This is a genomic window from Nocardia sienata NBRC 100364, assembly GCF_001613205.1.
Taxonomy (GTDB): domain Bacteria; phylum Actinomycetota; class Actinomycetes; order Mycobacteriales; family Mycobacteriaceae; genus Nocardia; species Nocardia sienata.
In genome coordinates this window covers 230,687-286,357 of sequence record NZ_BDBX01000003.1, presented here as the reverse complement: position 1 = coordinate 286,357, position 55,671 = coordinate 230,687, and the positions used below count along the sequence as shown (strand labels likewise).

Annotated in this window: 58 protein-coding genes (2 of these 58 only partly in view); 30 read left to right on the top strand and 28 right to left on the bottom strand. The window is 68.2% G+C overall.

The features are described 5' to 3' along the window. Window positions 1–197, bottom strand: partial view of a hypothetical protein gene (locus tag NS4_RS02410; RefSeq protein ID WP_063057781.1) — the 5' portion only. 154 nt of this gene lie to the left of the window's left edge; 197 of the gene's 351 nt are visible here — the first part of the coding sequence; the start codon lies at window positions 195–197; the stop codon falls past the left edge of the window. A gap of 125 nt (window positions 198–322) precedes the next feature. On the opposite strand from NS4_RS02410, the gene NS4_RS33610 reads away from it, so the two are divergent. Genes NS4_RS33610 through NS4_RS02395 form a run of 3 tightly spaced genes read left to right on the top strand, consistent with a single transcriptional unit; the run spans window position 323 to window position 2,738 of the window. Continuing rightward, window positions 323–1,390: a hypothetical protein gene (locus NS4_RS33610; RefSeq protein WP_063057780.1), complete on the top strand. Its 1,068-nt coding sequence runs from the start codon at window positions 323–325 to the stop codon at window positions 1,388–1,390. After that, window positions 1,390–1,656 carry a DUF5703 family protein gene (locus NS4_RS02400; protein WP_063057779.1) on the top strand — a complete coding sequence of 89 codons (267 nt, stop codon included), beginning with the start codon at window positions 1,390–1,392 and terminating at the stop codon, window positions 1,654–1,656. Before NS4_RS33610 ends, NS4_RS02400 begins: the two co-directional genes overlap by 1 nt. Before the next feature lie 5 nt (window positions 1,657–1,661). After that, window positions 1,662–2,738 (top strand): quinone-dependent dihydroorotate dehydrogenase, encoded by a 1,077-nt coding sequence (locus NS4_RS02395; protein ID WP_063057927.1) that lies wholly within the window; start codon window positions 1,662–1,664, stop codon window positions 2,736–2,738. Between the two features lie 13 nt (window positions 2,739–2,751). Here the strand turns inward: NS4_RS02395 and NS4_RS02390 are convergent, their stop codons facing one another. Next, window positions 2,752–3,132, bottom strand: a complete 381-nt coding sequence (locus NS4_RS02390; protein WP_174552056.1) for a hypothetical protein — start codon at window positions 3,130–3,132, stop codon at window positions 2,752–2,754. A 366-nt stretch (window positions 3,133–3,498) separates the two neighbouring features. Here NS4_RS02390 and NS4_RS02385 point away from each other — a divergent pair, with 366 nt between their 5' ends. Both NS4_RS02385 and NS4_RS02380 read left to right on the top strand, forming a co-directional pair. Next, on the top strand, window positions 3,499–4,998 hold the full coding sequence (locus tag NS4_RS02385) for a carbohydrate kinase family protein (RefSeq protein WP_063057778.1): 1,500 nt from the start codon (window positions 3,499–3,501) through the stop codon (window positions 4,996–4,998). Window positions 4,999–5,222: 224 nt separating this feature from the next. After that, the gene (locus tag NS4_RS02380; RefSeq protein ID WP_063057777.1) at window positions 5,223–7,052 is read left to right on the top strand and encodes an AMP-dependent synthetase/ligase; all 1,830 of its coding nucleotides are present in this window, start codon (window positions 5,223–5,225) and stop codon (window positions 7,050–7,052) included. A 48-nt stretch (window positions 7,053–7,100) separates the two neighbouring features. On the opposite strand, the gene NS4_RS02375 is transcribed toward NS4_RS02380, so the two are convergent. The 4 genes from NS4_RS02375 to NS4_RS33605 all read right to left on the bottom strand — a co-directional run bounded on the left by NS4_RS02375 (window position 7,101) and on the right by NS4_RS33605 (window position 10,506). Beyond that, window positions 7,101–7,628 carry a YbhB/YbcL family Raf kinase inhibitor-like protein gene (locus NS4_RS02375; protein WP_063057776.1) on the bottom strand — a complete coding sequence of 176 codons (528 nt, stop codon included), beginning with the start codon at window positions 7,626–7,628 and terminating at the stop codon, window positions 7,101–7,103. A gap of 21 nt (window positions 7,629–7,649) precedes the next feature. Then, window positions 7,650–9,008 (bottom strand): M20/M25/M40 family metallo-hydrolase, encoded by a 1,359-nt coding sequence (locus NS4_RS02370; protein ID WP_174552055.1) that lies wholly within the window; start codon window positions 9,006–9,008, stop codon window positions 7,650–7,652. Window positions 9,009–9,262: 254 nt separating this feature from the next. After that, a complete protein-coding gene (locus tag NS4_RS02365; RefSeq protein WP_063057926.1) occupies window positions 9,263–10,156 on the bottom strand; it encodes a Sco1979 family transcriptional regulator in 894 nt (297 codons plus the stop codon). A 221-nt stretch (window positions 10,157–10,377) separates the two neighbouring features. Next, complete coding sequence (locus NS4_RS33605) at window positions 10,378–10,506, bottom strand: hypothetical protein (protein ID WP_281218515.1); 129 nt, start codon at window positions 10,504–10,506, stop codon at window positions 10,378–10,380. Between the two features lie 402 nt (window positions 10,507–10,908). Between NS4_RS33605 and NS4_RS02360 the strand changes: the two genes are divergently transcribed. The 3 genes from NS4_RS02360 (at window position 10,909) to NS4_RS02350 (ending at window position 13,481) form a co-directional block, all read left to right on the top strand. After that, on the top strand, window positions 10,909–11,364 hold the full coding sequence (locus tag NS4_RS02360) for a hypothetical protein (RefSeq protein WP_063057774.1): 456 nt from the start codon (window positions 10,909–10,911) through the stop codon (window positions 11,362–11,364). A 66-nt stretch (window positions 11,365–11,430) separates the two neighbouring features. Then, the gene (locus tag NS4_RS02355; RefSeq protein WP_063057773.1) at window positions 11,431–12,309 is read left to right on the top strand and encodes an SAM-dependent methyltransferase; all 879 of its coding nucleotides are present in this window, start codon (window positions 11,431–11,433) and stop codon (window positions 12,307–12,309) included. 293 nt (window positions 12,310–12,602) lie between these two features. After that, on the top strand, window positions 12,603–13,481 hold the full coding sequence (locus NS4_RS02350) for an SAM-dependent methyltransferase (protein ID WP_063057772.1): 879 nt from the start codon (window positions 12,603–12,605) through the stop codon (window positions 13,479–13,481). Between the two features lie 3 nt (window positions 13,482–13,484). Here the strand turns inward: NS4_RS02350 and NS4_RS02345 are convergent, their stop codons facing one another. Further along, window positions 13,485–13,811, bottom strand: coding sequence for a histone-like nucleoid-structuring protein Lsr2 (locus NS4_RS02345; protein WP_063057771.1), 327 nt, complete (start codon window positions 13,809–13,811; stop codon window positions 13,485–13,487). Between the two features lie 205 nt (window positions 13,812–14,016). Here NS4_RS02345 and NS4_RS02340 point away from each other — a divergent pair, with 205 nt between their 5' ends. The 3 genes from NS4_RS02340 (at window position 14,017) to NS4_RS02330 (ending at window position 17,147) form a co-directional block, all read left to right on the top strand. Further along, entirely contained in the window at window positions 14,017–14,940 is a 924-nt protein-coding gene (locus tag NS4_RS02340; protein ID WP_063057770.1) for an alpha/beta fold hydrolase, read from the top strand. Between the two features lie 153 nt (window positions 14,941–15,093). After that, window positions 15,094–15,576, top strand: coding sequence for a MarR family winged helix-turn-helix transcriptional regulator (locus tag NS4_RS02335; RefSeq protein WP_063057769.1), 483 nt, complete (start codon window positions 15,094–15,096; stop codon window positions 15,574–15,576). After that, a complete protein-coding gene (locus NS4_RS02330; RefSeq protein WP_063057768.1) occupies window positions 15,573–17,147 on the top strand; it encodes a DHA2 family efflux MFS transporter permease subunit in 1,575 nt (524 codons plus the stop codon). The genes NS4_RS02335 and NS4_RS02330 overlap by 4 nt, the downstream gene beginning before the upstream one ends. Window positions 17,148–17,194: 47 nt before the next feature. Here NS4_RS02330 and NS4_RS02325 read toward each other — a convergent pair whose 3' ends face one another. Further along, on the bottom strand, window positions 17,195–18,391 hold the full coding sequence (locus NS4_RS02325; protein WP_157105849.1) for an alpha/beta hydrolase: 1,197 nt from the start codon (window positions 18,389–18,391) through the stop codon (window positions 17,195–17,197). 189 nt (window positions 18,392–18,580) lie between these two features. Here NS4_RS02325 and NS4_RS02320 point away from each other — a divergent pair, with 189 nt between their 5' ends. Both NS4_RS02320 and NS4_RS02315 read left to right on the top strand, forming a co-directional pair. Next, window positions 18,581–18,805 carry a hypothetical protein gene (locus NS4_RS02320; protein WP_063057766.1) on the top strand — a complete coding sequence of 75 codons (225 nt, stop codon included), beginning with the start codon at window positions 18,581–18,583 and terminating at the stop codon, window positions 18,803–18,805. A 72-nt stretch (window positions 18,806–18,877) separates the two neighbouring features. Next, on the top strand, window positions 18,878–19,858 hold the full coding sequence (locus tag NS4_RS02315; protein ID WP_157105848.1) for a hypothetical protein: 981 nt from the start codon (window positions 18,878–18,880) through the stop codon (window positions 19,856–19,858). A 19-nt stretch (window positions 19,859–19,877) separates the two neighbouring features. Here NS4_RS02315 and NS4_RS02310 read toward each other — a convergent pair whose 3' ends face one another. Further along, window positions 19,878–20,300: an organic hydroperoxide resistance protein gene (locus tag NS4_RS02310; RefSeq protein ID WP_063057764.1), complete on the bottom strand. Its 423-nt coding sequence runs from the start codon at window positions 20,298–20,300 to the stop codon at window positions 19,878–19,880. A gap of 169 nt (window positions 20,301–20,469) precedes the next feature. Between NS4_RS02310 and NS4_RS02305 the strand changes: the two genes are divergently transcribed. After that, the gene (locus tag NS4_RS02305; RefSeq protein WP_063057763.1) at window positions 20,470–20,862 is read left to right on the top strand and encodes a hypothetical protein; all 393 of its coding nucleotides are present in this window, start codon (window positions 20,470–20,472) and stop codon (window positions 20,860–20,862) included. 48 nt (window positions 20,863–20,910) lie between these two features. Here the strand turns inward: NS4_RS02305 and NS4_RS02300 are convergent, their stop codons facing one another. The 3 genes from NS4_RS02300 to NS4_RS02285 form a co-directional block, all read right to left on the bottom strand. Then, window positions 20,911–21,411, bottom strand: coding sequence for an SRPBCC family protein (locus NS4_RS02300; protein ID WP_218020294.1), 501 nt, complete (start codon window positions 21,409–21,411; stop codon window positions 20,911–20,913). 338 nt (window positions 21,412–21,749) lie between these two features. Next, the gene (locus NS4_RS02295) at window positions 21,750–22,262 is read right to left on the bottom strand and encodes a hypothetical protein (RefSeq protein ID WP_157105847.1); all 513 of its coding nucleotides are present in this window, start codon (window positions 22,260–22,262) and stop codon (window positions 21,750–21,752) included. 378 nt (window positions 22,263–22,640) lie between these two features. After that, a complete protein-coding gene (locus NS4_RS02285; protein ID WP_063057759.1) occupies window positions 22,641–23,228 on the bottom strand; it encodes a CGNR zinc finger domain-containing protein in 588 nt (195 codons plus the stop codon). Window positions 23,229–23,331: 103 nt separating this feature from the next. On the opposite strand from NS4_RS02285, the gene NS4_RS02280 reads away from it, so the two are divergent. Continuing rightward, entirely contained in the window at window positions 23,332–24,504 is a 1,173-nt protein-coding gene (locus NS4_RS02280; RefSeq protein ID WP_063057758.1) for an epoxide hydrolase family protein, read from the top strand. 43 nt (window positions 24,505–24,547) lie between these two features. Here NS4_RS02280 and NS4_RS31970 read toward each other — a convergent pair whose 3' ends face one another. The 3 genes from NS4_RS31970 to NS4_RS33145 are packed head-to-tail and all read right to left on the bottom strand — an operon-like array spanning window position 24,548 to window position 25,184. Then, the gene (locus NS4_RS31970; protein ID WP_157105846.1) at window positions 24,548–24,691 is read right to left on the bottom strand and encodes a hypothetical protein; all 144 of its coding nucleotides are present in this window, start codon (window positions 24,689–24,691) and stop codon (window positions 24,548–24,550) included. After that, a complete protein-coding gene (locus NS4_RS33800; protein ID WP_369690194.1) occupies window positions 24,670–24,984 on the bottom strand; it encodes a hypothetical protein in 315 nt (104 codons plus the stop codon). The genes NS4_RS31970 and NS4_RS33800 overlap by 22 nt, the downstream gene beginning before the upstream one ends. Before the next feature lie 26 nt (window positions 24,985–25,010). Beyond that, the gene (locus tag NS4_RS33145; protein ID WP_245664994.1) at window positions 25,011–25,184 is read right to left on the bottom strand and encodes a hypothetical protein; all 174 of its coding nucleotides are present in this window, start codon (window positions 25,182–25,184) and stop codon (window positions 25,011–25,013) included. A gap of 133 nt (window positions 25,185–25,317) precedes the next feature. Here NS4_RS33145 and NS4_RS02270 point away from each other — a divergent pair, with 133 nt between their 5' ends. The 3 genes from NS4_RS02270 to NS4_RS02260 are packed head-to-tail and all read left to right on the top strand — an operon-like array spanning window position 25,318 to window position 27,886. Next, window positions 25,318–26,187, top strand: a complete 870-nt coding sequence (locus NS4_RS02270; RefSeq protein WP_063057756.1) for a MetQ/NlpA family ABC transporter substrate-binding protein — start codon at window positions 25,318–25,320, stop codon at window positions 26,185–26,187. Continuing rightward, window positions 26,184–27,212, top strand: coding sequence for a methionine ABC transporter ATP-binding protein (locus tag NS4_RS02265; protein ID WP_063057755.1), 1,029 nt, complete (start codon window positions 26,184–26,186; stop codon window positions 27,210–27,212). Before NS4_RS02270 ends, NS4_RS02265 begins: the two co-directional genes overlap by 4 nt. A gap of 11 nt (window positions 27,213–27,223) precedes the next feature. Further along, entirely contained in the window at window positions 27,224–27,886 is a 663-nt protein-coding gene (locus tag NS4_RS02260) for a methionine ABC transporter permease (RefSeq protein WP_063057754.1), read from the top strand. 307 nt (window positions 27,887–28,193) lie between these two features. Here NS4_RS02260 and NS4_RS02250 read toward each other — a convergent pair whose 3' ends face one another. Then, the gene (locus NS4_RS02250; RefSeq protein WP_063057752.1) at window positions 28,194–28,613 is read right to left on the bottom strand and encodes an ATP-binding protein; all 420 of its coding nucleotides are present in this window, start codon (window positions 28,611–28,613) and stop codon (window positions 28,194–28,196) included. A gap of 388 nt (window positions 28,614–29,001) precedes the next feature. Between NS4_RS02250 and NS4_RS02245 the strand changes: the two genes are divergently transcribed. Next, a complete protein-coding gene (locus tag NS4_RS02245) occupies window positions 29,002–29,370 on the top strand; it encodes an STAS domain-containing protein (protein WP_063057751.1) in 369 nt (122 codons plus the stop codon). Window positions 29,371–29,392: 22 nt separating this feature from the next. Here the strand turns inward: NS4_RS02245 and NS4_RS02240 are convergent, their stop codons facing one another. From NS4_RS02240 to NS4_RS02230, 3 genes are all read right to left on the bottom strand, one after another. Continuing rightward, window positions 29,393–29,836, bottom strand: a complete 444-nt coding sequence (locus NS4_RS02240) for a response regulator (RefSeq protein WP_063057750.1) — start codon at window positions 29,834–29,836, stop codon at window positions 29,393–29,395. Further along, a complete protein-coding gene (locus NS4_RS02235) occupies window positions 29,833–31,401 on the bottom strand; it encodes a sensor histidine kinase (protein WP_063057925.1) in 1,569 nt (522 codons plus the stop codon). The genes NS4_RS02240 and NS4_RS02235 overlap by 4 nt, the downstream gene beginning before the upstream one ends. A gap of 68 nt (window positions 31,402–31,469) precedes the next feature. Continuing rightward, window positions 31,470–32,708: a PP2C family protein-serine/threonine phosphatase gene (locus NS4_RS02230; protein ID WP_084486544.1), complete on the bottom strand. Its 1,239-nt coding sequence runs from the start codon at window positions 32,706–32,708 to the stop codon at window positions 31,470–31,472. A 296-nt stretch (window positions 32,709–33,004) separates the two neighbouring features. On the opposite strand from NS4_RS02230, the gene NS4_RS02225 reads away from it, so the two are divergent. The 3 genes from NS4_RS02225 (at window position 33,005) to NS4_RS02215 (ending at window position 34,897) form a co-directional block, all read left to right on the top strand. Beyond that, window positions 33,005–33,607 carry a PadR family transcriptional regulator gene (locus tag NS4_RS02225; RefSeq protein WP_063057749.1) on the top strand — a complete coding sequence of 201 codons (603 nt, stop codon included), beginning with the start codon at window positions 33,005–33,007 and terminating at the stop codon, window positions 33,605–33,607. Then, window positions 33,604–34,071, top strand: a complete 468-nt coding sequence (locus NS4_RS02220; RefSeq protein WP_063057748.1) for a nitroreductase/quinone reductase family protein — start codon at window positions 33,604–33,606, stop codon at window positions 34,069–34,071. Before NS4_RS02225 ends, NS4_RS02220 begins: the two co-directional genes overlap by 4 nt. Window positions 34,072–34,405: 334 nt before the next feature. After that, the gene (locus NS4_RS02215; RefSeq protein ID WP_063057747.1) at window positions 34,406–34,897 is read left to right on the top strand and encodes a beta-class carbonic anhydrase; all 492 of its coding nucleotides are present in this window, start codon (window positions 34,406–34,408) and stop codon (window positions 34,895–34,897) included. Between the two features lie 67 nt (window positions 34,898–34,964). Here NS4_RS02215 and NS4_RS02210 read toward each other — a convergent pair whose 3' ends face one another. Next, the gene (locus NS4_RS02210; RefSeq protein WP_063057746.1) at window positions 34,965–35,885 is read right to left on the bottom strand and encodes a DUF5995 family protein; all 921 of its coding nucleotides are present in this window, start codon (window positions 35,883–35,885) and stop codon (window positions 34,965–34,967) included. Between the two features lie 185 nt (window positions 35,886–36,070). After that, window positions 36,071–37,045: a GlxA family transcriptional regulator gene (locus NS4_RS02205; RefSeq protein WP_063057745.1), complete on the bottom strand. Its 975-nt coding sequence runs from the start codon at window positions 37,043–37,045 to the stop codon at window positions 36,071–36,073. Window positions 37,046–37,115: 70 nt separating this feature from the next. Here NS4_RS02205 and NS4_RS02200 point away from each other — a divergent pair, with 70 nt between their 5' ends. Beyond that, on the top strand, window positions 37,116–37,466 hold the full coding sequence (locus NS4_RS02200; protein ID WP_218020281.1) for a cupin domain-containing protein: 351 nt from the start codon (window positions 37,116–37,118) through the stop codon (window positions 37,464–37,466). A 12-nt stretch (window positions 37,467–37,478) separates the two neighbouring features. Here NS4_RS02200 and NS4_RS02195 read toward each other — a convergent pair whose 3' ends face one another. Next, window positions 37,479–38,360 carry an LLM class flavin-dependent oxidoreductase gene (locus tag NS4_RS02195; RefSeq protein ID WP_063057744.1) on the bottom strand — a complete coding sequence of 294 codons (882 nt, stop codon included), beginning with the start codon at window positions 38,358–38,360 and terminating at the stop codon, window positions 37,479–37,481. 681 nt (window positions 38,361–39,041) lie between these two features. On the opposite strand from NS4_RS02195, the gene NS4_RS02190 reads away from it, so the two are divergent. Continuing rightward, entirely contained in the window at window positions 39,042–40,124 is a 1,083-nt protein-coding gene (locus NS4_RS02190; RefSeq protein WP_084486541.1) for a fatty acid desaturase family protein, read from the top strand. Between the two features lie 42 nt (window positions 40,125–40,166). Here the strand turns inward: NS4_RS02190 and NS4_RS02185 are convergent, their stop codons facing one another. Together NS4_RS02185 and ilvD are read right to left on the bottom strand one after the other, a co-directional pair. Further along, window positions 40,167–41,399 carry a cytochrome P450 gene (locus NS4_RS02185; protein ID WP_063057921.1) on the bottom strand — a complete coding sequence of 411 codons (1,233 nt, stop codon included), beginning with the start codon at window positions 41,397–41,399 and terminating at the stop codon, window positions 40,167–40,169. A 95-nt stretch (window positions 41,400–41,494) separates the two neighbouring features. Next, window positions 41,495–43,174, bottom strand: a complete 1,680-nt coding sequence (ilvD, locus tag NS4_RS02180; RefSeq protein ID WP_063057743.1) for a dihydroxy-acid dehydratase — start codon at window positions 43,172–43,174, stop codon at window positions 41,495–41,497. A 183-nt stretch (window positions 43,175–43,357) separates the two neighbouring features. On the opposite strand from ilvD, the gene NS4_RS02175 reads away from it, so the two are divergent. Further along, on the top strand, window positions 43,358–43,960 hold the full coding sequence (locus NS4_RS02175; protein ID WP_063057742.1) for a chloramphenicol phosphotransferase CPT family protein: 603 nt from the start codon (window positions 43,358–43,360) through the stop codon (window positions 43,958–43,960). 178 nt (window positions 43,961–44,138) lie between these two features. Here NS4_RS02175 and NS4_RS02170 read toward each other — a convergent pair whose 3' ends face one another. After that, entirely contained in the window at window positions 44,139–44,690 is a 552-nt protein-coding gene (locus NS4_RS02170; RefSeq protein WP_063057920.1) for a YceI family protein, read from the bottom strand. Between the two features lie 101 nt (window positions 44,691–44,791). Between NS4_RS02170 and NS4_RS02165 the strand changes: the two genes are divergently transcribed. The 3 genes from NS4_RS02165 (at window position 44,792) to NS4_RS02155 (ending at window position 49,155) form a co-directional block, all read left to right on the top strand. Next, a complete protein-coding gene (locus tag NS4_RS02165; protein ID WP_063057741.1) occupies window positions 44,792–45,628 on the top strand; it encodes a helix-turn-helix transcriptional regulator in 837 nt (278 codons plus the stop codon). Between the two features lie 400 nt (window positions 45,629–46,028). Next, window positions 46,029–48,236: an RNA polymerase recycling motor ATPase HelR gene (gene helR, locus NS4_RS02160; RefSeq protein WP_174552054.1), complete on the top strand. Its 2,208-nt coding sequence runs from the start codon at window positions 46,029–46,031 to the stop codon at window positions 48,234–48,236. Between the two features lie 280 nt (window positions 48,237–48,516). Continuing rightward, window positions 48,517–49,155, top strand: coding sequence for an HD domain-containing protein (locus NS4_RS02155; protein ID WP_063057740.1), 639 nt, complete (start codon window positions 48,517–48,519; stop codon window positions 49,153–49,155). Window positions 49,156–49,167: 12 nt separating this feature from the next. Here the strand turns inward: NS4_RS02155 and NS4_RS02150 are convergent, their stop codons facing one another. Continuing rightward, entirely contained in the window at window positions 49,168–49,818 is a 651-nt protein-coding gene (locus NS4_RS02150; RefSeq protein WP_063057739.1) for a class I SAM-dependent methyltransferase, read from the bottom strand. A 167-nt stretch (window positions 49,819–49,985) separates the two neighbouring features. Here NS4_RS02150 and NS4_RS02145 point away from each other — a divergent pair, with 167 nt between their 5' ends. Then, window positions 49,986–53,246: an arabinosyltransferase domain-containing protein gene (locus tag NS4_RS02145; protein WP_063057918.1), complete on the top strand. Its 3,261-nt coding sequence runs from the start codon at window positions 49,986–49,988 to the stop codon at window positions 53,244–53,246. A 155-nt stretch (window positions 53,247–53,401) separates the two neighbouring features. Beyond that, on the top strand, window positions 53,402–54,625 hold the full coding sequence (locus NS4_RS02140) for a lipase family protein (RefSeq protein WP_084486599.1): 1,224 nt from the start codon (window positions 53,402–53,404) through the stop codon (window positions 54,623–54,625). A gap of 296 nt (window positions 54,626–54,921) precedes the next feature. On the opposite strand, the gene NS4_RS02135 is transcribed toward NS4_RS02140, so the two are convergent. Both NS4_RS02135 and NS4_RS02130 read right to left on the bottom strand, forming a co-directional pair. Continuing rightward, complete coding sequence (locus tag NS4_RS02135; protein ID WP_063057737.1) at window positions 54,922–55,158, bottom strand: MbtH family protein; 237 nt, start codon at window positions 55,156–55,158, stop codon at window positions 54,922–54,924. A 66-nt stretch (window positions 55,159–55,224) separates the two neighbouring features. Further along, window positions 55,225–55,671, bottom strand: the 3' portion of a protein-coding gene (locus tag NS4_RS02130; protein ID WP_063057736.1) for an FkbM family methyltransferase. 336 nt of this gene lie beyond the right edge of the window; 447 of the gene's 783 nt are visible here — the last part of the coding sequence; its start codon lies beyond the right edge, outside the window — the gene reads right to left on this strand; its stop codon occupies window positions 55,225–55,227.

The window sequence follows — 55,671 nt, the reverse complement described above, 5'->3', positions numbered from 1 at the left end:
TGGGTTTCCGCAACGGCCACCACATCGTCGGGCCCGGGCACCTCCTCCGGATGGAGTTCGGGTCGATAGACCTCCAGGCGCAGCGTCGCCCGCACCGTGCGGAACGCGAACGACCGACCGTCACCGGTACGACCGAATCCGTGCGCGAACGGGCCCGTGGTCACCTCGTCGGCGGAAAAACCCGGCACCTCGTGCATCGTCAACTCCTGACCTCCGCACCGTCTGATCCGTACGTTAACCCGGCCCATACGGGAGCCCGGCTGCCGACACCCCACATACCCCGCTGCCACCACCGCCAACCCCGTCGTGATCAGATAATCGAATGCAGCATCGGTCGTTTCCGGACACAGAGCACCGGGTCCGGCGCCGGAGACCACGCGGTACCGTCGCCGCGATACTGCTCACCGCCACCGTCGCGCTAACCAGTTGTTCGGGCGACGGTGAGCCCGGCCCCGGCGACGTACCCACCCGCGAACCGGCCACACCGGCGGTCTCGCCGCCGGTCACCACCGCTCCCGCCGGGCGGGTCTACCCGGCCCCGACCGCGCTCACCGCTCTCGTCGGTGACCCGGGCAGCGGAAACCTCGCCGGGCTCGACCCCGCCGGGACCACACTCACCGTCTTCACCCCCGCCACCGAGCCGCCCACCGCCCATCAGGTGCGGCTACCGGACCCGGCCACCGCGATCGCCGCCGGCACCGCCGGAGAGATCCTCGCCGCCGCCGGTGGCGCGATCCTGCGCATCGACGCCGCGACCCGGGCCGTCGGCCGCATTCCCGTCGACGGCGAACTGCACAGTGTGCGCTCCCGCCCGGACGGCACCCTGATCGCCGGTACCGCCGACGGCCGGGTCCTGCTCCTCGACCGGGAGGGCCGCGTCCAGCAGACCGTGTCCGGTCTGGTGTCCGCCGACGCGATCGCGCTCACCGGTGACACCCTCGCCGTCCTGGACCGCCGCCAGACGCTGCTCACCGAGATAGCGGCCGGCGACGAGCGGCTCGGGCTCGCGCTGCGGGCGGGGGCCGGAGCCGCGAACCTGGTCGAAGCGTCCTACGGCCGGGTCGTGGTCACCGATCCCGACAGCGGCCAGCTGCTGGTGTTCACCACCGATCCACTCGTGCTACGTCAGCGCTACCCGGTAGGATCGTCGCCTTACGCACTCGCCTACGACCGGCGTTCTGACACCGTATGGGCGACGTGCACGCAGAGCAACGAGATCGTCGGCTACGACCTGTCGACGGGAACACCGCGCGAGGTGGGCCGATATCCGACGATCCGGCAGCCGAACGCGGTGACCGCCGACGACACGACCGGCGATCTCTACATCGGCTCCGCGACCGAACCGGGTCTGCAGCGCATCCCCGCGGACCAGCGCAAGAGAGGGCAGTGATGGCATCCACTCGACGTGCAGCGACCTCGCGCACCACGCTCCCGGCCACGTGGGAGACCAGTAGCGACGACTACGAGTACATACCGCTGCGCCTGCCCCCCGATGTCACCCGGGTCACCGCCTCGATGCGACTGGCGATCCAGGCCGAGTACGGCGGCTGGGAACTCTCCCGCGTCCGCGCCTACACCGACGGCAGCCGCCGCGTCCTGCTGCGCCGCCGCAAAACCGCACTGAACAGCCCCGCGGGGCACTCCGTGGAGCTATGAGCGTGCTGTATCGATTACTACTGCGGACCATGTTCCTGGTGCCGCCGGAGCGCATCCACCGCATCGTGTTCGGGGTGATCCGCGCGGCCACCGCCACCGCTCCCGCCCGGGCCCTGTTGCACCGGTTGTTCGGTGTGGACGATCCCATCCTGCGGACCACCGTGTTCGGAGTGGAGTTCGCCGCCCCGCTCGGGATGGCGGCCGGCTTCGACAAGGACGCGACCGGCGTCGACGCCTGGGGTGCGCTCGGCTTCGGGTTCGCCGAGATCGGGACCGTCACCGCAGCCGCCCAACCCGGAAACCCGCAACCGCGCCTGTTCCGGCTCCCCGACGACCGGGCCCTGATCAACCGGATGGGCTTCAACAACCACGGCGCCGCGGCCGCGGCCGCCCGGCTGCACGGGCGCAAGACGAGCGTGCCGATCGGCGCGAACATCGGCAAGACGAAGGTGGTCGATGCGGCCCACGCTGCCGAGGACTACGCCACCAGCGCTCGGCTGCTGGGCCCGCTCGCCGATTTCGTGGTCGTCAATGTCAGTTCGCCCAATACCCCGGGGCTGCGGGATCTGCAGGCCGTGGAATCACTGCGTCCGGTCCTGGCCGCTGTGCTCGACAGCGTGCGAGTGCCGGTACTGGTGAAGATCGCCCCCGACCTGTCCGACGAGGATATCGACGCGGCCGCCGACCTGGCGGTGGAACTCGGCGTGGCCGGCATCGTCGCCACCAACACCACCATCGGCCGCACCGGGCTCGCCAGCGACCCCGACAAGGTCGCCGCGATCGGGGCCGGTGGACTGTCCGGTCCCCCGGTCGCCGACCGCTCACTGGAGGTGCTGCGGCGGCTGTACGCCCGGGTCGGCGACCGGCTGGTGCTGGTCTCGGTGGGCGGGATCGAAACCCCCGAACAGGCGTGGGAACGGATTCTGGCCGGGGCTTCGCTCCTCCAGGGTTACACCGGTTTCATCTACGGCGGTCCGCTGTGGACTCGCAGCATCCACCGCGGTATCGCGGCGCGCCTGCGGGCCGGCGGTTATCGCAGTCTGGCCGACGCCGTGGGCGCCGGCCACACCGCGCACCGCTGAGCCGGCCGGGCACTCACGCGGCGGAGCCGCTGCGGAGGGCGCCGGGGCCGCCCCGATGCGGGACAGCGCCCGGTGGCAGCCGATCGTGCAGGAACTGCGACTCGAGCACCCGAGCCTCTACCCGGGCCGCCAGCAGCACGACCACCTGCTCCCACACCAGGCCGAGCAGTTCTACCGATTCGGCGGCCCGGGCCAGCGCCGTCTCGTCGTACACCAGCGCTGGATCGGAGAAAGTCTCGTCCACGGCCATACCCGCGTAGGCCTGCTCGAACGACAGATCGCGGCCGGGCAGCCAGCTCAGCCGCCACCACGAACCGTGCCGGGTCTGCACGCGTTCGGCGAATTCGGGGGAGATACCGCTGGTCATCAGCCAGTCGGTGATATGGATGGTCACAGCTGCCTCCTCAGGGGCTCGGCACCGAGACCGGGCCGGAGAAACGGCCGGCGCGGCATCGCTGCCGTCGGGGAATAGCGGATCGCGGGACGCTCAGCGCGTCTGCGCAGAGGACGGCTCGGGATCCGCGCTCACTCGATCCATACCTCGTCGGGCCTCGCCACGACGTCCGCCGACCAGGGATTTCCTCACTGCGATCACCAGGCCCTCCCGTCCTCCGGATCGAGGGAAAACTCTCTGTCAAGTCTGTCATTTGCCAGTCCGCCGGTCAATGTGAATGTCAAACGCCCCTTGCACTATGGTTATTGCCACCGGCGACGGTGCTGAAACCCCAGCGGGCGACGGACCAGCTGAAAGGCGTGCCACATGGTTCCTCACGACGACACGGCAATCGTCGCGATCCGCGATATCTTGACCCGGCTCTGCAAACGGTCCGGCCTCAGCTCCGAGCGGCTGCGGACAACCGAGATCGATATAAGTCCCCTTCTCGACCTTCCCGTGGTCAGGCGATACGCGGACGACCACGGGAGCACTCGGCTCCAGGCCGTCCTCCCGGTCGTACGCGAACACGCGCGCCGATTGCCGCCCACCCACCGTGTGATCACGGACGCCGAATTGTCGCTGGGCCTGCTGGCGGGAACAGACGACCCCGACCTCGATCGCGCAGCGCTCTACTCCCAGGATCTCGGCGCACGCCGCGAATATCTGTCGGCGCACTGGCGTCGGCTACACGAACTGGCGGCCGCCGACTCCATACCGCCGGCTCCCACTGTGCGCTCTCTGCGCGCGACCCCCGAACGCCGTGCTTTCACCGCCCTCGCCGCGTTACTGGTCACCGGGGCGGTTCACACCGACGATCGATACGGCCGTGTCCCCGCACGAGCGAGCATCGGGACCCTCACCGTTATCGGTGACGCGGTGATCGACCACGTATACCAGGTGGATACCATTCCCGACGCTCGCGGTTTCGCTCGTGGGCGTTTCACGGCGAACCCGGGCGGCAAGGGGCTCAATTGTGTCGTTGCTGCGGCGCGCCTGGGCATCGACGTCAGGTTCATCGCCTCTGTCGGCGATGACGAGGGCGGCCGGCGCATCCTCGATTACCTGCGATCCCAGAACATCGACACCTCGCTGGTGAAGGTCGTCCCGAAGGCTGCCACACCGATCACCGCCCTGATCGTGAATCGCACCGGCGTCACCGGCACAATCGCGTGCACTGACGACCGGATCCGGCTGACCGACACCGAACTCACTGCTCCGCTCGTCCGGTCCGCCCTCACCGATTCCGACGCGGTTCTCATCACTCTCGAGCCCCCGCTTCCGGTGATCGAACAGGCTCTGGGCACTGTCCAAGCCCTGGCCGACCGCCCACCGGTACTCGTCACCTCCGCGAAGGTCGACTCGCCACAGGTTCTCTACCGCTATCTGCCCTATGTGGACTATCTGATCGGTTCGCTTCGAGAACTCGATTACCTTGTTCCCGAAGTCCCTGCTCGCTCCGCGCCCCATATCGCGGAGCAGCTACGAATGCTCGGCGCCCGGGCCGTATGCGTAGTAGAAGAATTCGGATGCACGGTACGCTCCGACCGCCTCACACTCGACATCCCCCGCATGCAGGCCGCGGCACTCACGGATATCCCCGGCTCACGGTCCGCCTTCGTCGGCGCCCTCATCTATCGCCTGCTGTCGGTGGCCGGCGACCACGGAAGGCCGGACCCGCAGCGCCGTTTCGCGGATGAACACGACTTTGCCTGGGCCACCGCCGCCATGGTCGCAACGCAGGCCTTTGCCGGGGACATACCCGGCACGATGCCGACTGTCGACGAGGTGGATCGGATCATCCGGCTGACCGCCGAGAGCCACTGATCGGTAGCGGTGCATGCCGGTGAGTGCGAGGCGGGAAAGGTTCACCACCGCACATTCGGCTCGGGGGCGACTCCCCCGCGAATTCGTCGAAGTCGCGCACGCCGGCGAAGCCGCACCCGGACACCGAATGCTCGGTAACATAGTGATCCACATCACTGCCGCGGTGACCCGTCTAGGCGGTACCGGTGGTACCGGCCCGCGGCACCCAGCACCGGGATCGGACCATGACCACAGATATCGTCTACCGGCACCGCACGGGCGCCCTCGTCGACACCGTGCCCGCAGCCTTCCAGCAGACCATCACCCTGCGCCCCGACGCGGTCGCCCTCCGCACCGTCGGCGGCACCCAGCAGATCACCTGGCGTGAGTACGGCGAGCGGGTCCGGGTGATCGCCGCCGGATTGTCCGCACTCGGCCTCGGCCGCGGCGACACCCTCGGCGTTATGCTCACCAACCGGCCGGAATTCAACCTCGTCGACACCGCTGCACTGCACGTCGGCGCCACCCCGTTCTCCGTCTACAACACCTGCTCTCCGGAGCAGGTCGCGCACGCATTCACCAACGCCGAGAACAAAATCGTCGTCACCGAGCAGCAGTTCCTCGGCACCGTCCGCGCGGCCGGGATTCCGCTCGACCACATCGTCCTCGTCGACGGCCCCGCGGAAGGCACCACCACCCTTGCGGACCTGGAAGCCGCGCCGCACCCGGACTTCGACTTCGAGGCGGCGTGGCGGGCCGCCGAACCCGGCGACCTGGTCACCGTCATCTACACCTCCGGCACCACCGGCCCATCCAAGGGAGTCGAGCTCACCCACCGCAACGTGCTCGCCCAGATCATCGCGCTGAAAAGCGGTCCCATGGACGTCGGGCTCGACGACCGCGCCCTGTCCTATCTACCCGCCGCGCACGTCGCCGACCGCATTTCCGGACACGCCATCAACCTCGTCACCGGCATCCAGATCACCACCGTCGCCGACCCCCGCGAAATCGCCGCCGCACTACCGGACGCCCGGCCCACGGTGTTCTTCGGCGTACCCCGGGTCTGGCAGAAGATCAAAGGTGGCGTCGAGGCGAAGCTCGCCGCCGAAACCGGCGCCAAGAAGGCCATCGCGACGTGGGCCGTGGCCACCGGAATCGCCGCCGCCCGCGCCGATCTCGCCGGCACCGGCCGCAGCCCGCTGCTGAACCTGCAGCACCGCGTCGCCGAGAAACTGCTGCTCGGCAAAGTGCGCGCCGGCCTCGGCCTGGCGGACCTGCGCGTTGCGTCCTCGGGTGCCGCGCCCATTCCACCGGAAACGCTCGAATTCTTCCTGGGCCTCGGCTTCTGCGTCTCCGAGGTCTGGGGCATGTCGGAAACCAGCGGTGTCGCGACCTACACCGAACTGGACAAACCCCGTCCCGGCTCGGTGGGTCGTCCGGTCGACGGAGTCGAACTGCGTCTCGCCGACGACGGTGAAGTCCTGGTACGCGGAGATTTCGTCACCCACGGCTACCGCGGCATGCCCGAGAAAACTGCGGAGGCCCTCGATACGGAGGGTTGGTTGCACACCGGCGATGTCGGCGCCCTCGATCCCGACGGCTACCTCCGGATCATCGACCGCAAGAAGGAGATGATCATCAACGCGAGCGGCAAGAACATCGCCCCGAGCAATATCGAGAACGCCGTGAAAGCGGCCTCCTCGCTGGTGGGCCAGGTCGTCGCACTCGGCGAAGCCCAGCCCTACATCACCGCGCTCATCGTGCTCGACGCGGATATGGCCGCCGTACGCGCCAAGGATATCGACGCGGCAGCCGATATCGCGCAGCTGGCGCAACGACCCGAGATCATCGAGGACGTGCGGGCGGCGATCGCGGCCGGGAACACGAAACTGTCCCGAGCCGAACAGATCAAACGATTCACCATCGTCGATACTGTCTGGGAACCCGGCGGTGACGAACTCACCCCGAAAATGTCGCTCAAACGAGCACCGATCGCCACCAAGTACGCGGCACAGATCGAAGCGCTCTGCGCCGACTCACCGCCCGAGACCGTGATCGAGGTACAGGTCCGGTGAACGGCAGTGGCCCCGGCGGATATCACCGGGGCCACCGGGAGGGCGGGATTACTTCTGCTCGTAGGTGCCGACCAGAATCGCCCGCGCCAGGGTGTGCGAGAACAGGTTGAACCCGAGGAACGCCGGGGAGGCCTCCGGCGGCACGCCCAGTGAGTCCACGTCCACCGCGTGCACCACGATGAAATAGCGGTGCGGGCCGTGTCCGGCCGGCGGTGCCGCCCCGACGTATCCCGCGAACCCGCCGTCGTTACGCAGCGTCACCGCACCGGACGGCAGTTCGCCGCCCTCGCTGCCGGCGCCCGCGGGCAGCTCGGTCACCGATGCCGGGATATCCGCCACCGCCCAATGCCAGAAACCCGAGGCCGTCGGCGCGTCGGGGTCGTAGACCGTCACCGCGAAACTCTTGGTCTCCGCCGGGAATCCCGACCAGCTCAGCTGCGGCGACACATCCGCACCCCCGGCGCCGAAGACACCGCTGACCTGGGCGTTGCCCAACGTCGCGCCGTCGGACACATCGGTGGAGGTCAGGGTGAACGACGGAACCGAAGGCAGGGCGTCGTAGGGGTTGTCGGCCATGTTCTCCTCTTTCGAATCGGATCAGCTGTGCAACAGGAAGTGTTCCAGCACCTCGGTGCCGAATTCGAGCGCATCGATCGGAACACGCTCATCCACACCGTGGAACAGGGCCGCGAAATCCAGCTCCGGCGGCAACCGCAGTGGCGCGAACCCGAAACACCGGATACCCAGATGCGCGAGGGCTTTAGCGTCGGTGCCTCCGGAAAGCATGTACGGGACGGTCCGGCCCTGGGGGTCGTGGGCCAGGATCGCATCGTTCATCGCGTCCACGAGATGACCGTCGAAGGTCGTTTCGTAGGAATCGAGCTTGGTGATCCACTCCCGCTCCACATCCGGACCGATGAGCTCGTCCACTTCACGTTCGAACTCGGCCTGCCGACCCGGGACCACCCGGCAGTCCACCACCGCCTCCGCGGTCTGCGGGATGACATTCGCCTTGTAGCCGGCGTTCAACATGGTCGGGTTGGCGGTATCACGCAGGGTCGCGCCGATGATCCGCGAAATGGATCCCAGTTTGGCCAGTGTGCCCTCGATATCCGGACTCCCCGGATCGAACTCCAGACCGGACTCCTCCGATACGGCGGCCAGGAACTCGGCCACCGAATCGGAGAGCACCAGCGGAAACGTATGGGTGCCCAGGCGCGCCACCGCCGACGCCAGGATGGTGACGGCATTGTCCTCGTGCAGGAACGAACCGTGGCCCGCGCGCGCCTTCGCGCGCAATCTCATCCAGCCCAGCCCCTTCTCCGCCGTCTCCACCAGATAGAGGCGCCGCTCACCGCCGTCCGGACGTGGGACGGTCAGGGAGAACCCGCCGACCTCGCCGACCGCCTCGGTGACGCCTTCGAAGAGGTCGGGCCGGTTCTCCACAAGCCAGTGCGAACCCCATTTCCCCCCGTTCTCTTCGTCGGCCAGGAAGGCGAAGACGAGGTCCCGGGGCGGGACCGTCCCCTCGATCTTGAACTGGCGGGCCACCGCCAGCATCATCCCCACCATGTCCTTCATATCGATCGCGCCGCGACCCCAGACGTAACCGCCCTGTACGGCACCCGAGAACGGGTGCACACTCCAGTCCGCGGCCTGGGCCGGCACCACGTCGAGGTGACCGTGCAACAGCAGCGCGCCGCGGCCGGGGTCGGCGCCCGGCAGCCGCGCGAAAACATTCCCGCGGCCCGGGGCGCCGGATTCCACGTATTCGGTGGTGTAGCCGGCGTCTTCCAGTTGCCGCGCCACCCATTCGGCACACTCTCGTTCGCCCTTGGTGGTCGCGAGATCACCGGTATTGGAGGTGTCGAAACGGATCAGCGTGCTGACCAGCTCCACCACCTCCGCCACGGCACGAGAACGAGCAGAACCCGAATAATCACCTGTAGCGGCCACGCCCCCTTCCTACCATCCTGTGTGTCCTTGCTTCCTTCCGGCGCGACCGCTGCCGAATATACATAGTTAGATGCGCATATCTACGTAAGAGCATTCTATGCCGTGGTCGTGGAAGTCGGTTCGGTTCGACGGGCTGCCCCGGCGGATCGGACAGGATCTCCGCCTCCCAAGGGCGGTTCGGCTACTCGATGCGCCGCTCCCCCCACCCGCACCGGATACCGGCGCGGAAACACTCTCCCCCCGCTGCGTCCGGCCTACTCGGCGGGCAGTTCGGAGAGCACCTTACGCAGATAGTCCCGGCTCTCCCCCGGGGTGAGCGCGATAACGCTCAACTTGTTCATCACCGTCATATAGACCTCGACATCCTGCTTCTTCTCCAGGTAGTGCGAGGTGGTGAGCTGCTCCATATAGACCATGTCCGGTAGCTCGGGCTCCGGGAACCGGAGAATACTGAACGAACCGCCGGCCGCCGGATGGCCGCCCACCGAATAGGGCAGCACCTGGATTTTGACATTGGGCCGGTCGGAGGCGGCGATGAGATGTTCGATCTGATCCCGCAATTCGGCGTAGCCGTCGATCGGGCGGCGCAGCGCATTCTCGTCCACGACCGCCCACAGTGTCGGCGCCGCGGCACGGCTCAGGATGTCCTGGCGGCGCATCCGGATACCGACCCGGCGTTCGGTCTCGTCGTCGTTACCGAGCGTGATCACCGACCGTGCGTAGGACTCGGTCTGCAGCAGACCCGGTACGAATTGCGCCTCGTAGGTGCGGATCGTGGAAGCGGCCTGCTCCAGACCGATATAGTTCTCGAACCAGTTCGGCAGCACATCGTTGAACGGCTGCCACCACCCCGGATCGTTCGCCTTCTTCATCAGATCGACATAGACGGCCAGCTTGTCCGGATCGTCCACCCCGTAGAGCTTCAGCAGGTCGAGCAGGTCGCGCTCCCGGAAGCGGGTCCGGCCCAGCTCGAGCCGGCTGATCTTGGCATGGGAACCGCGGATGTGATCACCGGCGTCCTCGCGGCTGATCCCGCACGCCTCCCGCAAACGGCGCAATCTGCTGCCGAGCGAGATACGTAACACGGTCGGCCCACGATCGGCTTCCGCCTGATCCGGGATATCGGAATCGTCTCGCTCGTGTGTCATGGTCGCCTCTGGCCAGTTCGTGCTGTGCTGCATCGTACGGCGCCCGCCACCGCCGAACCGCACCGGTCGGCGAGCAATCCTACTATCCGGTAGGCGCATATTCCGGTAACGCGCCCGCTCCGGACGGACCCGGCAGTCGTGCGGCAACCTATTGCCGCGAACGTGCGGATCGAATCCTATAGTGCCCCATACCCGTAGCATCTTCCTGTTTGCACGCGGTATCAGGTTTCCTTGCGTAAACTCCCCCACGACACGACGTCCGGCTTCACCTGTACCGCGAAGACCTGGGAGACGACACCGATGAGGGCATCGGCAGCAGGAGCGAGTACCACTGGAGTTGTTTCCAGCATAGCGCGTGTGCGGCCGGCCCGCGAAGACGAACCGGCCCGACCGCCCGGCGGCGGCAACCCCCGCGCGAATCGGCGCCATCGCACCGGCTCTGCGCGTAAATCGTTGGAAATCAACGCATCCCGATCACCGTCGGGGGCCCTCGCCGGGACGGATCGGCCCCAGCCCGATAGGGTGATCCGGAGTCGACCGGAACCGGCCGTTTCCCCCCGAAGCAGTCCGCTTCCACCGTACGTTTCGACGAACAGGACTGGGCCGCGAGCATATTCCACCGACCGCCGCACACATCGCCGCATCACGGGGTCGCCCTCGGGCCCGCCCATGCGGTCGGTGTCCGGCCCCCTTTCCGATCACCGCAACAGCCGGCGTGCCCGGAACAGGCACCCGTAACAGTTGGAGACCCCATGTCCGACACAGTCACCACCACCGAGATCCGCACGAAACTGACCGGAGTCCTCGGTCACTCCAGTATCGACCTGGCCACCTCCAAAGACGGCGTCAACTGGGCGACGAGCGCCTTCTTCGCCAACCTCGACGACGACCTTTTCCGCCTGACTCTCATCCTGGAGAACAGTGGCCGGACCCTGGATCAACTCAAAGCCAATCCCAATGTGGGTGTGAAGGTGGTACCGGGCGGCATCGCGGATCCCTTCGCCCAGGGTTTGGGCACGGCCACGCTGCGCGAGAAGGCCGACCAGGACGAGACCTTCCAGGCGCTGCTGCGCAAAGAACCCCGGATCGAGCCGTTCTTCGCCACGCCGGTCACCGCGCTGGTGATCGATATCGACTGGTGGCGGGTCACGGATCTGGGCGCCGGCTGGCTGCCGGGCAAGGTCCTCGAGCGCAGTAAGGACGCCTGAGGGGCCGCCACCGGGGGGACGGCTTAACATCGCCCTGTTCGATCCACAACGTAGAGAGAGGTATTCATGGCCGAACCGGCTAATCGGACAGGCGTTCGTGTCCCGGTCGGGGTGGACACCACCCGGCCCAGTATCGCCCGTGTCTACGACTACAGCCTAGGCGGCAAGGACAACTACGATGTCGACCGCGCCGCCTTCGAACAGATCCTGCGGATCGCACCGCGGCAGGGCGACGTCTCCCGGATGAACCGGCGCTGGCTCCACCGTGTGGTGCGCTATCTGGCCGGACCCGCCGCGATCGATCAATTCCTCGATATCGGCGCCGGTCTACCGACGGTGGGCAACACTCATCAGATCGCGCAGCAGGAGAACCCCGAGGCCACGGTCGTCTATGTCGACAACGATCCGGTCTGCAACGCACACGGCCGGGTGCTGCTGGAACAGAACGAGAACACCCATTTCGTCTCCGGCGATCTCCTCGAGGAGAACACACTGCTGGAGAACAAGAACGTGCTGCAGTACCTCGATATGGACCGGCCTGTCGCGGTGATCCTGTGCGGGCTGCTGCACCATCTCGACGACGACCTGCAACCGCCACGGGTCATGCGCGAATACATTTCCCGGTTGCCCGCCGGCTCGTATGTCGCGATCACCAATTTCTGGGATCCCGCGGACGAGAACCCGGAACTGCACGATCTGGCCAAGCGCCTGGAGCGGGCGTTCACGGAAATGGGGCTGGGCTCGGGGTGGTACCGCACCCGCGCTCAGCAGCTCGAATACTTCGACGGCCTGGAGCTCGTCGCTCCCGGTCTCGTGGAACTCGAGGACTGGTGGCCTGCCGGGCCGGCCACCCGCCCTCGACTTCCGGAGGAAAAAGTGATCATCGGCGGAGTCGGATACAAACGCCCCGCGGTCCGATTGCACAGCGTGAACGGAAACAGCTGATGAATCGCCTTGTTGTCCGGTGGTGCACGGCGCCGGGTTTCCACCCGGCGACCGCCACGATCGGACAACACCGAAGCGCGCTATCGCACAGTTGGTTTCACAAAAAGGACAGCTCGGCCCGATACCGTGCCGAGCACACGTATCCGGGCTAGGCTCGGGCCACTCAGACGACGCGAACCATTATCACGCAGTTCGATCGGCGCCGATTGCTCACTCCGGCACCGCGTTCTACGCTTTGGTGACCCGACTCACATTTGCAACCAGTATTTCTTTCTTCCAGAGAGAAGGTCGAGATGGCCGAACCGGCGCACCGGACCGGCGTTCGCAAACCGGTAGGCGTGGACACCACTCGGGCCAGTATCGCCCGTGTCTACGACTACAGCCTGGGCGGCAAGGACAACTACGATGTCGACCGCGCCGCCTACGCCGCGATCCTCGAGGTCGCGCCCCGCCAAGGCGATGTATCGATCATGAACCGGCGCTGGTTGCACCGGGTCACCCGGCATCTGGCGGGCACCGCCGGTATCGACCAGTTCCTCGATATCGGCGCCGGATTGCCCACTGTCGCCAATACGCACGAGATCGCCCAGCAGCAGAACCCCGACGCCACGGTCGTCTATGTCGACAACGATCCGGTCTGCAACGCCCACGGCCGGGTACTGCTGGAACAGAACGAGAACACCCATTTCGTGCCCGCCGATCTCCTCGAGGACAAGACCCTGCTGCGTAACACCGACGTCACCCGCTATCTGGACATGGAGCGGCCGATCGGGCTCATCCTGTGCGGGCTGCTGCATCACGTCGACGACGAACTCGATCCGGTCGGGCTCATGCACCGATATGTGGAACTGCTGCCACCGGGATCTTATCTCGCGATCAGCCATTTCCATGATCCGGGTCCGGCCGATCCGCAGCATCACGCGCTTGCCAGGGAGCTCGAACGCCGTTTCACCGAAATGGGTCTGGGCTCGGGCTGGTACCGCACCACCGAGCAGATCCTCGAGTACTTCTGCGGCCTCGAACTCATCGAACCGGGTCTCGTCCAGCTCGACGACTGGTGGCCCGCCGGCCCGCCGCTGCGGCCGCGGTATCCCGAGGAGCAGGTCATGGTCGGTGGTGTCGCCTACAAGCCGGCCGACGACAGCACCGACCACCGGAATCCAACCGGGTAACTGCTACCCGTTGACGCGCCGGAAGGCCGCCAGTATCCCGGCCGGTATGCGGCCGCGCGCCGACACCTCGTGTCCGTTGCGCAGGGCCCATTCCCGGATCACCTTTGCCGAGGCCGACCGCGCCGGCCGCTCCCGTTTCGTTCGCGCGGCCCGGCCGGCCTTGCGAGCGAACGGGGTCCACTTACCGAAGACCGCCCGCAATTCCCCCGCGTTGGCTTCGGTCAGGTCGATCTCGAACGTCACGCCCTCGAACGCGAACACCACAGTCTCGGCCGCGGGTGATTCGCCGTCGAGGTCATCGATCAAAGTGATGACGACCTTGCGCGCCATGGGCTTGCTCCTCCGATCACCGATTACCTTGCCAGATATGACATCAGCTACCCCGCGGCCGTGCGAATGACGGATCTGCCCGCAGCGCCGGCACAGCGACCTCGTTCGGGGGATGTGAGCATACCGCTCCGATCGTGGCCGATAACGCCGGGGCGCGATCGATCCACCAGGGTTACCGTGGCGGGGCCGAACGAGAGGACGATCCATGGGTGCGCACGAGCCCGATCTGCCCGAAACCGTCGAGTACCGGTTACCGCACCTGGCGATGACGGCACTCGCCTGGGGTGAGCCCGGAGGCCGGCTCGCCCTGTGCCTGCACGGCTTTCCCGACAGCGCCTGGACCTGGCGACATCTCGGCCCCGCGCTCGCCGGCCGCGGATTCCGGGTGGTCGCGCCCTTCACCCGAGGTTATGCACCGACCGCCGTACCCGACGACGGCGACTACCATCTGGGAGCGCTCGCCTACGACACGCTCGAGCTCCATCGCGCACTCGGCGCCCCAGCGGACGCGGTGCTCATCGGCCACGACTGGGGCGCGTTGACAACGAATACCATTGCGGCTCAGCCGGATTGCCCGTTCCCCCGGGTCGTGTCACTGGCGGTCCCGCCGGTTCCGGCCATGCGCCCACGCCGGGACGCCGGAGTCGGCGCTTATCTGCGGCAGATACGGTTCAGCTGGTACATCCTCTTCAATCAGCTACCGGGGATCTCCGAGCGCTCGCTCGAGCGGCTGATCCCCCGGCTGTGGCACGATTGGTCGCCGGGGTACGACGCCGAGTTCGATATCGCCCGCACCCTGGCCGCGCTGCCGACCACAGCGCACCGCACCGCGGCGCTGTCCTATTACCGTGCGTTCGCCCGGATAGCCGGGAAGCCGGCCGCTCGCTATGCCGGACTCCACCGGCACTGGGATGGCGCGCCGGGCGTTCCGATGCTGTATCTGCACGGGGGCGCCGACACCACCCTGCACCCGGCGTTCACCGCCGGTGTGGCCGAGGTCCTGGCTCCGGCGGGCGGAAACAGCGAGATCCTGCCCGGAGCCGGGCATTTCCTGCATCTCGAACAGCCTGCCCGAGTGGCGGAGCTATTGCTCGGTTTCTTCGCGGACGAGGAAGCGCCCGGGGTCTGACTCGATCCCCCGGCCCGCAGCGTGCTTTTTCGCTCCGGGCCCGCTGAAGCGCCCTGCTCCGGGGCCATACGACCGCTCGCCGCGCTATGTTTCCGGTCACAAACGAGATATTCCCGCTTCCGCGACTATTACGGAGGCCCATATGATCGCGCGGTGGCAAATGAGTCGGAGACGAGCACCCTCATCGAGCACTTCGTGCTCGCCGTCTGCGACCCCGGACGGTGGCAGGGTGTCGACCGGCTCGCCGAACTCGATCTGACCCTCTCGCAGGCGCGGGTGCTGTTCACCGTCGTCCGGCGCCACGAGCCACAACCGATCCACACCATCGCGGGCGAACTCGGCCTGTCGATGACCGCGGCCGGCCGCAATGTCGACCGGCTGGTACGCCTCGGGCTGCTCACCAGGCAGGAGAGCCCCACCGACCGCCGGGTCAAGCTCGTCGGCCCAACCGAACACGGGCAACGGCTCGCCTGGGATCAGATCGCCGTCCACCGCGCGACGATAGATACGGTCGTCCACCGCCTGCCCGAGGCTTTACGGGAGGACCTCGGACGGGTCCTCACCGCCGTGCTCGAGTCCGGGGCCATACACAACGTCGTGGCGTGCCCCCCCGCATCGTCAGGAGACAATTCGTGAACGCAAGCCCAGCCCCCGCGACCGACGCGGGGGCTCCGGACAGAATCGACGCATCGGTCCTGAAACTGGCCGGTGTCGTGGTTCTCGGCGCCATCATGTCCATTCTGGACATCACGGTGGTGAACGTCGCCATGCCGACGTTCCAAACCGAATTCGACGTCGCCAACTACTCCACGGTGGCCTGGACGGTCACCGCCTACACGCTCGCGCTCGCCACCGTCATCCCGCTCACCGGCTGGGCCGCCGACCGCTTCGGCACCAAACGGCTCTACATGACCGCGCTGGTGCTGTTCACCGTCGGCTCGGTGCTGTGCGCCCTGTCGTGGAACATCGGCGCGCTCATCGGGTTCCGGGTGATCCAGGGCCTGGGCGGTGGCATGCTCATGCCGCTGGGTATGACCATCATGACCAAGGCCGCGGGACCGGAGCGGATGGGCCGGTTGATGGCAATCCTGGGTGTGCCCATGTTGCTCGGCCCCATCCTGGGCCCCATCCTGGGCGGCTGGCTCATCGAGGACGCCTCCTGGCACTGGATCTTCCTGATCAACCTGCCGCTCGGCGTGATCGCACTCGTCTATGCCTGGTTCATCCTGCCCAAGGACGAGCCGCGCGCCGGTGAATCCTTCGATTTCGTGGGCATGCTGATGCTGTCGCCGGGTCTCGCGCTGTTCCTGTACGGCATCTCCTCCATCCCGGAGGAAGGCACCGTCGCCACACCGAAAGTGTGGGCGACCATGCTGGTCGGCGGTGCGCTGGTGGTCGCGTTCGTCTTCTACTCGTTCAAGCCCAAGAATCCGCTGCTGGATCTGCGACTGTTCCAGAATCGCGATCTGACCGTCGCCACCGTGACGATGTTCCTCTTCTCCGCGTCGTTCTTCGGCGGACTGTTGCTGATCCCCACCTATTTCCAGCAGGTGCGGGGCGAGAGCGCGCTGCTGGCCGGGCTGCTGGTGGCGCCGCAGGGTATCGGGTCGCTGCTCACCATGCCGATCGCCGGCATGCTGGTGGACAAGTTGCCGGTCGGCCGGGTGGTTCCGGTAGGTCTGGCGGTGCTCACCGCGACCATGTTCGGGCTCACCCAGATCGAGGCCGACAGCTCCTACTTCTATGTGCTCGGTGTGCTGTTCGTCATGGGTCTCGGTATGGGACTCACCATGATGCCGCTGATGACGGCCGCCCTGCGCACGCTGAACGAGGCACAGGTCGCGCGCGGTTCCACTCTGTTGAACATCATCCAGCAGATCGCCAGTTCGGTAGGTGTCGCGGTGATCTCGGTGGTGCTGACCAACCGGATGCAGAGTTCCGAGGCGGTGTCGGCCGGGCAGGCGGTGATGGAGGCCCAGCGGACCGGCGAACAGCCCGATCCGTCGGTGCTCCAGTATATCGCGAGCCTGGGCGACAAATTCGAAACCGTCATGCTCGGGCAGATGTCGGACGCCTACGCCGGTGCCTTCTGGGTGGCGTTCGCGCTGTGCCTGGTCACCCTCGGCTTCTCCGTGCTGCTTCCGCGTAAGGCGAGCGAAGTGGCGAAGTCCGATTCCGATACGCCGGCCCCGGTGCTCATGCACTGAGCTCCCGGTGCTCCAAAACCGCACCGCCCGCCCCGAACCATCCCGGTTCAGGCGGGCGGTTGCGTTTCCCGGAACCAGTCGAGAATCCGTGGAAGTGCCTCCCGGACGGTGGCACCGTGGTCGATATCGCCGAGGTCGATCAGTTCGGCGGAGGCACCCAGTTCGGCTTTCGTGCAGCGAAGTGAATTCTCGAAGGGCACACTACGGTCCCCGGGGGCGGCGAACAGCCGGACCGGCACCGTCGCGGTCCAGTCGCACACGGATTCGCTGTCGGCCATGGCCTGCAGGGCGGCACCGGTAGGGTTACGCGCCAGTTCCAGGAATCGCGGGGTCAGCAACTTCTGCGGGGTGTCCGGAAGTCCCGACGACACAGCCAGCAGATCGTGGTGCCCGTCGAAAAGTCCGTCGATCCGCTGCGCGTAGGGCTGCTGGAACGCTTCGGCGGGATCGTCGTAGAGGTGATAGATCCGGTTCATCGCGGTGATCCAGTAGCCCAGGTAGAGCACCGCACGCCTCCCCTCCACCCGGCCGTCCAGCGCGGCCGGGGCCTGGACCTCCTGGACGGCGTAGGCACCGCTCACCGCGGCGACCGCGGCCGGGGCGAAACCCTCGACCGCACCGCTGTTCAACTCCCGGCCGAGCGCCAGGGCGGCCTGGGCACCCTGGGAGAAACCGGTCACCAGGACGTTCTGGTCCAGGTCACGGCCTTGATCGGCGAGCAGCGAGCGAGCCGCCAGCAGTAGATCCGCCGAGGCGGAGGCCTCGGTGGGGGCATGGGCGTAGGGATGGAAACCGGGGCCCTCCCCCAGACCCAGATAATCCGGGGCGACCGCGGCGTAACCGGCGGCGGCGAACTGGACCGTGCGGGCACGTTCGGTCTCGCCGTCCGCCGAGGGCGCTTCGTCGCGGCGCACCGTGGTTCCGTGCGCGTAGGAGACCAGGCGCAACCGCGGCACGCCGGTATCCGGGACCACCACCAGGCCGCTGGCAGTGGTGGAGGTGCCGTCGGCCGCGATGGTTTCGTACACGACCCGGTGGGCCCGGACACCGTTCGCACCGGCCACCGGGTATTTCCATTCGGCGAGATAGTCACCGGTCTCCGCGCCGGTCATCTCGAAGACCGGCGCCACCGAGACAACCCTGCCGCGTTCGGGCCGTTCTCCATCGCCGCCCACGCCGCCACACGCGACGGCGAGCAGGCACAGCGCACTCGCCATCGACAGCAGCGCCCGGCGCATCGTCACCTTCGTTCTCCCGATTGTGGTCCCGACTCGATCGGGCCTCACCGTAGCCGATCACCCGGTGACCGGTCGCGAGGCCGCGCGAGCGGCACGGCAGCACCGCCGGGGCCGTGCGGTCTTGGAGGTGCGGCGGATTGCCGCCGGGCAAGAGGGGAACGAAACGACTCCGGGACCACCGACGATGACAGGGACGTGAACCCCGAAGTACTATCGCCGGCCGAGCGGCGGGACATGGTGCGACGCCTGATCGCACTCTGTCATATTGTCAACGATCTCGTCGAGATCACCGGGACCACGGCAACCGACGGCGGGCCGGCCACGGAGGTGCTCCACGAGCACGCACAGCGGATCCAGGCCGTGGTCCGTGATGTCGTGGTGGATCTGGTGGCCAACGGCCGGCGGTCGGACGCTGCCTGAGGAGAAGTCGCGCCGGCCCACCGCTGCTCTCGTGCAGTGTTCCCAGTGGTGGGCGCAGAATAGACTGGGGCGATGGTCAAACCGAGCCCGTGGGGAGCGAGCGGAGGTAACGGCGAGACCTCGTCGAGCACGGTTCGCACCGCGACACCACAGCCGGACCCGTCCGCGACCGCAGACACCCGGTCGGAGGCCTGGGCACGACGCCGGACTCTTGCCCGCGCCGGTCTGCGCCGGGTGGCCGGACATGCCGAGGACATCCGTACCGCGCCGTTGATGAGCGGAAAGTGGGGATATGTGATCACCGCCCTGGGCGGTGTCATCGTCTTCACCCTCATGTTCAAGCACTGGATGGTCGCGCACGGGCCCGATGGTATGGCCGCGGCAACGCCTTTCGGACAAGTCGACTCGACCACTCGGTACCTGACGGTCTGGTCCGCGCAGGGAATCCCTCCCGCCGCGAATCTCACCGGTTCGTGGGCAGTCGCCTCGAGCAGCATGATCGCGTTGACCATCGCCGCAGTCGCTATCTACATCGCCACCGACTCCGAACGTTTCGCACGGATCGCCACCGGCGGCGCGGTGATCACCGCGCTGCTGGTGATCGCAAACATGCTCTATCTGACCGCCCGGCAGAAAGAGCTGAAGAATATGACGGTCCGTCGCTGGGACCTCGGTGGTCAGCTGGGTTCCTGGATCAACTGGGCCGTCAACGACGGATCGAAGCCGGTCGCGGGTCTGAACGAAGTGAAATACGTCGCCAGCGGTACGATCACCACCTCCGCCATCGCGGCGGTGATCATCGCGGTGGGTTCGGCGGTGATCGCGGTAGCGACCATGCCGCGCACCGACGGCGGAGGTCGGATGCCGTGGCGGATTGCCGTTTCCCGGGAGACGTCGGCGAACTACACGGCTTCCGGGAGCGACCCCACGGAAGCGGCACGGACGACCCCGGCGTCGGAGGTTACCGCCACGACCCCCGCCGAGCCCGGCTCGACCACGGGCAGCGAGCCCGGTTCGAGCGCAACCGCCGAGCCCGGCCCCGCAAAGATGTGACGCGGGCTCGGGATCTGCGTCAGTCCTGCGCCACCCGCACCTCGACATCGATATTGCCGCGGGTGGCATTGCTGTACGGGCACACCCGATGCGCCTTCTCGGCCAGGGCCTGCGCCTGGTCCTCGGACAGGTGGGGCAGAGTGACCTCGAGGACCACCGTCAGCCCGAATCCACCGCCGTCGATGCTACCGATACCGACCTTGGCGCCCACCGCCGAATCGTTCACATTCGCCTTGGCCTGGGAACCGACCAGGCGCAGCGCCGAATGGAAGCAGGCCGCGTATCCGGCGGCGAAAAGCTGTTCCGGGTTGGCGCCTCCGCCGCTGCCGCCCATTTCCCTGGGCACGGCCAGCTCCAGATCGATGCGGCCGTCGGTGGTGCGGGTATGACCGTTGCGGCCGTCCCCGGTGGCCAGCGCCTCGGCCGTGTACAGCACACGCATCGCCGTCTCCTCCGCTCGTATCACGCACGGTTGTCGATACCGCGGCAGCGAATGCCGCGGGACTGTGCGCAGTGTAGTGTCGCGCGCGGTGCCGGATCAGTTGCGGCACAGGGGAAAGTTCTGGGTATCATCCGGCGGCCCCCAATCGGCTCGAGCGATCGCGAGGCATATGTTCCCTGACCCGACCTCCACTCACTATCCTGTCTCTCCCATCCCGGACGACGTCTACGGCCGGGGCGCGCCCATTCCCACGCCCCGGGAACCCGATCTGGTGATCACAGCGCTGCTGTGGTTCCTGCTCGCGGCGCTGGCGATCGTCTCGGTGGCCATCTCGCCCTGGTTCCTGCTCGCCACCGGGTTGTGTGATGGACGCGCGGACTGCAGCGCCGATCCGAGCACGGGCAACTGGATCATCGTCCTCGGCGGCTGCTTCGGCTTCCTGGTCGGCGCCGCCACCACCGTGAATGCCGCACGCAGTGGGCGAGCGCTGTATCCCGGCGCGCTGCTCGGTGTGGTCCTGGTTCTCGCCGCCTGGCTGGCGGGTTCGTTTCTGATGAACTGAGCGGATGCCGAGTCGCGGGCGATCGGATTCCGCCCGCGACTCGGCCGCTCACGATGATGCCGTCGCGAAGCGCCGATCGGTGTAGCGGCGCAGGTTCGCCAGGAAGCGCCGGAACACCAGATTCATCACCGGGGTGGCGAGGAATGCGGTGAACCGGGCGGGACCGGCCAATCGCTGGGCCAGTGTCCAGGTGAGCCGGCAACCTTCCGGGGTCTCGACGATGCGGTAGTCCTCGGCGAACGCCGCCAGCGCGCCGGTGGAGCTGCTGTTGAAGCGAAACGCCATCCGGGTGTTCGGTTCCCAGGCCAGGAACTCCTCGTCGCCGACGATTCCGCCGCGCATATCCACCACCCGGGTGGTGCCCACACCTCTGGGTTCGGGAGTGGTCCAGGTGACCTTGGTGATCACGCTCGCCCAATGCGGCCAGGATTCCGCGTCGGCCAGTACCTCGAACAGCTGGGCCGGCGTGATCGCGAGGTCTACGCTGTTGCTGCAGCGCAAGGGCGCGTTGTCGATGAATTCGAGACCGACGCGCTCGCACGGATGCAGGGTGCTCATTGTCGGCCACCGCCGTTTCCGCCCACCTGTTTCCGGTCGCTCATGCGCAGGATCCTCTCGTCGGTCGGTACAGCCACGCACTCCCGGCTGTACACCGATGGTTACACCTGTCCAGTCATCTGTCCATAGCACGCGATGCCCGATCGGGGGGTTGGGACCGGGCGCAGGAAAAGACGGACCGCGCCGGCCCGCTTCACCGAATTCCCCGGTTCGACGGCGCCACACGCACCGCGAGAATTAGCTTCCGGCGATGCCGGTCGCTCGCCGGCCACGGTGTCCGGGGCGGGCCCTGCTCGTCACCGCCACCATCGCCGCCCCCCTGGCACCCGCTACGAGTACGGCCGCACCACCGGATTCCGGGCCGGGCGCTGCGACGCCGGTCCAGTACCGACAGCATGAGAGTGGGCATCCAGGATCCCGGCCACCGTGGCGGTACCGGTGCCCAGCGGGAAGGTGTCCCCCTCCTGATAGCCCATGGCCGCGCCGGTCAGCACGCCGTTGGGTACGTTCAGCAGCTTCGCGGCATCACTGCCCAGCGAGCCGGTGAGAGAACTGCCCAGTTCGGCGATCCGGGCATCGGCACCGATCAGCAGGGCCCGATCAGCAGGGCCCCGATCAGCGTCCGCCCCGGTCTGCGCGCGCAGCATGGGCACCGCGGTCCGCACGCCCGGGGCCGCCGCGATCGGCCCCAGCAGATCCTGGCCGAATCCGGCGTCGGTGATGCCGCTGACCTCGAGGACCGCTCGGCCGCCGAGTCCGGCGACGAGTTTGTCGACCGAACCGGTGACCGAGCCGGAGATGCCGAACACCGCTACCAGCAGCGCCGCCGAGACCGTCATCACCGTCAGCGACAGCAGGCTACGTCCCGCGATGCACCAGCAGATCGCCGATATCGAACAGCCGGAATCGGTCCCAGACCGCCGCCATCAGCACCCGCTCCGGCGGGCCGCCCTGTTTCGCCGCGCATCCATCCCGGTCCCGCGCCGGCCGCGCCGGACCGATATTTCCGATTCCGGCTCATCCTCGTCCATCGGTACCGATCACGCCACGGCGCGGGCCGAGCCCTGTGCCGGCTCATACTTTCCGCACCGCCGCCCTTGTGGTAGCCGCGACGGTGGACACACGCGGCATAAAGAGCTGTGTGGTGGGGCGAGCGGGTAGGCGGCCGACAGTCCGGCCGATCTTCTCCTACCGGCCCCACCCTCCGGGGGGAGGCCGGGTCAGCCGCCACCCGTGCGTGCGGCAGGCGCGTTCTTGCGCTGGTTGGCATTGAAGCGCGCCTTCTTCTCACGATTGCCGCACGTGTTCATGTCACACCATTTGCGAGTGCGACTTCGACTGGTATCGAAGAAGGCGGCCCGGCAGGTCGGCGATGCGCACAAGGCCAATTTTCCGTCTCGTTCGCCGGCGATGATGCCGATCGCGTCGGCGGCGATTACGCCCAGGGCATCTTCGACGCCGGAGGCCGAGCCGAGTCGCCATTGCCGATTGCCCTCGGGCGTCAGGACAGCCGCCGCCCGACCCCGAACGCTGCAGTCGTTGATGACTCGGACAGCACACGCGGGGAGAACGTCTCGGATCGCGGCCGCTGTCACGGCGGCGTGGATCGATTCCCTCAGTTCCCGGGCGAGTTCGAGCTGGGCGGCGGTACAGGACTCCACGGCCAGGCCGTTCACTGCCAGCCAGTCGAGGAGTCGCTGCGGCGTGGGTATGCGCTCCACAGCGTCGCCACAACGCTCCGTCAGGGTCGCCGTGAAGCTTGTGGCCAGCACGCTACCGAGGCGAAAGTCAGGAAACCCACCAGGCATGGAACCACCATAGCCGGTTGCGCACCGACTCGAAGGCATGTTAGAACCGTCTATGCCGGTTCACGATAGGTCGTTGCCGGTTCCGCGATGGCCAGGAGGTCTCATGCCCCGTCCGACCAGCGACGTACAAGCATTCGAAGCTCACGCAACCGACGCCGACCTCGATGATCTGCGCGCGCGGTTGGTCGCGGCGCGGTTACCGGAAGCCGAGACGGTCCACCGCGCCGCGTCCGGCCGTCGCCGGTGGGAGCAGGGCGTTCCGCTCGCCGACCTCATCGAGGTCGTGCACTACTGGCGCACCGAGTACAACTGGCGGTCGTTCGAAGCGCGCCTCAACCGGATCGGCCAGTTCCGCACGACCATCGATGGTCTGGGAATCCACTTTCTGCACCGCCGCTCCGCGCGCGCAGATGCCACTCCGCTGGTCTTGACGCACGGCTGGCCGGGCAGCATTGCCGAGTTCATCGATGTAGTGGACGAGCTGGCAGATCCGAAAGATGTGGACGCGCCGGCGTTCCACGTCGTGGTTCCCTCGCTACCGGGCTTCGGCTACAGCGATAGGCCGGCCACCACCGGCTGGGGAACCGAAAAGATAGCGGCCGCATGGGTCGAACTGATGGAGAGGCTCGGTTACACCGAGTTCCTGGCCCACGGCGGCGACTGGGGAGGCAACATCACCACGGTTCTCGGCGGCAGGTTCCCGGCGCGTGTTCTCGGCATTCACACCCTGTTCGCGGAGGCACCGCCCGGGTTGACGACGGACGGGCTGACGGCAGCCGAGCGCACATGGGCCGAGCAAACCAGCGATTTCTGGCGCCACCGCGCGGCATACGCGAAACAGCAGGCGACCCGACCGCAGACCATCGGCTACTCGCTCGTCGACTCACCGGTCGGGCTACTTGCCTGGATCCTCGACAAGTTCGCCGAGTGGAGCGATACCGAAAACAGCCCGTTCGAGACGATTTCCAGAGACCGAATTCTCGACGACGTCACCCTGTATTGGCTGACGCGGACCGGCGCCTCGGCGGCCCGCATCTACTACGAAAGCCACAACTCGCTCGACCCCGAACTCCGGGTCGACGTCCCGTCGGCAATCACCATGTATCCCCGCGACATCGAGAAGTGTCCGCGCCCTTGGGCACAGGAGCGGTACCGACGAATCGTCCGATGGAGGTCGCCCGAGACCGGAGGGCATTTCCCGTCGCTGGAGGTTCCCGAGTATTTCGTCAAGGACCTGCGAGAAGGCCTCGCGGCAGTGCTGGCCGCCGCTCGGTGAACCCGGCCGGGGGGCCGACCGGCCGTAGCATGCGCCGACGAACTCACCGGGGTCCGGAGCGGTCCCGGAACGTGGCTTCCAGTTCGGCGAGAGTGGCCCGCAGCTCGGCCGGATCGTTGTACTTGAAGATTCCGTCGTAACCGGACTCGGCCCGGATGGCCGCCGCTACGGCGGGATCGTGGTACAACTCGGCCAGGGCCAGCAGCGTCGGGTCGCCCTTGTCCTCGGCTCGGGCGGCGAAGATATTGATGTACTGGGCCAGTTCCGGACGCTGCGGATCGTCGGTGTAGACGACATCGTCGGCATGGGGGTCAGCCGGACCCGCGACGCCGCGGTGTCCACATCCTCGATGCGCGAATCCCAGCCGGCGCCGCCCTTCAGGACGATCAACCCCGCCGCGGCCGGCCCGAGCAGCGGCCGCACACGGTTGGCGGGATTGTTGCTCCGGGTGATCTCGCCGCCGGGCGGGATATCGGCCACCGACTCGTGTTTCTTCGAGTAGAGGGTCAGTGGGAAGATCTCGGTGGCGCTTTCTCCCGGTAGACCTCCCAGTGCGTTAGGGCCAGATCGTTCACGCCGATCCGCACCACGTCGGGGTCGCGGTCCGCACCGCAGGCGGGCAGGAGCGCGGCCAGCGCGAGCAGGACCGAAACAACGGCAAAACGACGCAGACCTCGCATTGTGCGCAAACTAGGCGGTCACATCCCGCTCCGGCCAGGATTTCGTTCAGCCCAATCCCAACCGTTGCCGGGCCCGCGCGCCCACCGCTTGGATGATCGAGTCCACACGGCCACGAGCATTCGGGAGCAGGCGTTGAAATTCCCACGGGTACTGGCGATACCGGCGTTGACCATCGCCGCGGCACTCGCCCTCACCGGCTGCGGCGGCAGCGCCGGGTCCGACGATGTGGTGCGTATAGGTACCACCGAGAGCGATCCGGCGTGGGACGTGTTCGAGCAGAAGGCCCAGGATGCGGGTATCACCCTGCAGATCACGAACTACTCCGACTACTCCCAGCCCAATATCGCTCTCACGCAGGGACAGATCGACGTCAATCTCTTCCAGCACCTGCAGTTCCTCGGCGAATACAATGTCGCCAACAACGCGGACCTGACCCCGATCGGCGCCACCCAGATCGTCCCGCTGGGTCTGTATTCGAAGAAGCACAAGTCGGTCGCCGATATCCCCACCGGCGGCGAGATCGCCATTCCCAACGACCCCTCCAACCAGGCACGCGCCCTCTTCGTCCTGGAGGCCGCGGGCCTGGTGACACTGTCCTCGGACACCCTGGCGCCCTCCCCCGCCGATATCGATCGAGGCGCGTCCAAGGTGAAGGTGACCCCGGTCGACGCGGCGCAGACCGCGCTGTCGCTGGCCTCGGTGGACGGTTCCGTCATCAACAACACCTACCTGGAGCGGTCCGGTGTCGATCCGCTCTCGGCTCTGTACAAGGACGATCCGTCCAGCCCGGGTGCCGAACCGTACATCAACGCGTTCGTCACCCGCGCCGAGGACAAGGCGGACCCGACCTATCAGCGGCTGGTCGAGATCTGGCACGACCCCGAGGTCCAGCAGGCTCTCGCGGAATCTTCCAAGGGCACCTCGGTGGAGGTACGGCGCAGCGGCCCGGAGCTGGAGCCGATCCTGCAGCGGGTGCAGCAGACGATCCGCGACGGCAAGTGAGCGACACCTCGACCCGCACGGAGTTCGCGGTTCCCGCGGTCGAATTCCGTGCGGTGACCAAGACCTTCCGCACCGGGAAGCGCGCGGACACGGCACTGTCCGATATCGACCTCCGGATCGAGAAGGGCGAGATATTCGGCGTGATCGGCTACTCCGGCGCCGGTAAGAGCACCCTCGTCCGGCTCGTCAACGCCCTGGAGAAACCCACCAGTGGGACCATCGAGATCTCCGGCACCCCGATCACCGGGGTGTCGGAGGCGCGGGTGCGGCAGATCCGCCGCGATATCGGCATGGTCTTCCAGCAGTTCAACCTCTTCCGCTCCCGGACGGCGGCCGGGAACATCGAGTACCCGCTGAAGGTGGCGGGCTGGCCGCGTGGGAAACGTAAGGAGCGCCTCGCCGAGCTGCTCGACTTCGTCGGACTCTCCGACAAGGCCCGCAGCTACCCGGATCAGCTCTCGGGTGGGCAGAAGCAGCGGGTGGGTATCGCGCGGGCGCTCGCGACCTCGCCGTCGCTGTTGCTGGCGGACGAGGCCACCTCGGCGCTGGACCCGGAAACCACCGGCGAGGTGTTGCGCCTGCTGCGCAAGATCAACACCGAACTGGGGGTGACCATCGTGGTGATCACGCATGAGATGGATGTCATCCGGGCGGTCGCCGATCGGGTCGCGGTGCTGGCCGAAGGCCGGATCGTGGAACTGGCGAAGACCTTCGACGTATTCGCCGCTCCGCAGTCGGCCCCCACCCGTTCGTTCGTCGATACGGTGCTGCGCAACCGCCCCGGCCCCGCGGAACTGCGCCGCCTCGACGAACTGCACCGGGGCCGGCTGGTGACGGTCGATATCGACGACGCGCGGGGTATCGGCCCCGCCCTCACCACCGCCGCGCGAGCAGGCGTGGGTTTCGAGGTGGTGTACGGCGGAGTGGGCACTCTGCAGGACAAGACCTTCGGCAGTATCACCCTCGCACTCGACGGCCCGGACGAGGCCGTCGAGTGCGTGATCGCCCAACTGGATCAGCGGTAGCGAGGACCGATATGCAGACCGATTGGGACAAATTGCGGCCTGTCCTCACCGAGGCCGTCGGCACCACCATCTATCTCGTACTGCTCACCTTCGTGGTGGGTGGCCTCGTCGGGCTCTTCCTCGGCACCGCGCTCTACACCACCCGCAAGGGGGGGCTGCTGGCCAACGGCCCGATCAACTGGGTGCTCAATGTGCTGGTCAATATCGTGCGCCCGATTCCGTTCATCATCCTGCTGGCCGCATTGGGCCCGATCACGCTCGAAGTGGTGGGTACCACCATCGGCACCGAAGCGGCGGCCTTCGTGATGATCGTGGCCGCCTCCTTCGGGATCGCCCGGATCGTGGAACAGAATCTGGTCACAGTGGATCCCGGGGTGATCGAGGCGGCGCGCGCAATGGGCGCGGGACCGCTGCGGATCATCCTGACGCTGCTCATTCCCGAAGCATTGGGCCCGCTGATCCTCGGCTACACCTTCGTCATCATCGCCATCGTGGACATGTCCGCCATGGCGGGCACGGTCGGCGGCGGCGGGCTCGGCGATTTCGCCCTGGTGTACGGGTACCAGCGGTTCGACTGGGAAGTCACGCTGGTGGCGACCCTCATCATCATCGCAGGGGTGCAGGGTATCCAGTTCCTCGGAAACTGGACCGCCCGCAGGGTCCTGCGCCGCTGACCGTCACCGGCCGGTCCACGGACTTCCTGGCTCAGCGATGGACCGGTCGCGCACCGGCCGCCACTCGCCCCGACGGTGGGTCCGTCGTATCGATCCGGATCCGCACTCGCGGCGTCGTCTCGCGCAGCACGGCGACACCACGGCCGACACCCGGCGGGTGGGCCACGGCGGAGTCCCCTGCGGGGATAGTGGCAGTGTGGATGCCGACGAGGACGGGTACGGAGACTGCCCGATCGACGATTTCGGTTTCTGGCGTTTCTATCGCCTCGACTGAGGCAGGCGAGCCGGCGCGACGCGCCGGTCGTACTCACCGAGGCAGCGGGAGCCGCATCTCGACGGTCGTGCCGCCGGCGGAAATGATGACCTCCACCTCCGGAACCAGCGCGCGGATGATGGCCATCCCGCGCCCCCGGACCGGGTCCGGTCCGGGGGCGGGGCTCTTCCAGCGGCCGTGATCGGCCACGGTGATGCGCAGACCGTCGGCCTCGCGCTCCATCCGCAGCCGGATGGTGCCGCCGTCGCCGCGGTGACCGTGCTCGATCGCGTTCGCGCAGGCCTCCCCTATGGCGAGCAGCACGTCATAAGTCTGATCTTCACCGAGCGGGCACTGTGCCAGCCACTCCTGTGTCCGGTGCCTGACCTCGGCCAGCCGGTCGGCTTTCGCCGGAAACTGCAACTCCCATCGCGTCGGCGGACTGTCCAGCCCGGGCGGGCGGGTCGTCGTCACCTGATCGCCTCCTGTAGGTCTCGCCGGACGGACGGCGTAGGCGGTACCGGGTCCGTGGCGTTCGGCTTGCTGTCCTGTGGGGACTCTGTGCTCACTGCTAGCCATACCCATTCGTCCGCGGGGCATTCGAACGGTCCCCCGGACAGGCCGCGCCCCGGTCTCGGCAGCCCGATGCGTTGCGGATCACGCCCGGTGATCAACCCTGCACCCGGCTCAAACGTGGCATGGATTACGCATTCGCCGGCCCGGCCGGCGCCGGTGACTACTATTTCGCGATCGGGTAGATTTCGTTACGAAGATCTGTGCCGGCCCCGGTCGCGTTCCGCGCGGCGGGGCCTCGATACTGCAGAGGTGGAAAAGTGACGAATTGCGAGCCGGAGGAGCAGCGATGAGCGGCGACAGCTCGCCCCGCCTGCTCGATGTAGCGGTGCGGGCGGAGAACGGAACCGCGATCGTCACGGTGCAGGGTGAGGTCGATATGGCTTCGGCGCCTCAGTTGCAGGCCGCTCTCGAAGACGCCCAGCGCGGCGGGGACCCGCTGGTCGTGGACATGTCGGAGGTCGGTTTTCTCGGGTCGGCCGGTTTGAGCGTATTGCTCGTGATCTCCGAGGCGGCCGAGCCCGGCGCCGGACTGCGCGTGGTCGTCTCCGACGCCGTTCGCCGTCCTGTCGAGCTCACCGGGCTCGACAAGTTGCTGTCGGTGCACGAATCGCTGGCGGACGCGCTCGCCGCGGGCGCGAACCCCACGGCGTCCTGAGCCGGATCCGGCTGCCGCGCGGCTAGCGTCCGCGGGGCAGCCGGACCACCTGGACGAAGAAGTCGTCGATCTGCTTGATCGCCGCCACGAATTGGTCGAGATCGACCGGTTTGGTGACGTAGGCGTTGGCGTGCAGTTTGTAGCTGCGCAGAATGTCCTCTTCGGCAGCGGAGGTGGTCAAGACGACGACCGGGATATGCGACAGGTCGGGATCGGCCTTGATTTTCTCCAGTACCTGCCGGCCGTCGTATTTCGGCAGGTTCAGGTCGAGCAGGATGAGATCGGGGCGAGGGGCGTCGGCATAAGGGGCGGCGCGGTACAGGAAGTCCAGCGCCTCCTGCCCGTCGTGGGCCACATGCAGCGTGTTCCCGATCTTGTTGTCCTCGAAGGCCTCCCTGGTCATCAACTCGTCGCCCGGATCGTCCTCGACGAGGAGGATATCGATCGGCTGGCCGGGTGAGGTCATACGGTTTCTCCTTCGGGTACGGGTTCCGTCGCGGCAGCGGGCGCTGCCGGATCCGCGGCGCCGGGCTCGGCCTCGACGGTACGGAGGGTGAAGCAGATGCGGGTTCCCACCGTGTTCTCGGTGTCGAGCCAGATGGTTCCACCGTGGAATTCGACGATTTTCTTGCAGACCGCCAGGCCGATACCGGTGCCGCTGTATTCGTCGCGGGCGTGCAACCGCTGGAAGATGACGAACACCTTCTCCGCGAATTCGGGTGCGACGCCGATGCCGTTGTCGGTGACCGAGAACAGCCGCAGGGCCGGATCGCCGGCGTAGGGTCCGGTTTCGATGCAGACGACCGGCGCGTGGTCGGGCCGCCGGAATTTGACCGCATTGCTGATGAGGTTCTGCCACAGCATGGTCAGTAGGGTCGGCTCGCCCATGACCTCGGGGAGCTCGTCCGGCCGCTCCACCACGGCGTCGGCCTCCTCGAGAGAGCCCGACAGATTGGTCAGCGCCTTGTCCAGCGGTTCACCGAGCCGCACCGGCTGCGCGCCCTCGCTGACCCGGCCCACCCGGGAAAAGGTGAGCAGATCGTTGATGAGCACCTGCATCCGTTTGGCGCCGTCGACGGCGAAGTCGATGTATTGCTTACCACGCTCGTCGAGCTGGGAACCGTAGCGTTTCTCCAGCAGCTGGCAGAACGAGGCGACCTTGCGCAGCGGCTCCTGCAGATCGTGGGAGGCGACGTAGGCGAACTGCTCCAGTTCGGCGTTGGACCGGCGCAGTTCGTCGGCCTGCAGATCCAGCTCTGCCTTCTGCTGCCGCAGCAGGGCGCTCTGTGACTGTGTGGAACCCAGTTCGGCGACGATCCGGGTGCGCATATCCTCCACGGCCGCGGCCACCTGCACGATATCGGCCGGGCCACGACTGTCGATGTGATGGTCGAACTCGCCGTCGGCCACCCGCAGGGAGGCTTCGGTGAGTCCGGCCAGCGGGCGCACCACCAGCCTGCGCAACAGCACGGTCAGCACGGCACCGGTCAACAGGAAGGCGACCACCATGCCGGTCAGCACCACATCGCGAACGGTGCGGGCGTGTTCCAGCGCCCGGTTGTCCGCGGCGACCGCGGCGGCCAGCCCGTTGTTCTGCACCGTGAACGCGACGCGCAACTGATCGAAGATGCCCTTGGCGCGCACCGCTGTCGTCGTGGTCAGCGCTCGCGCCTGCTCCGGTGAGGTGGTGGCCGCGAGTGGACCGGCGTATTCGGTGCGCCACTGCTGCACTCCGCGTTCGATCGCGTCGAGGTCGGCGATCAGGTCGGGCCGGTCGGACAGCAGTTCACGCAGCCGCACCGCCGCCCGGGCCTGCTCCCGCGAGCCCTCGATATAGGGCTCGAGGAACTGGGGGTCGGCGGCGATCGCATAACCGCGCAGACCGGTTTCCTGGTTGACCAGCGCACTCTGCAGCCGGTATGCCTCCGCGGAGGCGGGCAGGGTCTGCCGAGCCAGCCGGTCGGTGACCTTGTTGGTGTTGGCGATCACCTGGGCACCCGCGACCGCGCCGATCAGTACCACCAGGATCATCAATGCGAAGACCAGCTGGAACCACGCCTGCGCGGTCAGCCGGCCCACCACTCGGGAGTCGGCGTTCGTCACCGGAGTTCACCCTTTCGCCCGTCGTTCCAGCACACATGAATGATGGCCAGGTCGTCGTCGAGACCGCCCGCCCCGGCCAGTTCCTCGACCCGCACGATCAGCTCGTCCACGAACGCCTCGGGACGGACCACGGGGACGGTCCTGGCGATCTCCAGCAAACCGGCTTCCCCGAGCCGGTCGCCGTTACGGCCCACCCGGCCCTCGAACAAACCGTCGGTGAACAGCATGAGACCGGCCCCAGCGGGGAGCTCGATCTCCGCGGCCGGCCATTCGGCCCGGCCGGGCATGAAGCCGAGCGCTGCGCCGCCTGGCACCTCGAGCCAGCTCAGTCCCCCGTCGCCGTGGTGCAGCATGCCCGGATGCCCGGCGCGCCGCACCACGACCCGTCGCGTCGACGGATCGAGCACGAGTCCGGTGGCAGTGGCGAAGGTCTGCCGGTCGGTCCGCTCGGCCAGCAGTACCTGCTCGAGCAACCGTAACTGCCGCGAACCGGTCACGCCGGAGAGGACCAGGGTGCGCCAGGCCAGGCGCAGCGCGACACCGGTCGCCGCGGCGTCGGGTCCGTGGCCGGAGACGTCGCCGATGATGACGTGCACGACGCCGTCGGGATCCTGGACGACATCGTAGAAATCCCCGCCGAGCAGCGAATGGGCCCGGCCCGGGCGATACCGCGCCACCACGTCCACCGCGCGGTCGGCACCGAGCAGCGGTGTCGGCAACAGACCCCGTTCGAGGCGGGCGTTCTCCTGCGCCCGCATCTGACTGGCCTGGAGGGCCGCGCTGGTGCGTTCGGCCTGTTTGCGTTGAATGGCGTAGCGCACCGCGCGAGCGAACAACTCCGGCTCGACCCGGCCCTTGACCAGATAGTCCTGCGCTCCGGAGGCCAGGGCCGCCAGCCCCGTACCCTCCTCGTCGAGCCCGGTCATCACCACCACGGCGACGCGCTCGTTGCTTGCGCGGATCCGGGCCACCGCTTCCAGCCCCTGGGCGTCGGGCAGCCGCAGGTCGAGCAGGACGCAATCAGGCACCTCGACGCTGAGGCGAGCAGCCGCCTCCGACAGTGTGCGCACCCACTCCAGGCGCATCCCGCGTTCGGCGTCGGCTACCAACTCCTCGACCAGCAGGGCGTCCCCGGGATCGTCTTCCACCAACAGCACGAAAGGTTCCCGCTCGAACCAGCCCGCATTGTCGGCCGGACCGAGATCCGCCCCGGCAATATCACCGCGCAAGGTCACCGCCGAATTCGCCAGCAGGCATCGACACCCCAGCCTTCGATCACACAGGACACGAGGGCGACACAACGCACGCTCGCAGACTCAGCGGCCGGTTGCTGGACCGAGAGGCAGTCCTGATCGTAACGGATGGCTGTCCACCCCCGTGAACGGGCGGGCTCGGTGCGCCCATATCCGGGCATAGCGACTACACATTCCGGCATTTCGGGCAAGCAGTGCTTGCGGCTTGTTCACAGCGGTCACGACCAGTACAGTCAAATAGTCGAATTCGACTAACCTAACTCGACCAAGAGGTGACAGTGACCCGGGAACTCCGTGCCGTGGAAACACCGCTGACGCTGGCCGTACTCACCCTGCTCGCCGAACGGCCCCGGCATCCCTACGAGATGAAGACCACCCTCCGCGAGAGGCAGGTCGCCGAAGTGGTGAAACTGCGTGGCGGATCCCTCTACGACGCGATCGGCCGCCTCGAGAAGGCAGGAGTGGTGTGCCGCACCGGTACAGCGCGCGCCGGAGCCCGGCCGGAACGCACCGTCTACCGGATCACCGAATCCGGCCGCGAACTGCTGGACGCTCTGCTGGAGCGGTTCCTCGCCGAGCCGGTGAACGAATACCCCCGTTTCGTCGCCGCGCTGGCACATCTCCCCGCGCTCGCGCCGCCGGTCGCCGCCCGGCTCCTGCGCCGCCGGGCTGCCCGGCTGCGCGAGCAGGCGGCCGACACCAGTCGGACAGCGGAACAGTCCGCAGACCTCCCGCGGGCAGTCCTCTTGGAATCCGACTACCTCGGACATCTGCGCGAGGCCGAAATCAATTGGCTGGAACGTACCGCGAGCGAGATCGACCGCGGTATGCCGTGGCCGGACACAGGAGCCGGCCGCGACGACAACAAGGAGCAACTGTGAACAACGACCGCCTGCGGCGACGCCTCAAACCCCTCAATCGCGTGATCGTGACCCTCCAGCGCATGGGCGTCGCGGTGGGCACCATGCGCGTGCTCTCGGTGCCCGGGCGCCGGACCGGGGCACTGCGGACCACTCCGGTCTCGCCGCTGACCGTCGACGGCGCGATGTACGTGGTGGGCGGATTCGACGACGCCGATTGGGTCCGCAACGCGCGAGCCGCCGGCTGGGGCGTACTGGCCAAGGGACGGCGCAGACGACGGGTTTCGCTGGTGGAACTGCCGGTGTCCGAGCGCGAGCCCATCTTGCGCGCTTTCCCGCGCGAGGTGCCGCACGGAGTGCGCTTCATGATCACCGCCGGCGCCGTCGAATCCGCCGACCCCGAGGCTTTCGCCGCCGCGGCACCGCACTGCCCGGTGTTCCGGATCGAACCGTTGAGCGGCGCCGAACCCTCGGCGGGCGGCTGACCGGCGTTCGCGCGGACCCGGCGCAGCGCCGAGTACGATCTCGGAGGCCACAGTGCCGCGAGGTCGGGCGTGGCGCCGGGTGGCCACCGGCACGCCGATACGCGTCGGGGCTCACCGCGCAACCCGTCCCAGCACGCACGCGGCACGGTGGCCGGACCGGGCGCCGGCAGCCCCGTACTGTGGGGCTCGCCGCGCTCGGCGCGACGCGGACGGTTCGCGACACGCCAGGGTTGAATTCTGCCCGGTTCTATCGGTCGTGATCGCGAGCGACAGCTTGGGAATGTGAATGCGGACATTCGCATATCGAGACGTCGACGAACGGAGGTCGGTACCCATGACGGTGACCGATGACTACCTGGCCAACAACTTGCGCTACGCCGAACAGTTCAGCGGTCCGCTCCCCCTGCCGCCCAGCAAGCACGTCGCGGTGGTCGCCTGCATGGACGCCCGGCTGGACATCTACCGGATCCTCGGCCTCCGGGAAGGCGAGGCCCATGTCATCCGCAATGCGGGCGGAGTCGTGACCGATGACGAGATCCGCTCGCTGGCGATCAGCCAGCGGCTGCTGGGCACTACCGAGATCATCCTGATCCACCACACCGATTGCGGCATGCTCACCTTCACCGATGACGATTTCAAGCGCAGCATCCAGGACGAGACCGGCATCAAACCTTCCTGGTCGGCCGAGGCATTCTCCGATCTGGCCGAAGATGTGCGGCAGTCGCTCCGGCGAATCGAAACCAGCCCGTTCATCACCAAGACCTCGTCGCTGCGCGGCTTCGTCTTCGACGTAGCCACCGGACGGCTCGAAGAAGTCGGCGCCTGACCGAGTTCCCCGCTGGTGCGGCCGTGTTCGGTGTCGCGCACATCGGATGGTGTGCGCGGCACGCCGTTCACAAGGCGCCGTTCGCGGCGAGCACCTCGAAGGCCGAGTCGGCGCTGCGCCACAACACATCCATCTCCGCGCGCACCGCGGGTGCGGCCGCCGGATCCTGCAGCGCCAGACCGTTGCCGAAAATCACCACATTGGCGCCCAGATCGGCCAGTCGCAGCAGCGGGCCGGTGGCCACCCCTGCTCCGAGTACGGCATCGAGCCCCTCCCCCAGGAAGTAGAACCGCCACAGTGGGCCGAGATCGCCGCCGTAGAGCTCTCGGGTGAGATCGACGATGAGCGATCCATGACCGGCGATCGCGTCGACGATCCGGAAGTGATCGGGCGCGTCGGCCGGAGTGGCACGGGTGGCGGCCACGGCCTCGGACAGGTCGCGGGTGAGGTGGGCGTTGTAGCCCGCCATCGCGACTCGGGTCGGCGACAACTCGCAGCGGTGGGCGAGCCGGAAATAGTGGTTCCACTGGGGTTCGGCGGGTGCGCCGGTGAACTCGGCGTGCACATTGCGCAGGAACCGCAGCAGCAGATCGAGACTGATGCGATGCGCCCACTCCGGGTCGTCGAACACGCCCGGATCGCGTTGCAGCGGCATCACCGCGGCCTGTTCGACCGCGTCGAGCCCCAGGGCGAGCAGTCCGCGCCGATCCCGGTGTGCCACCAGGATCTCGGCGATCCGCCGATGCCGTTCGACCGCCTGTTCGAGCCGGTCCAGCGACGAACCGGAATTCTCGTCGTACGAGACGGAGGTATCGGACAGTTCGACGATCTCGGCGACTTCCGAAACCGACAGCGGTGTTCCGCAGGCGGTATCCAACTCCGATGCCGCGGCACGCACCCCGCCGGCCAGAGCGGCCGCATTGGCCAGGAATACCGTCGCGAGGACGAATACGAGGTATCTCGACCGCACCGGACGTTGGCTGGACATACCTGCTTCGCTTTCCCTCGGCGGCAGACGACCGAGCCGTGAAACCCGGCTCCCTGCGGTGGATCCGGAACAGGGGTGTTTCGCGCGTACTGCCCTGCCGGGCGCGCGCTCGAGCCTAACCCAGCCGCCGGCCCGATCCGCCCTCCCGCCGGTGGGAGCGGCCGGTCGGCCCGCCGCGCGGCGCGTCAGCCGCGGAAAGCGCGCCGGTAGGCCGCCGGGGTGGTGCCGACCAGCGTGTGGAACCGGCGCCGCAGATTGGTGGCAGACGCCAGGCCGACCCGCGCGGCGATCGCCTCGACAGGCAGATCGGTTTCCTCGAGCAGCCGGCGCGCCGCGGTGACCCGCTGGGTCAGCAGCCAGCGCCCGGGGCTGGTCCCGAGTTGTTCTGCGAATCGGCGGGCCAGGGTCCGCTGCGAGACTCCCGCCCGGACGGCCAGATCGGACAGTGTGATGGACCGATCGAGGTGGGCGATGCTCCAGTGCAGCAGAGCGGCCACGGACTCACCGGTGGTGTGCGCGGCGAGTGGCGCCGGCACGAATTGGGCCTGCCCGCCTTCGCGGTGCGGCGGCATGACCATGTGCCGGGCGAGTTCGGACGCATAGGACGCACCGTGATCGCTTCGTACCAGGTGCAGGCACAAATCGATACCGGCGCCCGCGCCCGCGCTGGTGGCGATGTCCCCGTGGTCCACATACAGCACACCGGGCTCCACCTGGACCCGGGGGAAGCGGACCCGCAGTTCGTCGGTGCGCGCCCAATGGGTCGTCGCGGCCCGTCCGTCGAGCAGGCCCGTCTGCGCCAAGGCGAACGCGCCGGTGCAAATGGAGACGAGGCGGGCTCCCCGCGCGGCGGCCGCACGCAATGCCGCCAGCATCGCGGAGGACACCTCCGCGGTGAACGGCAACCAGCCGGGGATCACGATCGTATCCGCGGTTTCCAGAGCCTCGAGGCCCGCCGCCACCCGCATCGTGTACCCGGCGGTGGTCGCGACCTCGCCCGGATGCTCGGTACAGACCAGGAAGTCGTAGCGGCCGGGGAGCCCCTCGCGCGGCGTACCGAAGACTTCGGCCACGCAACCGAGTTCGAACGGCGCCTGCGGCGGTGTCACCAGCGCGGCGACGCGATGCCGGCCGGGCGGGCCGGACCACTGACCGGTCATGACAGAAAAGTACCCGAGGATGACTTTCTTGACACTGGTACCCGCGCCACCGGCTCGGCATGCTGACCGTATGACCCTCCTACCGCTTCCCGAAAACGGTCCGACCATGCCCGGTTACACCTGGTCGACCCTGGTCGACGCGCCCGTCCGGGAGCTGTTCCCCGGTATCCGCCTGCGCTCGCTGTGGTCCGGCCCGGACGGCGTCGGCGCTCATGTTCTCGAGATGGCGCCCGGCAGCCGGTGGGAGGGCGTGGATGTACATCGGCCCGGCCCGGAAGAGGTGTTCGTGGTGTCGGGCACCTTCAACGACGGTGTGCGCGACTATCCGGCCGGCTCGTTCATCCACGCACCGGCCGGGTCCTGGCACATACCGCAGACCGTGACAGGTTGTGTGCTGTTCGTTTTCTATCCCGAGGGCTGATCGCCCCGCGCCTCAGCGGGACGCGATGAGTTCCAGCGTCTCCTCCAGGACGGTGAGCGCCACCGCGCTGGGAACCAGGATGAACTCGTCCAGTCCGGCTTCCTCGGCGGCGTCCAGCGTGCGGTGCAGTGCCGCGGTGTCGTAGGTCTTCATCGCCGAAGCCGCTCCCGCGGCCGCCTCGCCGCCCAGGAAGCCCAGGTACTCCGCGGTGAAATCGCGCAGAACCTGGTCGGGTTCGGGCACGCCGAGCGCGTAGAAGCACCCGCTCACCAGGCGCGGCGCGTCCCGGCCCGCCTCGGCCCAGGCGCGGCGCGCGGCCTCGGCGGACCATCGGATCTCGGCGGGCACCCCGCCTACGCTGAACGCCACGACCCCGTCGGCCCACCGCGCAGCGCGCGCGAGCGATTTCGGGCCGAGGGCGCCGGCGAGCACGGGCGGGCCGCCGGGCTGCACACACGGCGGCCCGACCGGATCACCTCCGGCGACCGCCGGCTCCCCGGCCCACAGCGCCCGCAACTCCGCGACCGCGCGATCCAGCCGATCGTGGCGACGCTCGAATCCCGAAGCGAGACTCCGGTAATCGTCACCGCGGCCCCCGACGCCCACGCCGAGGGCGAAGCGTCCCGCGGACAGTACATCGATCGTCGCGGCCTGTTTGGCGACCAGCGGCACCGGATGGGCCGGCAGCACCGACAGATTCGCGAAGATCCGCACCCGTTCGGTGACCGCGGCGGCCGCGGCGAGGGTCGTCCACATCTCCTGATTGTGGAAGGTCATCCGCTCGCCGCACGAGATACTGGCGACGGGGCCCTGCTCGGCGAGCCGGCACCAGTCGACGGTGGCGGCCCGGTCGTACCCGCGGCACATGGTGGGTAGTGCGATCCCGATTTCCATCGCCCCAGCATCGGGCAATCGAGCCCGCTTAGCAAGAACAGGTTCTAGTTTTTCGGAGCCGGAGTCGAAACCGACCCTGATCAGCCCCCACCACCACCTCCACAGCCACCACCCCCACCGCAACCGCCGCTGTCGCCGTCACCCCCGCTTCCGAGGACCCACCCGGCCGACGCGGCAGTGCCGGTGGCACCGCGCCGGCGCGAGGCGGACAGCGGAGCCCGGCTCCGCCGGGACCGACGCACCGTCGCCGTGACGGCCGGCACCACACCGATCGCGAAGAACCAGACGCCCACCCCGAATCCGATGAGGCCGGTCGGTACGAAGCCGGCAAAGACGGCCGAAGTAGCCAATAGGAGCAGCACGATACCTCCCCGGATAGTGGCGCCACCTCGGATGGATTACCCAGCGACAGATTTCGGTGAACATCTCCGATGGCACATGTGCCGTCGTGGATTCCGGCGGACCGCGGCCCATCGGGATATCAGCCCACCGACTACGGAATCGCTCCGGCGAGCTCACCTCCACTACGGCCGCGAGCACGCTCGCCCGATTACCCCGGCCGGGCAACCAGGCGCCCGCGACGCAGGTAGGGTGAACGCGAAAGTCGGCAAGGACGACAGGCCCGCATGATGCCGGTCCGTCGACCGGTGAAGCGACACCCGTGCACAGATCGGTGAGGAAATGACGGCAAACGCCGCCACACATGTTGTTCCTGTCGACCGGATCGAGGTCTCCGCACCTCCCGAGGCCCCGGCCCGCCCCGCGCGCCACAGCGACTACGCGGTGCTGCTGCGGCAGGTGCGCGATGCGGGTCTGCTGGACCGGCGCCCCCGGTACTACCTCTGGAAGGGCGGAGCCGCACTGCTGGCACTGGCCGCCGGATGGACCGCGTTCGTCCTGATCGGCGACTCGTGGTGGCAGCTGGCCACGGCGACCTTCCTCGCCGCGCTCTTCGCTCAGTTCGCCTTCCTCGGTCACGACGCCGGACACCGGCAGATCGCCGGCAGTAGGCGGGCGGACTTCCTACTGGGGGCGATCTTCGGCAATCTCGCCATCGGCGTGAGCATCGGCTGGTGGACGAGCAACCACAACCGTCACCACGCGCATCCCAATACCGAGGACGCCGATCCGGACATCATGGGTGTGCTGGCGCATTCGAGTGTCCGGGCGCGCGCCGGGCGCGGCCTGCGCCGGGTGATCTTCCGCTACCAGGGCTGGCTCTTCTTCCCGATGCTGCTCCTGGAAGGCCTCAGCCTGCACTTCTCGAGTGTCCGGGCGATCGTGCGGCGCGATATCCCCCGGCGCGGCCTGGAGGCCGCGCTGCTGGCCGCGCACGCCGTCGGCTACCTGACCGTCGTCTTCCTGGTGCTGCCTCCCCTGCACGCGCTCGGCTTCATCGCCGTACAGCAGGGCTTGTTCGGGCTCTATATGGGAACCACGTTCGCACCCAACCACAAAGGTATGGCGGTACTCCCGGCCGGCGATACGACCGACTACCTGCGCCGCCAGGTTCTCACCTCCCGTAACGTCCGCGGCGGGATCGTGATCGATACCGCCTTCGGCGGCCTCAACTACCAGATCGAACACCATTTGTTCCCGTCCATGCCCCGGCCGAACCTGCGGCGGGCCCAGCCGATCGTCGCGAAATACTGCGCGGATATCGGCGTGCCCTACTGCGAGACCGGCCTGTTCGATTCCTATGCGCAGGCCCTCGGGCATCTGCACACGGTCGGCCGTTCGGCCGGGCCCGAACGGTCCGAATAGGCACCGGCCCGCGCAGTCGACCGGTTCGGCGCGAGGCGCCGGTCAGCGGGTCCGTGGTCCGGCGATGACGGGCAGGGCGGTCAGGCCGTGCAGCGCGAGCCCCTTGCGCGCCACCGCCGGACCTGCCTGCCTCAGCCCCGGAAACGCGCGCAGCAGGGCAGGAAAGGCGAGCTGGGCCTCCAGCCGGGCCAGCGGCGCGCCCAGGCAGTAGTGCACGCCGCCGCCGAACGACAGGGGCGGTTCGCCCGCACGGTCCAAGCGCAGTGTGTCCGGTTCGGAGAAGACCTCGGGATCACGGTTGGCCGCGCCCAGCAACAGGACGACGCGCTGTCCGGCGGGCAGGGTGTGACCGCCGCCGGAGAGTTCCTCCGGCGCGGTGCGGGAGGTGAGCAGCTGTACCGGTGAGTCGTAGCGCAGCAGCTCCTCGGTCGCCGGACCGGCCAGTTCGGGGTTCTCCCGCAGCAGGGTCGCCTGGCCGGGATTCTGAAGCAGTGCGACCAGACCGTTGGCGAGCAACCCGGTGGTGGTCTCGAACCCCGCGGCGAACAGCAGGGCCGCCATGGTGATCAGTTCGTCGTCGTCCAGGCGCGCGCCGTCGGCGGCCGGGACGACCAGGGCCGACAGCAGGTCCTCGCGCGGCTCCCGGCGCCGCCGCGCGGCCAGCTCGCGCAGATAGTCGCTGATCTCGGCGGCCGCGTCGTCGGCTCTGGCGACACCCGGAGCGTCCAGTAGATCGAGCACCCCCGCCCAGTCCCGCACCAGCGGCTGGAACCGGAGCCGATCGGCTTCGGGCACCCCGAGCAGCTCACCGATCACGGTGACCGGCAACGGGAACGCGAACGCGTCGACGAAATCCACCGGGTCCGGACCGGCCAGATCGCCGAGCAACCGGTCGACGGTGCGGGCGATCGCCCGGCGCAGCCCGGCCACCCGCCGCGCGGTGAAAGCGCCGGATACCAGCCTTCGCAGCCGGGTGTGATCGGGTGGATTGCGCACCAGCATGCTGGTGAACATCAGGCGCAGCCCCGGATGTTCGCGCCAGTCGGCGAACCCGGCGGCGGCGAGTCCGTGTTCCGGCCGCTTCAGCAGCCGATGGTCGCGCACGAGAGTGGCGGCGAGCCGGTAACCGCTCACCACGAGTGTCCCGTCCGGAGTGTGGGCGGCGGGACCGAGTTCGCGAAGCTCCCGGTACAGCGGATAGGGATCGGCCTGGCCGGCCGGTGTGGTGAGCGCGGACATCAGTCCGCCTACTGTGTCGGCGCTCTTCGTCGTCATGGTCACCCCCGGTTCGTGGTGTCTCTGAGCGTCCACGACGAGCCTACCCGTGGGCCCGCCCCCGAACTCCGTCCACGGCCGAATCCCCTACCGCCTCAATCGCATACGGCCCCATTCGAGGCCGAGCCCACCAGCCGCGAATACTTGGCGAGCACCCCGCGGGTGTAGCGGGGCGGCAACGGCGCCCAACCTTCACCGCGGCCGGTGAGCGTCGCCGGATCCACGAGCAGGTCCAAGGTCCCCGCGCCGACGTCGAGGCGGATACGGTCACCGTCACAGACGAACGCGATCGGGCCGCCGTCGACCGCCTCCGGGGCCACATGACCGACACACAGACCGGTGGTACCACCGGAGAATCGTCCATCGGTCAGCAGCAGGACATCCTTACCGAGGCCGGCGCCTTTGATCGCCGCCGTGATGGCCAGCATCTCCCGCATCCCGGGACCGCCCTTGGGCCCCTCGTAGCGGATGACCACCACGTCACCTGCCGAGATGGTGCCGTCTTCCAAGGCGTCCATCGCAGCCCGCTCCCGGTCGAAAACCCGGGCGGTGCCCTCGAAGACATCGGATTCGAAACCGGCCGATTTGACCACTGCTCCACCGGGCGCGAGCGAACCGTGCAGGATGGTGATACCACCGGTCGGATGGATGGGCGCCGACAGCGCGCGCACTACCTTGCCGTCCGGATCGGGCGGCGCGATATCGGCCAGGTTCTCGGCCACCGTCCGGCCCGTGACGGTGAGACAGTCGCCGTGCAAGAGTCCGGCGTCCAGCAGCGCTTTCATCAGCACCGGGACACCGCCCACCCGGTCGATATCGGTCATCACGTGGCGGCCGAAGGGTTTCACATCGGCCAGGTGCGGGACACGCCGGCCGACCCGGGCGAAATCGTCGAGGCTCAGCGCGACCCCGGCCTCGTGTGCGATCGCCAGCAGATGCAGGACGGCGTTGGTGGATCCGCCGAAGGCCATGACCACCGCGATGGCGTTCTCGAACGCCTCGTGGGTCAGGATGTCGGAGGTGGTGATCCCGCGCCGAATCAGTTCCACCACGGCCTGTCCGCTTCGCCGGGCATAGCCGTCGCGCCGGCGATCGGTGGCCGGCGGCGCCGCGCTACCAGGCAGCGACATTCCCAGCGCTTCGGCCGCGCTCGCCATCGTATTCGCGGTATACATTCCGCCGCAGGCGCCCTCACCGGGGCAGATGGCCCGCTCGATCGCATCCACATCCGCCCGGCTCATGAGGCCGCGCGAACAGGCTCCCACCGCCTCGAAGGCATCGATGATGGTCACCTCGCGTTCGCTGCCGTCGGAGAGTTTCGCGATACCGGGCAGGATGGAACCGGCATAGAGGAACACGCTGGCCAGGTTCAGCCGCGCCGCGGCCATCAGCATGCCGGGCAGGGATTTGTCGCAACCCGCGAGCAGCACCGACCCGTCCAGCCGTTCGGCCTGCATCACGGTTTCCACGCTGTCGGCGATCACCTCGCGTGAGACGAGGGAGAAGTGCATTCCCTCGTGCCCCATGGAGATGCCGTCGGAGACCGAGATGGTGCCGAACTGCATCGGGAAGCCACCGGCGGCGAATACGCCGTCCTTGCATCCGCCGGCGAGCCGGTCGAGCGACAAGTTGCACGGCGTGATCTCGTTCCATGAGGAGGCCACGCCGATCTGGGCCTTATCCCAGTCGTCGTCGCCCATACCGACCGCGCGCAGCATGCCGCGCGCCGCGGTCTTCTCCAGCCCGTCGGTGACATCGCGGCTGCGGGGTTTCATATCGGGAGCATTCGGTTCGGAAGCCACGGGGCCATCATCCTCCAACGTCCCCGGAACACCGCCGGACCACGCCCGGCGACCGCCCGTCTTCCCCATGGGCAGGTGGCGGCGCCCTGCCGGATCTCGGGGTCACGGGCCGGGCATCTCCCGGAAACTCCGGGGCCGCAGGGTTACCGTGCTCCGGTGCGCAGTCACGAACTCCCCTCCCGGGTCATCTTCCTCAACGGAACTTCGAGCTCCGGTAAGACGACGCTGGCCCGGGCCATCCAGGACGAGAGCGATATTCCCTTCGTCTACTGGGGAATCGACACCTTGTTCGGGTTGGTTCCGCCGAACTGGGGTGGTGGGCGGGACGGTCCACGCAGCCGCGACGGCTTCTGGTACGACCGCACCGGCCACGACGCGCGGGGCCGGTCGTCGGTGGTCATCCGCTACGGCGGCGTCGGGCGCCGGATGTTGCGCTCGGCGTGTACCGCGGCCGCCGCGTTCGCCCACGGCGGCGATCACCTGGTCGTCGACGAGATGTTGCTGACCCCGGATCTGTTACCGATGTGGCTGGACGCCCTGTCCGGCCTGGAGGTCCAACTGGTCCGCGTCACCTGCCCGCCGGCTGTCGCCGACCGACGGGAACTGGCGCGCGGCCACCCGGCCGGGTTGGCGCGGGGCCACCTGCCCATCGTCCACGAGCACGGCCACCCCTATGACACGGTGGTCGACACCACCGCGGGGACGCCCGCCGAGCTGGCCCGGGCCGTGCTGCGCCGGGAGCGCACCGTGCTCGGCTGAGGCCGGCCCTCGGCCGCATCGTTCGCATGTCGCTCGAGCTCGGCGATGAGGTCGGTGTCGGCCGCAGGGGATGGAAAAGCGAGCACAGGCAGCGCATGGGAGCCGTGGCGAGCCGGACGCCCGCTACGTCCGGCCCGCCGGCAGCGGCTCGGTACCGCGGCGGTGGTCTGGCTCCGACCTACTTCGGCTCGATGAGCTGGATCTCCAGTTCGATCTTCACCGCATCGCTCAACATCCCGGGCAGGGGTCCACCGACACCGAACTCCGTACGTTTGATGGTGCCGGTCGCAGAGAACCCGGCGTGCCTTTCGCCGCTGGGACCGAAGTCGCCGACCCCGCCCCACTCGACGTCCAGGGTGACCGGCCGGGTGACCCGGCCCAGAGTGGCCTCGCCCACCACGGTGAACGATTCGGCGATGCGGACCGGTTCGACGGCCCGGAAGGTCAGAGTCGGGCGGTTGGCGACATCGAGGAAATCCGCGGCGCGTACATGGGCGTCCCGGTCGGGGTTGCCGGTATCGAACGAATCGAGGTGGACCGTCGCGCTCAGGGTCGCGGCGCCGGATTCGTCCACGACGAACTCCGTCTCGAAACGGGTGAAACCCCCACGCACCTTGGCGATACCGAGATGCCGCACGGTGAACGCGACCGAGGAGTGCGCGGTGTCTAGCGTCCAGGCCCCGGGACGCAGAGCGGGGGTGGTACTGGTGGTTTCCGATGGTGTGGTCATGCCATCGACCATCGCCGGACCCGGGTCCGGTTACCAGACCCCCGTTATCCTGGACCTGACAAGGCGCGGCTGCGCGGACCGGAACAGGGCACGATGGTCCTATGACCCGAAGCGCATTCGCGGAGTTCCTGGTCAGACGCCGCGCCGAACTGCGACCCAGCGATATCGGACTACCCGCGGGCGGTCGCCGACGCACCCCGGGTCTGCGGCGCGAGGAGGTGGCCGTCCGGGCCGGCGTCAGTGCCGACTACCTGGCCCGGCTCGAACAGGGCCGGGACACCAATCCCTCGATAGCGGTCGTGGAAGCACTGGCCACCGCCCTGCTGCTCGACGAACGGGAGCGCGGCACCTTCGGCTGGCTCGCGTTGACCAGCAGCAACGAGTCGCGCTGTCCGGAACCCACCGACGAGCAGGACCGGGTCCCCGAGACGATCGAGGCGGTGCTGCGTGCCCTGGCGCCCACCGCGGCGTTCGTGCTGGGCAGACGCCTGAACGTGCTGAGCTGGAACGCCGCCTGGGAGGATTTCGTCACACCACTGGGTCTCCTGGACGACCGGGACACGGTGAATCTCGCCCACTACGTCTACGGGCATCCGATGGCACGGAAAACGCTGCGCAACTGGACCGAGGCCGCCGATACCTTCGCCGAGACCCTGCGTCGCGCGAGTCTGCGCTGGCCCGGCGATGCCGGTCTGCGGGACACCGTTGACACCCTGCACAGGATTCCCGAGTTCGCGGCGCGCTGGCGTCCGCAGGGCCAGGGCCGGCCGGTGACGCCGATCCTGCGCTTCGACCACCCACAGCTGGGTGCGGCCGACGTACCGTTCGAAACCCTGGAAAGCGGACAGGAGCAGAGCGTGGTGGTCTGGCTCGTGACCCGCGCTCCCGCCTCCGGTCGGACGCTGCGCCTGGTGCCGCCGCAGGCCGCCGGGCAGTAGAGGCGGGCAGCGCACTCGGACGACGTGGCGGGGGGCGGCGCCCCGGCTCGGCGAGGAATGCGCCGGCGTGCGGTACTCCCCCGGTGCCGCAGGCTCGACACTCACCGGGCGGCCCGCTCCTCGGGGCCGTGCCGCGGAACCCACTGTTGTCTCCGGTCGGGCACGGGCGACATCCAGGGCGGATCGAGGAATCGCGTTCGGGTGGGCGGACCAACGGAACGAGTGCGGCAGACCAAGCCGATAGAGAAGAGACCTTTTCAGTCCCTTCCACCCTCAATCTATAGCGCACCCGGGGCCTTGCGGCAAGGCCCCGGTGATGCCGCAGAATCGTCCGGTCGGAAGCCGGGACGGGCAGCCGCCGCCGCGAGAACGCGGCGATCGCCGAACGAAATGAGGGCTTGTGCCGGAACACGGGTACGCAGACGAGCTGAAGTCCGAACGGCTCTACGTGGACGGGCTCTACGCGCGGCTCGATGCCGAACGCGCCCGGGCGAAGGAGAGGTACCACGCGGCGTTGCGCGGGAACGGCACCACGCTGCTGGAACGTGATGCCGAGGTCCGGGCGCTGGCCAAAGAAGTGAAGCGATTGGACGTGGCGGACAACACGCTGTGTTTCGGCCGATTGGATTCGGTAGCGGGCGAGGTTTCCTATATCGGGCGGATCGGCCTGTACGACGAAACGAACGAGTACGAACCCCTGCTGTTGGACTGGCGGGCACCGGCCGCACGCGCGTTCTACATCGCGACCGCCGCCAGCCCGGAGAACATGCGGCGACGCCGCCAGTTCCATTGCCGCCGGCGCCGGCTGGTCGAGTTCACCGACGAGGTATTGGGCCGTCCCGGAGGCGACGAACGTGGCGATGCCGCCCTGCTGGCGGCGATCGCCGCGCCGCGAGGCGAGGGGATGCGCGATATCGTCGCCACGATCCAGGCGGAACAAGACGAGATCATCCGGCTCGACCACCCCGGTGTGCTGGTCATCGAAGGCGGTCCGGGTACCGGCAAGACCGTGGTCGCGCTGCACCGTGTCGCGTATCTCCTCTATACGCAGCGGGATCGGATCGCGCGCCACGGTGTCCTGGTCGTCGGGCCCAACCCGGCCTTCCTGAACCACATCGGCCGGGTGCTGCCCTCGCTCGGCGAATCCGATGTGGTCTTCACGACCACCGGTGACCTCGTACCCGGCCTGCGGGTCACGGCCGAGGACGCCCCGCAGGCGGCGCGGGCCAAGGGGTCACTGCGGATCCTGGACGTGCTCATCGCGGCGATCGCCGACCGGCAGCGGCTCCCGGAACAACCGCTGCCGATCGAACTGGCGGGTGTGACGGTGCGCATCGATGCCGGAACCGCCGAATGGGCACGGGAGGAGGCGCGGGCGAGCGAACTGCCGCACAACGAGGCCCGGGCGGTCTTCCGCGAGATCGTCACCTACGTGCTCACCGAACGGGCGATCGGCCGGATCGGCCGGGGATGGCTGACCCGCGCCGACAAAGCGGCATGGGAAGACCTGCGCAAGGATCTGATCGCCGAACTCGCGGACAGCTCCGCCTTCACCGAGGCTCTGGACCTGCTCTGGCCGGTCCTGACCCCGCACGAGGTGCTGTCGTCGCTGTACTCGTCCTGTGAACGGTTGCGCGCGGCCGGCGCCGATCCGGCCCTGTTCCGCGTCGACGGCGCGGCCTGGACCGTCTCGGACATACCACTACTCGACGAACTGGCCGACCTGCTGGGTGGGGGCGAGCCGGACGAGCGTGCCGCCGAGCGTGCGCGCCGGGCCGAGGCCGAGTACGCCGCGGGCGTGCTGGACATCATGATCGACCGCACCGACATGATGGACGACGAGGACCATCTGTTCGCGCAGGACCTGCTCTACGCCGAGGACCTGGCGGATCGCTTCCTCGAACGCGATACCCGCGAACTCGTCGAACGCGCTGCCGCCGACCGGAACTGGACCTATCGGCACGTGGTGGTCGACGAGGCCCAGGAACTGTCCGAGATGGATTGGCGGGTCCTGATGCGACGCTGCCCGGGCCGGTCCTTCACCATCGTCGGCGATCTCGCGCAACGCCGGTCGGCGGCGGGTGCGCGGTCGTGGGATTCGGTATTACGGCCGTACGTGGCGGACCGATGGGTGTACCGGTCGCTGACGGTGAACTACCGCACTCCTGCGGAGATCATGACCGTCGCCGCCGCGGTACTGGCCGAATTCGCGCCCGGTATCGAGCCACCGGAGTCGGTGCGCGCGTGCGGGGTCCGGCCGTGGTCCAGGCAGGTGACCGAGGAAGAATTGCCGCACGCCGTGGCCGAGTTCGTCGCAGCGGAAGCCGGCCGCGAAGGCACCAGCGTTGTGATCGGCCCACCGGATGTGGCCGGTGCGGTCGCCGCGTCGGCGACCAAAGGTCTCGAGTTCGACGCCGTTCTCGTCGTGGAGCCGGAACGGATCCTCGCCGACGGGCCGCGGGGCGCGGCCGAACTGTACGTGGCCCTCACCCGGGCCACCCAGCGGCTCGGTGTCCTGCACCGGCGGCCGTTGCCGTCGGCACTGCGCGGGCTCACCGACGACACCGGGACCCCCGTCCCGGCCTCGGGACGGCCGGACGAACGGTGACCGGCCGGCCCGCCACCGTTTGTTCGGCCGGCCCGTAGCGACAGGCACGATGGTGCCGGTGACATAGCGGGCCTCCTCGGGGACCGGCCAGGCGATGGTGTTCGAGACCGACCCACCCGCGATCTATGCTCGTTCCACCCTGCACCTGCACCTTCCGACGGGTGGCGCAATACGCACCCATGGCACGGCAGCCGGACCGGAGCCACCGCCCCGCCGAGCGCACCACGCCGGTACCGGCCTTTTCGACGTTCTCACCCACTGGCGTACAGAAGGGATCGGGATGACCGAGTCCATCGCGGGAGTTGTGATACCCGACAGTCGGATGGTGGCCGAGGCCACCGATCTGGTGCGCGACAGCGCATCGCCGCTACTGTTCCACCACTCCCGGCGCGTATACCTGTTCGGGATGCTGTGGGGCCGCCGGCGCGGCCTCGAACCCGACCCCGAACTGCTGTATGTCGGCGCACTCTTCCACGATCTGGGATTGACCGACGCCTATCGCACCACCCATCAGCGCTTCGAAGTCGACGGCGCCGACGAAGCGCGCCGTTTCCTCATCGCCCACGGCCTGGACACCGAGGCGGCTCAGCGGGTGTGGACGGCCATCGCCCTGCACACCACGCCCGGTATCCCCGAACACATGGAGCCCGAGATCGCGCTGGTGAATGCCGGTGTCGCCACCGATGTCCTCGGTATCGGCTACCACGACCTGGACCCCGGTGAGATCCGCGCGGTGGTCGCGGCTCATCCACGACCCGATTTCAAGAAGCAGATCCTGGCCGCCTTCGCCCATGGTTTCGCCGATCGACCCGACACCACGTTCGGCACCATCAATGCCGATGTGCTCGCCCGTTTCCAGCCGGGCTTCACCCGCACCGATTTCGTGGACGCCATCGAAGCCGGCCCGTGGCCCGAATAGCCGCCGCACCGCTCATTCGCGGGCGGGGGCATCGTAGACCAGGCTGTAGCGCCAGAACATTCGGCGCCTGATCCGCGCACCGGGCAGTTCGGCGGCGACGGCGGCACGGATCTCGGCCAGTGTCTCCCGCGGATCGGCGACAGGCGCCGACATATGCGGCGGCGGCGCCGTGGCGCGCGAGGGGTGCCGGATCATGCCCATGACTGGATTGGCCACCACGGCAGGTAGGGCGGCGAATCCGTCGGCGCGACCCGCCGCGCGGAAACAGCCGACGACGACCAGCCGCCCGCCCGGGGCGAGGCTCTCCCGCAACTCCCGCAAGGTGGATACCAGCGGAAGGTGGTGCAGCACAGCCACCAGGGTGACCGCGTCCCAGCGGCGGCCCGCCTCACGCTCGGCGAAACCGGCCCGGACCACCCGCACCGCCGGGTCAGCGGCGAACCGCCGCGCCGCGATCTCGGCTGTCGCCGGGTCGGGTTCGAGCGCGGTGACCGTGAGACCGCGATCCCGCAGCCGGGCGGCGAGGTTACCGGTACCACAGCCGATATCGAGAACCTCACGCGCTCCCGACGCGACCACCCGGTCGGCGACCCAGCGGCCGTAATGGTCGTTGTGACTCCACGGATGACGCCGGTTGAACCGGTCCAGTCGCGACAACAGCATCCCGGCATTCTGCCGCCTGCGCTCGACCCACCGACGCCCGGAATCGCCGTCCGCGCTGTTCACACGGTCGCGAAAGTCTCACCACCTGAGCACGGGCTGAGAATCCCGCGCCCGATTCCTCCGGTTACGAATGCGTCACGATACGATCGCGCCCCGTGACGGACACCATGGTGCGGGCGGACGAGGCGCCCACGGGCGAGCAACCACCACCACCGCGGCCGGCACACGGTAGATGGGCCAAGTGGATCGCCCTGGTCGCCGGCCTGTTCGCGACGGTGCTCGCGGTCGCGGTACCGCTGCTGCCGGTACAGGTGGACAAGACCACCATCGGCTGGCCGCAGCAGGGTTCGGCCCGCAGTATCACCGCGCCCCTGGTGTCCTACGCACCGGTCACCTTCGACGTCACCGTGCCCGGCACGACACTGGACCAGTTGACCGATACCGGTGGGCTCGTCGCGGCGACCATGCCCGCGGGTGCGCCCGACCTCGAGAAGTACGGATTCGTCGCCCGGATGCGACCCGCACAGGACGGCGAACCCGCCCGCCTCGAGGTGGTACTGCGCAGTCAGTCGCTGTTCAGTGTGCCGCTCGACCGGCTCCGCGACGCCACGCTCACGGTCCGATCCGACAGCGCCGCGACAACCGCCGAGCTCACCGGTACCGATACCGAACCGCTCTTCCTGGCCGGGGACTTCCGGCCGCAGGTGGTCGGGGTGTTCAGCGATCTGACCACCCCGGGCGGCGCCGCTGTCGAGGTGGAGGTCGACAGCCGGTTCTCGGTCACCCCGACGTTCGTCAAACGCGCCGCGACCGTGCTGGCGGTGGCGCTGGCGGCGGTCGCCCTGGTCGCACTGCTACGGCTCGACCGGTCCGACGGACGCCGGATCCGGCGCCGGGTACCGCAGCGCTGGCGCACCTTCACCGGTATCGACGCGGGTGTCCTCGCGACCCTGCTGCTGTGGCACTTCATCGGTTCCACCACCTCCGACGACGGCTACCAATTCGGCATGGCCCGCACCTCGCTGGCCTCCGGCTATATGGCCAACTACTTCCGGTTCTTCGGCGTGCCGGAGAACCCGGTCGGTACGCCGCCCTACGACGTGATCGCGCAGCTGACCGAGATCAGTATCGCCAGTCCGTGGGTGCGCCTGCCCACCCTGCTGGCCGGGGTCCTGGCGTGGCTCACCCTGAGCCGTGAGGTGATCCCCCGGCTCGGGGCCGGGTTGCGCCGTGACCGCATTGTGGTCGGGACCGGCGCACTGGGGTTCCTCGCCATCTGGCTGCCCTACAACAACGGGCTGCGACCGGAACCGGTGATCGCCGTCGCCGTCCTGCTCACCTGGGTTTTCGTCGAGCACGCCATTGCGAGCAGACGCCTGCTCCCGTACGCGATCGCGATCATGATCGCGGCGTTCAGTCTCACCGCCGCGCCGTCGGGGGTGATCTGTTTCGCGCCGTTGGCGGCCGGTGCGCGCTCGATGGTGCGGTTCGGTATCCGGCGGGCCCGCGCACTGGCGGCGGCCACCGCGCGGCGGGGCCCGGATATCGGCCGGCCCGCCCGGTTTTCCGCCTACGGTGCGCTACTGGCCCCGCTCGCCGCGGCCGGCACGCTGGTACTGGTGTTCGCCTTCGGTGTCCAACCGCTGTCGGCGATGTTCGAGATGACCCGGGTGCACAATGCGGTCGGCCCGTCGGTGCCCTGGTTCGATGACTACCAGGCCTATCAGCGGCTGTTCACCGCCACCGCCGACGGTTCGATCGGACGCCGTTTCGGGGTCGTCGCGATGTGGCTCGGGCTGCTGGTGTGCGCTTTCGTGCTGCTGCGCAAGGGCGGGCGTATCCCCTTCGTCACCTCCGGCCCGGCGAAACGCCTGCTCGGGATCACTTTCGGGGCGATGCTGCTGATGGCGACCGTGCCCACGAAGTTCACCCACCACAACGGCGTATTCGCCGGTCTCGCCGGCGCCATCGCGGTGGTCACCGCGGTGGCGGTGGGCCCGAAAGTGATGCGGGCGCCGCGGTATCGCGCGCTGTTCGCCGCCATCGTGGCGGTGGTGCTCGCGCAGATTTTCACCGGCGTCAACAAATGGTTCTACGCTTCCGGGCACGGTATTCCGTGGTGGGATACGGCTCCGGCGATCGGCGGCGTCGGGATGAGCGAGATATTCCTGACCGTCGCCGTGCTGTGCCTGGCACTCGCCGGGTGGTGGCATCTGCGAGCCCCGGAACCGGGTATCCCGCATCGGGTTTCGCCGCGGGCCTGGCGGCTGGCGAAGATACCGCCGCTGACGGTGGCGGCGGCCGTGATCGTGATCTTCCAGGTGGGCTCCTTCGCCACCGCCGCGGCCACCCAGTATCCGGCGTTCTCCCTGGCCCGCTCGAATGTCGATGCCGTACTGGGGAAGCCGTGCGGACTGGCCAACGATGTTCTGGTCGAATCCGACCCGAATACCTCGATGCTCCCGCCACTGACCGGTGACGCCGCGACGACGTTCGCGGCGGACGCCGACGGCTTCGTCCCCGGCGGGGTCGCCGATGTCACGTCCGACGACGATCAACCCGCGGATGACAACAGCCTCGCCGATGCCCTGAGCGATACCTCCGACGGCACCTCGGTCACCCAGACCGGCGGCGCGCCACTGCCGTTCGGCCTGGCGAACACCACCCCTGTACTCGGTACCGCCGGACAGCGGGACTCGGCCGAACTGACCACCGGTTGGTACCGGCTGCCCGCTCCGGCCGACCGCGCCGGGATCATGGCCATCACCGCGGCCGGCCGGTTCCGGGTGATCACCCAGGACGGCGAGGTGCTACCGGGACAACCCGTCGATGTCGAGTACGGTGTCGCGGACCCGGCGTCCGGGGTCCGTCCGTTCGGGAAGGTGATCCCCGTCGATATCGGCCCGACGCCGTCGTGGCGGAATCTGCGCGTTCCGCTGGACGAGATTCCGGACCGGGCCGATGTGGTTCGGATCGTCGCCGAGGACAGAACACTCGATCCCGAGCAGTGGATCGCCCTGACCCCGCCGCGGATTCCGCAGACGCGCACGCTCGACGAGTTGATCGGCTCCGACCAGCCGGTGCTGCTCGACTGGGCGGTGGGCCTGCAGTTCCCGTGTCAGCGTCCGTTCGACCACAAGGACGGCATCGCTGCGGCTCCCGGCTGGCGCATTCTGCCCGATCGTCCCGCCGCGAACACCACCAACCTCTGGCAACGTCACGACGGCGGAGGGCCGCTGGGCTGGAGTCGTCAATTGCTGCGCTCACAGACCCTTGCCACCTATCTGAAGGACGACTGGAGTCACGACTGGGGACAGCTGCAGCGGCTGACGCCCGTGGACGCATCGGCTCGCCCGGCCACACCGAGTGTCACGCGGGAGGCACACTCCGGGCTGTGGAGCCCCGGCCACATCAACGTCACCTGGTAACCGGACCCGCCGGGCTTACGCGGAGGCCCGCGGCCGTTCGCCGAGACACCGGCGCCGTATCACCGCGGTGATACGGAAGACGACGCGACACAACAAGACTGGAACGCCGGTGTTCATGAAATCGCGCGAAAGTCCGTAATACTTGTCGCGTGCAGATTCCGAGATCCGATCGAAATCTATTGGTGCGCGCCCTCGGCGCCGTACTCCTCGGCAATATCGCCGTGGCAACCGTGATCGGCGCGAGCCCGGCTGTGGCCGCGCCCATCTACCCCCTACCCGATCCCGATCCGTTCTATGCCGCGCCGGAGAATATCTCCGGAAAATCGCCCGGGGAGGTACTGGAAACCCGGGTGATGCCCCCACTTTCGATTTTTCCGGGGGCCACGGTCACCCTGGTGAAATTCCGCTCGGCCGACTCGCACGGCCGGCCGATCGCAGCAACCACCACCGTGCTCACGCCGCAGCGGCGCGCCCCCGGCGGGCCGCTGTTGTCCTATCAGCACATCATCAACGGGCTCGGCACCCGCTGTGCTGTCTCCCGGGTGCTCTACACTCCCGACCCAGCACTGCAGGCCCGCGAGGCCACCGCGTTGAACGCGGTCCTGGTCCGCGGCTGGAGTGTGGCGCTGCCCGACCATCTCGGTCCGACGTCCGCCTACGGGGCGGCACGGCTGGGCGGGCAGATCACGTTGGACGGTATCCGCGCGGTCCGCGCGGCCGGCCTTGGCCTGCGCGACAGCCGTGTCGCCATGGCCGGTTACTCCGGGGGCGGCATGGCCACCGCTTGGGCGGCCGCGCTCGCCCCGGACTACGCGCCCGAACTCGAGATCGCGGGTGCGGCGATCGGCGGTGTACCGATGAATCTGGTGCGCATGATCGAAGCCGTGAACACCAACCCTCACCCGGCCTTCGGTTTGGTGATGGCGGCCGGAATCGGCCTCGAGCGCGAATATCCGGACCGTTTCCCGATCAGCGAGTCGATGAATACGCGGGGTCTGCTGACCCGGAATACACTCGCGAACGGATGCGTCGACGAGATACTGGCCACCGGGGCCGGACGCAGCGTGGCCGAATTCGCCGGCAATATGTCGCTGGCCGACAGTCCGGACGCCCGTGCGGTGCTCGAGGAGAACAGTCTCGAATTGTTCGACGGCGTACCCGATATACCCGTTTTCGAATGGCATTCGGCCGACGATCCGCTGATTCCGGTGGATTCCATCGTCCGCACCAACCAGCGTTACTGCGCGGCCGGTGTACCGCTGCAAGCCGAACTCACCGTATCGCCGGAACATCTGTCCGCGGCGGTCCTCGGCCTACCGGCTGTCATGGTGTGGCTCGAGGGCCGATTCCGAGGCGATCCGGCGCCGTCTAACTGCTGAACCAGAGCTGGGTCCCGGCCCCGGTAGGCCGGAAGCTGTAGACCGGACGCGGTTTCCGGCGGGCCGGACCCGGGCCCGGTCCGGAAACCGCGCCCGTGCCGGTCGCCGACCGGCGAGCTCGCGAGCGAGCTCGGCCGCACCTTCGGGCCCCGAGGAGCCGCGGCCCAAACACGTTCCGGAGAGCAGTGAACGACCACCGCGATCCGTCCGGCTACATCCGTGATCCACCGGAACCCCCGGCCGTACGGTCGGGGGTTCCGGTGGATGCCGCGCACGGCCCGCAGGCCGGTGGTGATTCAGCGCAGGCCGGCCCGGCCCGAATCGGCCGCGACCGCATCGCGCAAACCGCTGGGCCGCATATCCGTCCAGTACCGATCGACGTAGTCGATACAGGCGGCCCGGCTGTTGTCACCGAAGACGATCCGCCATCCGTGCGGTACCTCGGCAAATGCCGGCCACAGGGAATGCTGGTTCTCGTCGTTGGCCAGTACGAAGAAGCGGCCGTCCTCATCGTCGAACGGGTTCGCGCTCATATCATCTCTCCCAGGTCGTCGTTGTTGTCTGTCGGCGCCCGAACCGGTAGCACCGGCATCGGAGGGTCAGGCGACGCGGCTCGCGTAGACCTCGTGCAGGTCGGTGCCGCGCAGGTTCGGGTCCTGCCGGATCTGTGTGGTCAGCCCGTGGTCGCCCAGCAGTTCGCGGCACCGGGCCAGGCGCCCATCGGTGTCGTGCACCTCCGCCACCACCGTGCGAATCCGTGGCCAGTCCCCTGGGGCGACACCCCGGAGCACATCGAGTTCCGCGCGCTCCACATCGACCTTCAGCACACCGATTTCGGCATCCGGCGCGTATTCGTCCAGGATCGCCGACACCGTCGTCACTTCCACATCGATCTGTTCGCCCCGGTGCAGATCGGCGGTGATGAGATCGATGGCCTCGTCGTCGAGTCCGCTGTTGCGCAGGAATGCCCGGGTGGCTTCGTCGTCCGCGGCGCGATCGGCGTACAGGCCCGAGTTGGCCGGAGCATGCGGATACCAGGTCAGCGC

What these genes read in the sequence shown, in the direction of transcription:
- NS4_RS33610 (WP_063057780.1), top strand. Translation starts at nt 323, where the DNA reads ATGCAGCATCGGTCGTTTCCGGACACAGAGCACCGGGTCCGGCGCCGG.
- NS4_RS02400 (WP_063057779.1), top strand. Translation starts at nt 1,390, where the DNA reads ATGGCATCCACTCGACGTGCAGCGACCTCGCGCACCACGCTCCCGGCC.
- NS4_RS02385 (WP_063057778.1), top strand. Translation starts at nt 3,499, where the DNA reads ATGGTTCCTCACGACGACACGGCAATCGTCGCGATCCGCGATATCTTG.
- NS4_RS02380 (WP_063057777.1), top strand. Translation starts at nt 5,223, where the DNA reads ATGACCACAGATATCGTCTACCGGCACCGCACGGGCGCCCTCGTCGAC.
- NS4_RS02375 (WP_063057776.1), bottom strand. Translation starts at nt 7,628, where the DNA reads ATGGCCGACAACCCCTACGACGCCCTGCCTTCGGTTCCGTCGTTCACC.
- NS4_RS02365 (WP_063057926.1), bottom strand. Translation starts at nt 10,156, where the DNA reads ATGACACACGAGCGAGACGATTCCGATATCCCGGATCAGGCGGAAGCC.
- NS4_RS33605 (WP_281218515.1), bottom strand. Translation starts at nt 10,506, where the DNA reads ATGCTGGAAACAACTCCAGTGGTACTCGCTCCTGCTGCCGATGCCCTC.
- NS4_RS02360 (WP_063057774.1), top strand. Translation starts at nt 10,909, where the DNA reads ATGTCCGACACAGTCACCACCACCGAGATCCGCACGAAACTGACCGGA.
- NS4_RS02355 (WP_063057773.1), top strand. Translation starts at nt 11,431, where the DNA reads ATGGCCGAACCGGCTAATCGGACAGGCGTTCGTGTCCCGGTCGGGGTG.
- NS4_RS02350 (WP_063057772.1), top strand. Translation starts at nt 12,603, where the DNA reads ATGGCCGAACCGGCGCACCGGACCGGCGTTCGCAAACCGGTAGGCGTG.
- NS4_RS02345 (WP_063057771.1), bottom strand. Translation starts at nt 13,811, where the DNA reads ATGGCGCGCAAGGTCGTCATCACTTTGATCGATGACCTCGACGGCGAA.
- NS4_RS02340 (WP_063057770.1), top strand. Translation starts at nt 14,017, where the DNA reads ATGGGTGCGCACGAGCCCGATCTGCCCGAAACCGTCGAGTACCGGTTA.
- NS4_RS02315 (WP_157105848.1), top strand. Translation starts at nt 18,878, where the DNA reads ATGGTCAAACCGAGCCCGTGGGGAGCGAGCGGAGGTAACGGCGAGACC.
- NS4_RS02310 (WP_063057764.1), bottom strand. Translation starts at nt 20,300, where the DNA reads ATGCGTGTGCTGTACACGGCCGAGGCGCTGGCCACCGGGGACGGCCGC.
- NS4_RS02305 (WP_063057763.1), top strand. Translation starts at nt 20,470, where the DNA reads ATGTTCCCTGACCCGACCTCCACTCACTATCCTGTCTCTCCCATCCCG.
- NS4_RS02285 (WP_063057759.1), bottom strand. Translation starts at nt 23,228, where the DNA reads ATGCCTGGTGGGTTTCCTGACTTTCGCCTCGGTAGCGTGCTGGCCACA.
- NS4_RS02280 (WP_063057758.1), top strand. Translation starts at nt 23,332, where the DNA reads ATGCCCCGTCCGACCAGCGACGTACAAGCATTCGAAGCTCACGCAACC.
- NS4_RS33145 (WP_245664994.1), bottom strand. Translation starts at nt 25,184, where the DNA reads ATGCGAGGTCTGCGTCGTTTTGCCGTTGTTTCGGTCCTGCTCGCGCTG.
- NS4_RS02260 (WP_063057754.1), top strand. Translation starts at nt 27,224, where the DNA reads ATGCAGACCGATTGGGACAAATTGCGGCCTGTCCTCACCGAGGCCGTC.
- NS4_RS02245 (WP_063057751.1), top strand. Translation starts at nt 29,002, where the DNA reads ATGAGCGGCGACAGCTCGCCCCGCCTGCTCGATGTAGCGGTGCGGGCG.
- NS4_RS02240 (WP_063057750.1), bottom strand. Translation starts at nt 29,836, where the DNA reads ATGACCTCACCCGGCCAGCCGATCGATATCCTCCTCGTCGAGGACGAT.
- NS4_RS02235 (WP_063057925.1), bottom strand. Translation starts at nt 31,401, where the DNA reads ATGATCCTGGTGGTACTGATCGGCGCGGTCGCGGGTGCCCAGGTGATC.
- NS4_RS02215 (WP_063057747.1), top strand. Translation starts at nt 34,406, where the DNA reads ATGACGGTGACCGATGACTACCTGGCCAACAACTTGCGCTACGCCGAA.
- NS4_RS02210 (WP_063057746.1), bottom strand. Translation starts at nt 35,885, where the DNA reads ATGTCCAGCCAACGTCCGGTGCGGTCGAGATACCTCGTATTCGTCCTC.
- NS4_RS02205 (WP_063057745.1), bottom strand. Translation starts at nt 37,045, where the DNA reads ATGACCGGTCAGTGGTCCGGCCCGCCCGGCCGGCATCGCGTCGCCGCG.
- NS4_RS02200 (WP_218020281.1), top strand. Translation starts at nt 37,116, where the DNA reads ATGACCCTCCTACCGCTTCCCGAAAACGGTCCGACCATGCCCGGTTAC.
- NS4_RS02195 (WP_063057744.1), bottom strand. Translation starts at nt 38,360, where the DNA reads ATGGAAATCGGGATCGCACTACCCACCATGTGCCGCGGGTACGACCGG.
- NS4_RS02190 (WP_084486541.1), top strand. Translation starts at nt 39,042, where the DNA reads ATGACGGCAAACGCCGCCACACATGTTGTTCCTGTCGACCGGATCGAG.
- NS4_RS02185 (WP_063057921.1), bottom strand. Translation starts at nt 41,399, where the DNA reads ATGACGACGAAGAGCGCCGACACAGTAGGCGGACTGATGTCCGCGCTC.
- ilvD (WP_063057743.1), bottom strand. Translation starts at nt 43,174, where the DNA reads ATGAAACCCCGCAGCCGCGATGTCACCGACGGGCTGGAGAAGACCGCG.
- NS4_RS02170 (WP_063057920.1), bottom strand. Translation starts at nt 44,690, where the DNA reads ATGACCACACCATCGGAAACCACCAGTACCACCCCCGCTCTGCGTCCC.
- NS4_RS02165 (WP_063057741.1), top strand. Translation starts at nt 44,792, where the DNA reads ATGACCCGAAGCGCATTCGCGGAGTTCCTGGTCAGACGCCGCGCCGAA.
- NS4_RS02155 (WP_063057740.1), top strand. Translation starts at nt 48,517, where the DNA reads ATGACCGAGTCCATCGCGGGAGTTGTGATACCCGACAGTCGGATGGTG.
- NS4_RS02150 (WP_063057739.1), bottom strand. Translation starts at nt 49,818, where the DNA reads ATGCTGTTGTCGCGACTGGACCGGTTCAACCGGCGTCATCCGTGGAGT.
- NS4_RS02145 (WP_063057918.1), top strand. Translation starts at nt 49,986, where the DNA reads ATGGTGCGGGCGGACGAGGCGCCCACGGGCGAGCAACCACCACCACCG.
- NS4_RS02135 (WP_063057737.1), bottom strand. Translation starts at nt 55,158, where the DNA reads ATGAGCGCGAACCCGTTCGACGATGAGGACGGCCGCTTCTTCGTACTG.